This window comes from Mariniluteicoccus endophyticus (genome assembly GCF_054780035.1).
Genome location: NZ_BAAGXC010000014.1, coordinates 1 through 57,227, shown reverse-complemented (window position 1 = coordinate 57,227; position 57,227 = coordinate 1). Strand labels below are relative to the sequence as shown.

Here is a 57,227-nt window from a genome sequence, read left to right as displayed (position 1 = left end):
CCACGGCGAGCCGGGTCCGGCCATGCAACGACAAGGGGCGGCGGGTGCTCGGGGGCAGCTGGGCCGCGCGAGGCATCGTCACTCCCTCCTCCCAACCTCCCTATGATCGGCCCCTGTGGAAGACCTTCGTCACCTGCGTCTCGGTGACCTGGTCCTGGACGCCCCTCGACCCGAGGACGTGTCAGGTCTGCACGCCATCTACTCCGACCCGAGGGTCTGGCTGCACTTCCCGAGCCTGCGGCACACCGAGCTCCGCGACACCGAGGCGATGGTGGCCGCGTGGATGGGGTCGTGGGACGCCGACGGCCTTGGGCCATGGATCGTGCGAGCCGCCGGCGGCGGCGGGGCGATCCTGGGCAACTGCGGTTGCGCGCTGCGCGGCGGGGGCAGTTTCTGGAACCTCGGCTACCGCTTCTCCCCGGACGCTCAGGGCCGCGGTCTCGCTACTCGCGTCGCGGTCCGCGCGGTCGCTGCCGCGCAGGACCTCCGTCCCGATGTGCCGGTGGTGGCGTACCTGTTGGAGGACAACCTGGCGTCCCGGAGGGTGGCGGAGAAGATCGGCCTCGAGCTGCGCCACCGGGGTCCGGACGCGGGCAATCCCGACCCGTCGGCGGTGCGTCTCGTGTACGCCGACCGCCCGTTGGACCCGGAGCAGCTCGCGGCCGCCATGCGCTAGGCGCGTGCGCGCGTCAGTGGCGCCTCACCGCACAACCGCAGGTCCCAGACGTCCCGATCGCGGAAGTCGCAATCAGACTCCGCGCAGGCCGGCTCCAGTTCAGTGCTGCATGTCGACGAACCGCGAGTAGTGCCCCTGGAACGCGGTGACGACGGTCCGCGTGGGCCCGTTGCGGTTCTTCGCCACGATGAAGTCGGCCTCGCCCAGGCGCGCCGACTCCTTGTCGTAGACGTCCTCGCGGTGCAGCAGCAGCACGATGTCGGCGTCCTGCTCCAGCGAGCCCGACTCGCGCAGGTCGGAGACCATCGGCTTCTTGTCCGTGCGCTGCTCCGGGCCGCGGTTGAGCTGGGACATCGCCACCACCGGGACGTTGAGCTCCTTGGCGAGCAGCTTGATCTGGCGGGAGAACTCCGAGACCTCGAGCTGGCGCGACTCGACCTTCTTGCCCGAGGTCATCAGCTGGAGGTAGTCGATCACGATCAGCTTCAGGTCGTGGCGCTGCTTCAGGCGCCGGGCCTTCGCGCGGATCTCCATCATCGTCAGGTTGGGCGAGTCGTCGATGAACAGGGGAGCGGAGCTGATGTCGGCCATCTTGTTGGCCAGACGCTGCCAGTCCTCCTCGCTCATCGTGCCCTTGCGGATGTGGTTCAGCGGGATCTGGGCCTCGGCCGAGAGGAGTCGCATGACGATCTCGACCTTGCTCATCTCGAGGGAGAAGATCGCCGAGCACATGCCGTGCTTGATCGAGCACGTGCGCGCGAAGTCGAGGCCAAGCGTCGAGTTGTGGGTCGGGATCATCGCCCTGGTGGCGAGGTAGAGATGGTCGGGGTTGGCCACCTCGACGCAGCGCACCGGTACGGACGGGATCTGACGGATCTCTCGGATGTAGCGGTGACCAAGACTTGTCTGAGGCCTCATCAGGCGCGCGTGGGCCTCCTGCTTCCGGCCGAGGCCGAAGACCTCTGACGTCGTGGAGAAGTTCAGCAGGTAGCAGGTGGACGTCGCGTCAGACCGGCCCCGCACTGGCTTCGTGGCGATCGAGCATCGGATCCCCAGGCTTGTGATGAGTTCGTAGGCATCCTGCGCCAGTCGGGCGCTGGTCAGCGCCAGCTGCACGCTTCCGGCGTTCGTGACCGTTCCATCGGTGTCGAGCAGGCCTCGGAGAACAGCGCGACGCTGTTCGAGCGATCCACGCAGGTAGGCCGGCGGGATGTGCTTGTTCTTGAGAAGGCCCAGCTCACGGAGAGCTCGCTGGATGGTGGTCCCCTTGAACGCGCCCAGTCCGTAGTTGAGCCCTGTCTGGGCTCGCACGACCACGCCCTCCCGTCGGACATGGTCTGCCACTTCGGGATCAGCGGACGTGAAGCGAGCGCCGGCGCTGTGTCCGTCACCGAGCCAGACACCGAGCGTGTAGGGCGGAACGGGAAGTTCGGCCGGCGAAAGGTCCAGAGCCTCGGCTACCGGTATCGCCCAGTTCGCTCGACCGTCAGCAAGCGTGACCAGCTCCGCCATCTCCCGTGTCGTCACCACTGAACGGTGCTCGGTTCGAGCGCCCCGAGGCCGATTCACGTGAGCCGCGAGAGCCGCACTGAGCTCCCTTCGGCTGTAGACCGGGGCGCTCCACGCATAGGTGCGTTGATCGCCGCTGGCGACGCGCTGCTCGCGACGAACGACACCCAGCGACCGCACCACGGTTCGCAGGACGGAGGCGAACTCCGCTCCCACCTCGTCAGCGAACTCCCGAGACGTCACCCAGACGTCCTTCTCCGCGGCGGCGGCTGCGGCCACGGCCTCGGCTCGCAGGCGGGACCGGGCAGGGAAGTGGAACGAGTCCGTTCGCTCCGAGGCCCCACGTCGGGCGGCGCGGCTGGACGCCAGCCACTGGTGTTCGGCGTCGGCGACCACGGTCGTGCCGTCGGAGAAGGTGATCTCGTAGCAGGGGCGGTCCACCATCACGTCGGTCGCTGCCACGACCCGCGTGGGGCGACCGTTCGCGTCGAGCAGGTCGTCGGCGACCTGGACCTCACCCATCGTCGTCCAGCCCGTGGGCGTAGGCAACGGGGTGTCGAGTGCCAGCGCCTTTCCCATCGCCGGCCTCGCAGCCAGAATCACCATCTGGCCGCCGTGGAGGCCGTTGGTCAACTCGTCGAGCTCGACGAAGCCGGTGGGTACGCCACCCATCTCGCCGGACCGGGAACCCAGGGCCTCGATCTCGTCGAGCGTCTCCTCCATGATGTCGGCCAGCGGCTTGTAGTCTTCGGCCGCCTTGCCGTCGGTCACGTTGTAGACCTCGGCCTGGGCGCGGTCGACGATCTGGGTCACGTCGCCCTCGCCCGCGTACCCCATCTGGGCGATGCGGATCGACGCGTCGACCAGGCGGCGCAGGATCGCCTTCTCCTTGACGATCTGGGCGTAGTAGCCGGCGTTGGCCGCGATCGACACCGACGCGATGAGGTCGTGGAGGTAGGGGTGGCCGCCGACCTTCGGCAGGTGGCCCGTGCGCGACAGCTCGGCGGCGACGGTGATGGCGTCGGCGGGCTCGCCGCGACCGTAGAGGTCGAGGATCGCGTCGAAGATGTATTCGTGGGCCGGCTTGTAGAAGTCGACGCCCTTGACCTGTTCGAGGACGTCAGCGATCGCGTCCTTCGACATCAGCATGGCACCCAGCACCGACTGCTCGGCGTTGATGTCCTGCGGCGGCGTGCGGTCGCCCGCGCCCTGGGGGCGGTCGGACATCTCCTGCGGCTCGTGCGGTTCGCTCAAGACCCCTCCTCGATCACGTGCGAAGCCCACGCTAGGCGGCCCCTCCGACATTTCCCGGTACGCGTGGACGCGACCACCGAGGCTGGGGACGACGGTCACCGTAGTACCACCGCCGAGGGCCCCGTCAACCCAAGTTGTCCACAGCCCCTGTGGATGGATGGGGGATGTCGCCAGTCGTCATGTGGATCATCTGGGGACAGGGCTGGGGACAAGTGGCGAGTCACATCAGTAACAGGGGTGTGACAACGGGTTTTGCAGGAGCGGGACGGTGGATAACAACCAATTTTGAGGTGTCCGTCACCCCGCGGGCCGGGCTTGACACGCTTCGGGAAGGTGTGACATGGGCCCACTTCTGGGGATAACTCGGCCCCCTGTGGAAAACGTCGCATTGTCGACATCGATCATGTGGAACCCCTAGTCGCCATACTCCTGGGGGGTTTGATTCTGCCTACCCCCTGGGGGTATCGTCGACGGCATGGAGCACCAGCACGGCTACAGCGACAACAAGGAAGACCACCTCAAGCGGCTCCGTCGCATCGAGGGCCAGGTCCGTGGCCTCCAGCGCATGGTCGAGGAGGACAAGTACTGCATCGACATCCTCACGCAGATCTCGGCCGTCACCAGCGCGCTCGAGTCCACTGCGTTGAGCCTGCTCGACGAGCACCTGCACCACTGCGTCGCCCATGCCGTCGAGGCCGGCGGCGACGAGGCGGCCCAGAAGCTCGACGAGGCCAGCCGCGCCATCGCGCGCCTGGTCCGCTCCTGATCCACCCGCGGCCTGATCAAGGTCACCACCAGAGAGGAACCACCATGGCCACCCAGAACTACACGATCACCGGCATGACCTGCGGCCACTGCGTCAACGCGGTCACCGAGGAGGTCTCGGAGATCGACGGCGTCACCTCCGTCGACGTCCAGCTCGAGGGCGGTCGCATGACCGTCGAGTCCGACCAGCCCGTCGACCTCACCAAGATCACCGCGGCCGTCGAGGAGGCCGGCGACTACGTCGTGGCCCTCGCCTGAGCGCCATGCGCGGCCGGGCAGGATCCGGCCGCGCACGGCCACCGCACACCAGCACCACCACCAGGAGTCCCCATGACCGTCAGCACACACCAGACGCTCGAACTCGACATCCAGGGGATGACGTGCGCGTCGTGCGCGGCGCGGATCGAGAAGAAGCTAAACAAGGTCGACGGCGTGACCGCCACCGTCAACTACGCCACCGAGAAGGCCCGCATCGACACCGCGGGCCCGGGCGCCGACGAGCTCATCGCGGTCGTCCAGAAGGCCGGTTACGGTGCTCGCGTCCCGCAGCCCGACGACGAGCCGCGGCCCGACCCCGTCGACGACCTGCGCCGGACGCTGATCATCTGCGCGATCCTGTCGGTACCCGTGATCGCGACGGCGATGATCCCCGCGCTCCAGTTCCCCGGCTGGCAGTGGGTGAGCCTCGGCCTCGCCACCCCCGTCGTCCTCCACGGCGGCTTCCGCTTCCACCGCTCCGCCCTGGTCAACCTGCGCCACGGCGCGACGACCATGGACACGCTGATCTCGGTCGGCTCGCTCGCCGCGTACCTCTGGTCGGTGTACGCGCTGTTCCTCGGCACCGCCGGCCACATGGGCATGACCCACGAGTTCGAGTGGCGCCTGCAGCGCTCCGACGGCGCCGGAAACATCTACCTCGAGGCCGCCTGCGGCATCATCACCTTCATCCTCGCCGGCCGCTACTTCGAGGCCCGCTCCCGCCGCAGCGCCGGCGCCGCGCTCCAGGCGCTGCTCACCCTCGGCGCGCGCGACGTCACCGTCCTGCGCGGCGGTGAAGAGGTACGCGTCCCCGTCGCCGAGCTCGAGGTCGGCGACGATTTCGTCGTCCGCCCCGGCGAGAAGATCGCCACCGACGGAGAGGTCGTCGACGGCCACGCCGCGCTCGACGCCTCCATGGTCACCGGCGAGTCCGTCCCGGTCGAGGTCGGCCCCGGCGACCCCGTCGTCGGCGCGACCGTCAACACCGACGGCCGTCTCGTCGTTCGCGCCACCCGCGTCGGCAACGACACCCAGCTCGCCCGCATCGCGCGCATGGTCACCGACGCGCAGACCGGCAAGGCCCAGGCACAGCGCCTCGCCGACAGGATCTCCGGCGTCTTCGTGCCGATCGTGATCGCCCTGTCGCTGGCCACGCTCGCCGCCTGGCTGCTGCTCGGCTCCGGTGCCTCCTTCGCGTTCACCGCCGCCGTGGCGGTGCTGATCATCGCCTGCCCGTGCGCGCTGGGCCTCGCCACGCCGACCGCGCTCATGGTCGGCACCGGCCGCGGTGCCCAGCTCGGCATCGTGATCAAGGGACCCGAGGCCCTCGAGCGCACCCACCACATCGACACCGCCGTGCTCGACAAGACCGGCACCGTCACCACCGGCGAGATGAGCGTCGTCGGCGCCGGCGAGGACGTCCTCGCGTACGCCGCCGCGGCCGAGCGCGGTTCGGAGCACCCCATCGGCCGGGCGATCGCTGCCGCTGACACGTCGCTGGAGGCCACCGGGTTCCGCAACCTCCCGGGCCTCGGCGTGGAGGCCACCGTCGACGGGCGACGCGTCCTCGTCGGGCGTCCGTCGCTGCTGGCCGAGCGCGGCATCACCGTGCCCGACTCCCTCGCCGCGCGGGTCGCCGCGTCGCAGGAGGCCGGGCGGACGGCCGTCGTCGTCGCGCTCGACGGCGGAGCCGCCGGCATGGTCGAGGTCGCCGACACGATCAAGGACACCTCCGCCGACGCGGTCGAGCGCCTGCGCGGACTCGGGCTGCGCCCCGTGCTGCTCACCGGCGACAACTCCCGCACGGCCCACGCCGTCGCCGCTCAGGTCGGCATCGACGAGGTCATCGCCGACGTGCGGCCCGAGGACAAGGTCGACGTCGTACGCCGCCTCCAGTCGCAGGGCCGTCGTGTCGCCATGATCGGCGACGGCGTCAACGACGCCGCGGCCCTTGCGGCCAGCGATCTCGGCATCGCGTTGGGCACCGGCACGGACGCGGCCATGGAGGCGGCCGACCTCACCCTCGTGCGCGGCGACCTGCGGCTGGCCGCCGACGCCGTACGCCTGTCCCGCGCGACCCTGCGTACGATCCGGGTGAACCTGTTCTGGGCGTTCGCGTACAACGTGGCCGCGATCCCGCTGGCGGCTCTGGGCTTCCTCAACCCCATGCTGGCGGGCGGGGCAATGGCGCTGAGCTCGGTGTTCGTGGTGTCGAACAGCCTGCGGCTGCGCGGCTTCCGGGCGGTCTGACTCTCAGGAGATTTTTGGGTGACACGCCGCGCCGGGGTTACCATTCCGTGACGCTTGTCCCCAGAAGGAGTTCGTGTGCACAAGATCGTTCCGCTCGCCGTCGCTGGCGGCGTACTCATCGCCGGCGGGGGAGTCTTCGGCACCACGCAGGCCATGGCCAAGGACATCCACCTCACGGTCGACAACGAGGCCGTGGACGTGCGCACCTGGTCCGGCACCGTCGACGAGGTCCTCAAGGGCAACGACATCCAGGTCGGCGAGCGCGACATGGTGTGGCCCGCCCGCACTGAGTCGGTGAAGAAGGGCACGGTCATCGCCGTACGCTACGCGCGCCCGCTGAACCTCACGATCGATGGCCGCCAGGAGAAGCTCTGGACCCAGGCGCTGACCGTCAGCGAGGTCGTCGAGATGCTCGGTCTGCGCGACGAGAGCGTCCTGTCGGTGCCGCGCGAGAGCGCCATCCCGCGCTCCGGCCTCGACCTCACGATCGACCAGGCCCGCCAGGTCACGCTGGTCCAGGGTGGCCAGTCGCGCACGATCATCACCACCAAGGACACCGTCCGCGAGGTGCTCGCCGACGCCGGCGTGACCCCCGGTCCGAAGGACGTCGTCACCCCGACCGTCGAGACCCCCGTGACCGACGGCCTCGAGGTCTCGGTCTCCAACCAGGACGTGAAGCTGTCGACCAAGACGATCGACGTCCCGTTCAAGGAGGTCCGCAAGGACGACCCGAACCTGCCCAAGGGCCAGGAGAAGGTCGACGTCGAGGGCGTCAACGGCCGCATCGTCGAGACGTGGGAGGAGAAGTTCGTCAACGGGGTCTCGGTCGAGAAGAAGATGACCTCGTCCCGCGAGGAGGTCAAAGCCGTCGACAAGGTCATCCTCGTCGGCACCAACGACAAGACGACCCCGTCGGCGTCGGCCTCCGCGTCGGCCAAGCCGTCGGGCAGCGCCTCGCCGAGCGCCGCGCCGTCCAACGGCTCGAAGGCGCCCCAGCCGAAGCTCGACGCGTCGCCCGCCAAGGGCGAGCAGTGCATCGCGTCCAACTACGACGAGCCCCAGATGACGGCCACCGGTGAGCGGTTCAACCCGCAGGCCATGACCGCCGCCCACAAGACCGCCCCGCTCAACTCGATGATGAAGGTCACCAACCCCAAGAACGGCAAGACGGTGACGGTCCGCATCAACGACCGCGGCCCCTACGTCGCAGGCCGCTGCATCGACCTGTCGTCCGCGTCGTTCGCCGCGATCGGCGACCTCGGTCAGGGCATCATGCCGGTCATCGTCCAGCAGCTCTGATCCCACGCGCACAGCCCTTCGGGTCCGACACCGCCGCGGTGTCGGGCCCGAGTGCCTTCTGGGGGCGTACGCGCCCACAGCCCTATGCTGACGCCATGCCCATCGCCGCCGGATCCGACTCCCGCCTCGCCGTCCTGCTCGAGGGGGCCAGCGACGTCGCCGCGGTCCGCGCGCTCATGGCGACGTGCGCCGTCGACGAGCGGCCCCTCGAGATCGTCTCGCTGGACGGCGTGACCAACATCGGCCGCGTCCTCGCCGACATCCGCCAGGTGCGCCCTGACATCGACGTGGTCGGCATGTGCGACGCGGCCGAGGCGCGCTTCGTGGAACGGGCGCTGGTGGCCGACGGGCTGCCGGTGCGGGACGCGAGCGACCTGCCGGTCTACGGGTTCTTCGTCTGCGACTCCGACCTCGAGGAGGAGCTCGTACGCGCCCTCGGCGCCGAACGGGCCCGTGACGCGCTGGAGGGGGCGGGGCTGGGCGGCAAACTCGACGCCCTGCGCCAGCAGGCCGCCTGGGCCGACCGGCCGCTGTTCGAGCAGGTCCACCGGTTCTGTGGGGTCGGGTCGGGCCGCAAGGAGCTCGCCGCCGGCATCCTCGCCTCGGCGCTCGCCGAGGACGAGATCCCCGAGCCGCTGTCGATGCTGCTCGACCGGATGCGCTGGGCCTGACCGGTCAGAGTCCCCGCACCATGCGGAACATCGGCCACTCGAAACCCCACGGGCCGGTGGTGGCCGCGTACCCCTCCTCGACGAAGCCGTTGCGGCGGTAGAAGCGTTCGGCACGAGGGTTCTCGGCGAGGATCCACAGGTAGACCGGCATGTCCGCCGGCACGGCGGCGTCCAGCAGCGCGTGCCCCACGCCGGAGCCGTGGGCGCGCGGGAGCGTGTAGAGCTTGTCGAGGTGGTAGGTCGTCGGCGGTGCCGCGAGCTCGCCCTCCCACGAGCACGTCCCGTGACCGGCACCGGCCACGCCCATGACGCCGTCGGCGTCCTCGGCGACCCACCAGCGGCGGAACGGCTCCCCGCCGCCCGCCTCGGTCGCGGCGTCGCGCGCCATCTGGGCGCGCTGCTCCTCGATGGCCTGGGGGATCTCGGTGATCCGGTCGATGGCGAAGTGGACGGGCATGACGGGCGTGTACGTGTAGGCCTGCGCCACGTGCAGGACGCGCGTCAGTTCGGCGGCGTCGTCGACGGTGCCGCGCCGGATCCGCGGGGTGTCCGGGGGCTGGGTCACTGCTGCTCGATCGCGCGCTCGAGGCGCTCGAGCTTGCCGGTCAGCTCACCGGTGTGGCCGGGCCGGATGTCGGCCTTCAGCACGAGCGAGACGCGGTTGCCGTACGCCTGGCAGGCCTCGGTGGCGCGCCTGACGACGTCCATGCACTCGTCCCACTCGCCCTCGATGGTGGTGAACATGGAGTCGGTGCGGTGGGGGAGGCCGGATTCGCGTACGACCTTCACGGCCGCGGCGACGGCGTCGTGGACCGACTCTGAACCAGCAGGGGCGACGGAGAATGCGACGAGCATGGACGCAGACTATGCGACAGATCCGCCGCACCGTGGCACCGGGGACCCTGCGGAGGGCTCGGGCACCGCGTTGCCGCGGATCTGTCGTGGCTGTGCGTCAGTGGTCAGGCGCGGTGTTTCGCGCGGGCCAGGGCGGCGCGCTCGGGGCCCGTGAGCTTGTCGATGCGGGCCTGCTTCACCTTCTTCGTCGCGTTCGACAGCGTCGTCACCTCAGCCTCGCTGATGCCGGCGCGGCGGGCGGCCGAACGGGCTTCGGCGCTGTCGTAGTCGGGGATGACCGGCGTACCGCGGCCCGTGTCGGACGAGGTCTGGCCGCCCGTGCGGACCTGCTTGGCTGAGCGGCCGCCGAAGATGCGCGGCGCGGTGTCCAGGCGCCCCCCGATCAGCCCCGCGTACGCACGGTGGCCGTCGGCCTTCGGGTGGAACGACTGTTTGATCTCGATGGAAGCGTTGTGGATCCACTCGGGGTTGTCGCACACGGCGTGGCCGGAAAAGGTCTGGGTGGGATCGACGAACTGGAACCCCGCGCGCTCCGCCTCGGTGCGGATGACTCCGTTCAGCTGGTCGGCCATGCGGTTCAGCTTCCACATCTCGTCGGCCGTGAAGAAGGTGACGATGGAGCAGTCCTGCCCGTTGAACAGGCGCGGATAGCCGGTGACGACGACCTTGGCCTGGGGTGCGCGGGCCTTGACGTCGGCGTAGACCGTGCGCAGCCGGCTGGGGAGCTCGTTGGTCATCTTGGCGTTGGCGCCAGACAGCGCGCCGTCGCAGTCTCCCCACCAGCCCGGCTTCAGGCACTCGGTGACGACCGGGGCGAAGCCCGCGTCGTTGCCGCCGATCGAGATCGACACGCGCCTGGTGGACGCCGACAGGGCCTTGACCTGCATCGACATGTCGCTGGTGACGGCGCCGGAGCAGGCCTGCAGGTTCAGGTTGTAGCCGCGCTGGGCGGCGAGCACGCCGCCGTAGGAGCCGGGGCTGCGCATGCAGTCGGTGCCGTCCTTGATGTAGTTGCCGGCGCCCACACCGGCGGCGTAAGAGTCGCCCAGGGCGACGTAGTCCTCGCCCGCCGCAGATGCGGGCAGGGCGACGGCGGCTGCGGCGACGACGGCGAGAGTGCCGGCGCCGGCCACGATCCGGGCGGTGCGGGATGTGGGGATCGCTCGCATGGTGATGCCTTTCGTGAGACCTTGGCCACACCCTCACTCGGTGCGGCGGTCTCCGACGAGGGTGCGGGAGCGGGAAGTTTCCACAACTCCCGAGCCGCTCACAGGATCCGCAGCACCCGCGCGCGCTCGATGGCGTCCTCGCGCGATGAGACGGCGAGCTTCGCGTAGATCCGGCGCAGGTGGGTCTTCACCGTGTTCGGCGACACGTAGAGCCGCTCGGCGATCTCCTTGATCGACTCGTCCGGGGTGAGGTTGTGCAGGAGGTGTCGCTCGGCATCGGTGAACTGGACCTTCGCGCGCCGCTCGACGGTGCCGAGGTTCTGGCGGGCCCGGGCCGAGTCCATGCCGAGGCGGGCGGCGAGCTCGTCGGCGGCGGTGAACGTGGCCACGGCGAGGTCGGGGCGGCCGCTGCGGTCGGCGGCCAGCGCGCACGCCATCAGCATCTGCAGCCACTCCTTCTCGATGACGACGTCACCCTCCTGGAGGATCGGGTCGAGCAGGGCGTACGCCTCCGCGAAGCGGTCGAGGCGCATCAGGTAGTGGGCGCGGTAGTGGGCCACGACCCCGAACTCCGGCCGGGCGATCTCCTCGAGGTGCTCGATCACCTCGAGGGCGGCTGGGCGGTCGTCGTCGGCGATCAGCAGCGCGCCGACGTGGGTCGCCGACAGTTGGAAGTCCTCCGCGGGCAGCAGGGGCCCGACCTCGCTGCGACACTGCTCGACGATGGCGATCGCCCGACGATGGTTCTGCTGCATCATCGCCCGCATGGCCTCGAGCTGGGCGACCAGCACGGCCGTCTCGCGGCGGGGCGTGACGCTGCACCGGCGCGCGGCGGCGAGGTGGCGGTCGCCGCGTTCGAGGTCGCCGAGGTCGTAGTCGACGAGCGCGTGGGCCAGCCAGGCGAGCTCGGGCAGCGGGCTGGTCGCCCGCGAGGCGGCGACGTCGCCGAGCCCCATCAGGGCCTCGTCGGCGATGCGCCGGGTGGCGGCCACCCCGCCACGTCGCCCGGTGATCCAGGCCAGCGCCGCCAGGGCCTGCACGGCGGTGGCCCGCAGGTCGGCCAGCCGGGCGGTCGTCAGCCCGCGCACGGCCCACCCGTGGGCGCGGTCGAGCTGGCCGATGTGGAGCAGGTGGAGGGCGCGCTCCACCTGCAGGAACGCCAGATGGGGGACGAGCTCGCGCGGGAGGGCGGTGATGTCGGCGGTCTCGTCGGCGGTCGCGACCGCGGCGGAGATGTCGCTGTCGAGGTAGACCTGCTGGCGCGCGACGAACAGCTGGAAACCGGCCAGCCTTACGCGGTCGACCAGTGGGAGGTCGTCGGGGACGAGCGTCGACAGCGTGCCGAGCGCCACGTCGCTGGCGATCTCCTGGTGGGCGGCCAGCAGCGACGACTGCATGGCGGCGGCCTCCCACGGGGCGAGCTGGCCGGCGTCGGCGCAGGCGCCGACGAGACGCCGGAGCTCGTTGTCCTCGGCGTACAGGAAGTCGAGGAAGTGCTGGCGCAGCAGGGCGCCTGCGTCGATCGGTATGCCGGAATCGAGAGCCAGGCGGATCGCTCCCAGGGTGTCCCCGTGCTTCGACAACCAGCTCACGCCCTCGGACACCAGCTCGCGGTGGCGTACGGGGTCGTCGGCGACCAGTGTCCCAACGAGGTGGCGGCGGACGAGCGGGTGCATGCGGATCGAGGCGCCCGAACGCGTCGCCGGCCAGCCGCGCTCGACCAGCGAGGCCAAGGTGGCGTACGCGCGGGAGTCGCCCGTCAGGGCCTGCGCGCTGCCCGAGGTGACCGAGGGGAGGATCGACATGGCCTTCAGCAGCTCGAGCTCCTCGGCGGTGGCGACGGGGTGGACGGCCTCGCTGAAGTAGGAGAACAGCCGGGCGGTCTGGCTGGCCTCCCGGTCCCACGACAGCTCGTTCTCTGCCAGGACGCGAAGCGCGGCTGGCCAGCCGAGGGAGGTCTCCATGACGATGTCGAGCGCTGTGTCGGGCACGGGCCCGGCGGTCTCGAGCAGGGTGCGGGCCTCGTCACGGTCGAGGGCCAGGTCGGCGGCGTTGAGCTCGCTGACCTCACCCCGAATGGTAAGGGCTCCCAGCGACAGCGGCGGCCGGCCGATGGCGGTGAGGAGGAGGTGGACGTCGTGGTCGAGGAGCTCCATGGCAGCATCGAGCACCTCGCCGCCGGCGAGGTGGGCGTCCTCGATGACGACGACCTGGGCCGTCCCCTGCCGCCCGCCACGACAGCTGCGGAGCTCGCGGGCGGTGAGGCCGCTGCCCCCGAGGCGTACGACCCGCTCGCGGCGGCCGGCGATCCACTGGTCGACGAGGGTGCGCTTTCCGTAGCCGACGGGGGCGATCAGGAGGGTGACCTGACGGCGGGTGGCCTCGTCGAGGCGGGCCAGCAATCGCGGACGCAGGAGGGTGGCGGGGATGCTGCCCGGTCGGATCGTCGAGGGGGCGATGGGGCGCTGCATGGGGGAATCCAAGCAGGTCGGGAGGCTGCTGTCACCCCGCATATCACCCGGCCTCACCCGTGGTTCACCCGGCTGTCGTTGGGAGCCGGGTGCACGGTTGTGCAACATTGGTGGGGAAAGATTCTCCGCCACTCGGGGGGTGGATGAGTCTTCACCGGCTGCGGCGCGATCGGGGGATTCGCGCCGCAGCCATCACTCTTTCCGGGCGGGATCCACCGGCATCGACAGGTCGATCACCCGGGTGCATGCATCCATCACCCTTGGGTCGTGGGTGATCACGAGCAAGGGGCTGTCGCCAGCCAGCGACCAGATGTCCTCCAGCAGCGCGGCGGCCGTCTCGGCGTCGAGGTGCTCGGTCGGCTCGTCGAGGATCCACACCTGTCGTCGGCCCACGAGCAGCCGCGCCAGTGCGACGCGGCGGGCCTCGCCGCCGGACAGCTGCGAGCCCTCCTCCCCGACGACCCGGTCGAGCGCGAGATCGAGCCCCGCGCGGCGCAACGCCTCGCGTACGTCGTCGTCAGCCGCGTCCCGCGCACCGATGCGTACGTTCTCGGCGACGGACGTGTTGAACACGTGGGCGTCCTGGGCCAGATAGCCGACCGTGCCGCGCCGGGTGACCGCACCCGACACGGGCGGGATGAGGCCCATGGCCGTCGCGGCGACGGTGGTCTTGCCGATACCGCTGCGCCCCACCAGGGCCACGCGGTCACCGCGGGTGACGGTCAGGTCGAGATCGGTGACGACCGGCGCGAACCCCGGCCAGCCGCACGTCACGCGGTCGAGCACGAGCCGCGGGTCGGCGTCGGTGGCCTCGTCGGTGTGGTCGCCCTCGCCGACGGGCGGCTCGTCGAGCACCGCGGTGACGCGGCCCAGCGCGGCATGGGCGCGGGTCCGGATCTGGGCGGCCTGCACGAGCGGGGCCAGCAGGTCGTGCAGCGCCAGCGGCACCAGCACCAGGGTGGCGAGGTTCACCGGGTCGAGCCGGCCGTCATGGACGGCGTACGCCCCGGCGGCCAAGGACACCACGATCGCGAGCGCCGCGGCCAGCAGCTGCAGGCCGGTGGCCGCGCCCCGGACCAGCGCCGCGCGCTCCTCGGCCGCCTTCAGCCGGTCGTCGACCTCGAGGGCGGCGTCGATGAGGCGGGTGTCGCCATAGGCGGCGAGGTCGTCGGCGGCCCGCCCGATCTGGCGTACGCGGTCGGCGAGATCGCCGCGCGCGGGCACGGTCTCGCGGTCGGCGACGCGCGACGCGTGCGCGGTCCACAGCGGGATGACCACGCCGGCCAGGACGGCGGAGACGAGCAGGGCGACGCCCGCGACCGGGTTGAGCCAGGTCACGGCGACGGTCGCGCCGGCGGCGAGCACGCCTGCGGAGGCGAACGGGAGCACGACGCGGACGACGAGATCCTGGATCGCGTCGACGTCGGAGACGATGCGCACGAGCAGGTCGCCGCGGCGGCGGCCGAGCAGGGTCGTGCGGGACAGGGCGCGGTAGACGTGGACCCGCAGCACGCCCTGCAGGCGCAGCGCGAGGTCGTGGGAGACGAGGCGCTCGGCGTAGCGGAACGCGCCGCGACCGAGCCCGCAGGCGCGCACGATCACGATGCACACCTGCAGGTGGAGCACCGGCGGCTGGGTCGCGGCCTTCGACAGCAGCCAGCCCGACGAGCCCATGAGGGCGACACCGCACAGCCCGGCGAGCACGCTCAGCAGCAGGCTCAGCGCCAGGCGCAGGCGGGAGCGGGGGACCTCGCCGAGGAGGCGGTCGAGCGTCATCGACGCACCTCCACGACCTGATCGGCGGCGGCGACGACGGCGGGGCGGTGGGTGACGACCAGCGCGCTGGCGCCCGACTCGCGCACGGTGGCGATCACGCGGGTCTCGGTGTCGGCGTCCAGGCCGGCAGTCGGCTCGTCGAGCACAAGCAGGCGTGCGCCGGAGTCGAGGCGGAGCAGGGCCCGGGCCAGAGCCACGCGGCGGCGCTCGCCGGCGGACAGCCCTTCGCCCTCGTCTCCGACGTCGAGGGATGCGGGCAGGTCGGACGCGCCTGCGCGGGCCAGCGCATGCGTCACCGCGGCGTCGTCTGCGGTGGGGTCGCCGAGGCGTACGTTGTCGGCGATCGTGCCCGTGACCAGACCCGGGTCCTGGGACACGTACGCCAGCTGGCGCCGCCACTCGGCGAGGTCGCAGCTCGCCAGATCGACGTCGCCGACGCGTACGCGTCCTCCGGTGGGCCGAAGGAAGCCCATGACGAGGCCGAGTACGGTGGACTTGCCGCCGCCGGAGGGGCCGACGAGCGCCACGACCCGGCCCGGCTCGACGACGAGGTCGAGTGGCGCGAGAGCGGCATCGAAGGCGCCCGGATGGGTGAACGAGGCCGACTCGAGGACCAGCGGGGCGGTCGCGAGGTCGGGCGCGGTCGTGGTCCCGGTCGGTCGGTCGGCGGCCTCGATCAGCGCAAACGCCTCGTCGGCAGCGGCGATGCCATCGACGGAGTCGTGGTAATGGGTGCCGACCTGGCGCACCGGCAGGTAGGCCTCCGGCACGAGGATCAGCACGAACAGCCCGGCCTCGAGCGAGAAGTGTCCCTCGACGAGGCGCAGGCCGATCGGGACGGCGACGAGCGCCACCGAGTAGGTCGCCAGCAGTTCGAGCGCGAAGCTCGACAGGAACGTGACGCGCAGCGTGGCCATCGTCTCGCTGCGGTGGCGGTCCTCGGTGGCGACCAGTCCGGTGGACTGGGCCTTCGCCCGGCCGAAGACCTGGAGGGTCGGCAGGCCGGCGACGAGGTCGCCGAAGTGGTTGGCGAGCCGGCTGTGAGTACGCCACGACCGGTCGAGCTGGCGCTGGGTGGCCAGCCCGATCAGGATCATGAACACGGGGATGAGTGGCAGCGTGAGTGCGACGATCACCGCGGAGGTGAGGTCCGCGGTGAGTATTGCGACGCCGACGATGAGCGGCACGGTCACGGCCAGCGCGAGCTGGGGCAGGTAGCGGGCGACGTAGCCGTCGAGCGCGTCGAGGCCTCGGGTGACCAGCGCGATGAGCTGGGAGGTCGTGAGCGACGTCGCGCCGGGCTCGCGCAGCCGCGCGGTGAGGATATCGCGGCGCAGCTGGGACTTCACGGCGGCGGCGCTGCGGTGGGCGAGCCACGTGTTGAGCCAGCCGAACGCGGCGCGCCCGGTGAGCACCAGCGTGAGCAGGCCCAGGGCGGGGACAAGGCCACCGAAGGGGGCGGCGTCGACCGAGCGGGCATGGAAGACGCGCGCGATCGTGCGCGACAGCAGCCAGGCCTGGGCGACGATCAGCAGAGCTGTCAGGCTGCCGACCGCGACGGCGGCGACGAGGTAGGTGCGGGTCGCGCGGGCGCGTCGCAGGAGCCGGGGATCGACCGGGCCCCCGCGCCTTCCCTGGGGGGAGGCGGCGGGGGCCCGCGTCGTGTCGGTGGTCGTGGTCATCGGCTCACAGCGTAGGCGATGCCTGACTGGGGGAACCCGTCATGCTTGGGTGGCCTCGAAGGAGACCTCTTCGGCGGGCAGGTTCTTGGTGGAGATGCGCTTGCGGAAGACCCAGAACGTCCAGGACTGGTACGCGAGCACGATCGGCACGAAGACGCACGCGGCGATCGTCATGATCCTCAGCGTGTAGGGCGACGACGTCGCCTCGGTCAGCGGCATGTTGTTGGCGACATCGGTGGCGGTGATCGCGTTGGGGAACATCGAGATGAAGTCACCTGCGATCAGCGCGAGAATGGCCGCGCAGCTGAGGACGAAGGCGATGCCCTCGCGGCCCTTGCCGTTCATGAACCAGGCGCCGGTGAGGCAGACGACGGCCACCGCGGTGGTCAGCCAGTTGATGCCCTTGCCGTACGCGACGGACTGCCAGACGGTGAAGACGGCCATCAGGCCGACGGCGGCCAGGCCGACCTTGCCCGCGAAGTCGCGGCTGCGCTCACGGATGTCGCCCTTGGTCTTCAGCGAGATGTAGACCGCGCCGTGGAACAGGAACAGCGCGACGAACAGCAGGCCGCCGATGAGGGCGAACGGCATGAACAGGCCGAGGAAGTTGCCGACGGAGGTCTCCATGACCCAGCGGCGACCCTCCATCTTGACGATCGGCATGCCCGACACGAAGTTCGCGAAGCCGACGCCCAGCACCAGGGCCGGGATGAACGAGCCGAGGAAGATGCACCAGTCCCAGCCGCTGCGCCAGCCGGCGCTTTCGCGCTTGTGGCGGTACTCGAAGGCGACACCGCGGACGATGAGCGCCAAGAGCACGAGGAACAGTGGCAGGTACAGGCCGGAGAAGAGGGTGGCGTACCACTCGGGGAAGGCGGCGAAGGTGGCGCCACCGGCGGTGAGCAGCCAGACCTCGTTGCCGTCCCAGACCGGGCCGATGGTGTTGATCATCACGCGACGGTCCTCCTCCTTGCGGCCGAGGATCATGTTGAGCATGCCGACGCCGAAGTCGAAGCCCTCCAGGACGAAGTAGCCGATCCAAAGGACGGCGATGAGCAGGAACCAGATGTTGGTGAGCATTTGTGTTACCTCACTCAGTACGCGAAGGAGAGGGGGGCGTCGTCGTCTTCGAGGACCTTGGGTTCCTCGACCTCGGGCAGGCCCAGCTTGATGTACTTCAGCAGCAGGCCGATCTCGACGACGGCGAGCGCGCCGTAGACCAGCGTGAACAGGATCAGCGAGAACAGCACCATGCCGGCGGAGACGCCGGGCGAGACGCCGGCCGAGGTCGGCATGACGCCGAACACGATCCAGGGCTGGCGGCCCATCTCGGTGAAGATCCAGCCGAACGAGTTCGCGAACAGCGGTGCCAGCGGGAAGACGATCATGGCCCACTTGAACCAGCCGCCCGAGAAGATCTTGCCGTTGCGCAGCCCGAGCAGGGCGAGCGCGGCGATGGCCATGCCAAGGAAGCCGAGACCCATCATCAGTCTGAACGACCAGTAGGTCACCGGGATGTTGGGCGTGTAGGTCGTCATCTTCGTGGCGATCTCCTTGCCGTACAGCTGGGTGAGCTTCGGCTCGAACTCCGCCTTGTAGCGCTGGTTGATCGGGTTGATGCCCTCGACCTCGCCGGTGAAGTTGCCGTGGGCGAGGAACGACAGGAGTGTCGGGACCTCCAGGGCCCAGACCTTCTCCTTGCCGTCGAGCGAGCCGACAGTGAACACCGAGAAAGGTGCTGGCTGCTCGGTCTCGTAGAGGGCCTCGGCGGCAGCCATCTTCATGGGCTGGACCTCGGTCATCACTTTGCCCTGCAGGTCACCGGTGATCATGACGCCGAGCGAGGCGATGAGCATCGCCCAGGCGCCGAGCTTCAGCGCGGAGCGGTGGGCGTGCTCGTCGCGGCCGAAGCCGGCGGCCGTCGAGCCACCCTCGACGTCGGCCTCGGTGGCGACGTCGGCGGTGCGGTTGCGGTTGATGCGGTGCAGGTGCCAGCCGGCGATGGCCGCCATCAGCGCACCGGCGGTCATCCAGGCCGCGGTCATCTGGTGGGGGAACGTCACCAGGAAGACGGGGTTGGTCAGGACGGCGCCGAAATCGGTCAGCTCGGCACGGTTGGTGGCGGCGTTGTATTGCCACCCGACCGGGTTCTGCATCCACGAGTTGGCCGCGAGGATGAAAACGGCCGAGAGGTTGGTGCCGATGGCGGCGAGCCAGATCGTGGCGAGGTGGAGCTTCTTGTTCAGGCGGTCCCAGCCAAAGATCCACAGGCCGAGGAACGTCGACTCCAGAAAGAACGCCAGCAGGGCCTCGAGCGCGAGGGGCGCACCGAAGATGTCTCCGACGAATCGCGAGTAGTCGGACCAGTTCATGCCGAACTGGAACTCCTGCACGATGCCGGTGACGACGCCCATGGCGAAGTTGATCAGGAACAGCTTGCCGTAGAACTTGGTCAGGCGCAGGTAGTGCTCGTTGCCCGTGCGTACCCACATCGTCTGCAGGATGGCCACGAGGAACGACATCGCTAGCGTGATCGGCACGAACAGGAAGTGGTAAACCGTCGTGATGCCGAATTGCCAGCGGGCAATGGTCTCCGAACTCATACCCGCAAGTTACTACATGGTGTCGTAATAAGGTGACTGCGTCATGCAATCGTGATGGGTGTGACCGGGGCCATCTACGGATCGTGTAGTAGCAGGTCTAGGATCGGAGCCATGGCGATCCTGGGCGACCTCGAGCAGAAGGTCATGGAGGTGCTGTGGCACGCCCCGGGGCCTCGGTCGGTACGCGACGTCCACGACGTGCTCACGACGTCGCGGGACTTGGCGTACACCACGGTGATGACCGTCCTCGACCGGCTGGCCAAGAAGGGCATCGTCGCTCGCGAGCGCGACGGACGCCAGTGGCTCTACGTCCCGGCCCACTCCCGCGCGGCCCTGATCGCCGACGAGATCCTCGAGCTGCTGGAGGGCACCCCCGGGGAGCGCCGCGACGTCCTCACCGAGGTGGTGGGGCGGCTCGACCCGGCCGACCGCGAGTTCCTGCGCACCTGACTTCCCGCGCACCTGACCACCTGGCCCGCGGGCCGGTGTACGCCCCGTCCTGACCGCATGGTTGAGTGGGGGTCATGGACGTCGACGTTCTGCTGACCGAGCTCACGCTCGACGAGAAGGCCGCGCTGGTGAGCGGCTCCGACATGTGGCGCACCGTGCCGGTCGAGCGCCTCGGGATCCCGGCGGTGATGGTCTCCGACGGGCCGCACGGCATGCGTACGCAGCTCGGCGAGGTCGAGGGGCTCGGAGGCGCCGAGCCCGCCACGTGCTTCCCGACCGCCGTGACCCTCGCTGCCTCCTGGGACCCTTCGCTCCTCCACGAGGTCGGCGCCGCGATCGGCGCCGAGGCCCGCTCGCTCGGGGTCTCGGTCGTGCTCGGCCCGGGGGTCAACATCAAGCGCTCACCCCTGTGCGGACGCAACTTCGAGTATTTCTCCGAGGACCCCCACCTCTCCGGTGAGATGGGTCTCGGCCTCGTCCGCGGCATCCAGTCGGCCGGCATCGGGACCTCGCTGAAGCACTTCGCCGCCAACAACCAGGAGACCGACCGCGCCCGCGTCTCCGCCGACGTCTCCGAGCGGGCGTTGCGCGAGATCTACCTCCCCGCGTTCGAGCGCGTCGTCACCGCCGCCCAGCCCTGGACGGTCATGTGCTCCTACAACCGCGTCAACGGCGTCCCGGCCTCCCGCAACCACTGGCTGCTGACCGAGGTCCTGCGCGACGAGTGGGGCTTCGACGGCCTGGTCGTCTCCGACTGGGGCGCGGTCGACGGCCGCGTACCAGCGCTCGAGGCCGGCCTCGACCTCGAGATGCCGCCGGACCTGGAGCGTTCGCCCGCCGCCGTCGCCGCCGCCGTGCGCTCCGGGGAGCTCGACGAGGCCGTTCTCGACACCGCCGTGCGTCGCGTCCTCGAGCTCGTGGCCAAGGGCGTCGCGGCCGGGCCCACCGGCGGGGTCGCCCGCGAGGCCGACGCCGAGGCCACGCTCCTCGCCGGCCACCGCGAGATCGCCCGCCGGGCCGCCACCGAGTCGCTCGTGCTCGTCGAGAACGACGGCATCCTCCCGCTCGCGCCCGACGCGCAGGTCGCCGTCATCGGCCGGTTCGCCGAGAAGCCGCGCTTTCAGGGCGACGGAAGCTCACGCGTGAACGCCGCGTATGCCACCTCGCTGCTCGACGCGTTCGCCGAGGTCGGCCGCGACGTCGCGTACGCCCCGGGCTTCGGGCGCGGCGACGAGGCGCTCGGCGACGCGGCCGACGAGGAGCGGCGCCTGCGCGACGAGGCCGTCGCCGTCGCCCGCGCCGCTGACGTCGTCGTGATGATGCTGGGACTGACCGCCGCTGAGGAGTCCGAGGGCTTCGACCGCCCCCACCTCGACCTGCCCGCCGACCAGCTCGCCTGTCTCGAGGCCGTCGCCGCAGCGAATCCCGCGGTGGTCGTCGTGCTCAGCAAGGGTGGCGTCGTCACCATGCCGTGGGACCGCGCCCGCGCGGTCGTCGACTGCGGCCTCGCCGGCCAGGAGTCCGGTGCCGCCGTACGCGACGTGCTCACCGGTGCGGTCAACCCCTCCGGGCGTCTCGCCGAGACGATCCCGCACCGCCTCGAGCACCACCCGAGCCACCTCAGCTTCCCCGGTGAGGCCGGTCACAGCGCCTACTCCGAGGACGTCTTCGTCGGTCACCGCGGCTTCGAGGCGACCGGCCGCGAGGTGGCGTACGCGTTTGGCCACGGCCTGTCCTACACGACCTTCGCGTACGCCGAGCCGCGCGTCGAGATCTCCGGGTCGGTGGCGGCCGGCGACCTGCGCGTCCACGTCGAGGTGGATGTCACCAACACCGGCGACAGGGTCGGCAAGGAGGTCGTCCAGCTGTTCGTGCACCCGCCAGCCGGCTCAGCCGTGAAGCGCCCGCGCCGCGAGCTGCGGGCGTTCGACAAGGTCGAGATCGCCTCGGGCGAGACGGCCACCGTCACGTTCGACCTGACCGAGCGGGCCCTCGCGTACTGGTCGACGCCCCACCACAGGTTCGTCGTGGAGCCGGGCCTGTACGCGGTGTCCGCCGGCGGGCTCGGCACGCCGTTCGACGTCGCATCGGATCTGGCGCCCGTCGACCTCGACGAGGAGTCGTCGATCAACGAGTGGTTGGCACACCCGGCCGGGCGTGCGGCGATCGAGCGGGCTCTCGACGTGGCACCGGGTGGAGATCTGCCCGGCCTGCTCGGCAACGCCGAGATGCTCATGCTGATAGGTGACTTCCCGCTGCGCCGCGCCGTGACCCAGCCGAAGGCACCGCTCACCGCCGGCGACGTGGCGCGCCTGCTCGAGGAGGTGCGGCGGGAAGGCCGCTGAGCCCGGATGCACGTCGAGCTTCCGGACGCTGCCCCGGCGTACGCCCTGGACGCCGTATGCGCTCAGGCCCTTGATCATTGGGGTGGCGGTGGTGGAGCGGTCACCCGGACGCCCATGTCCGTGGGGCCTGGATGCTGGCGGCACGCTGGCTGGCAGGTGATCGTCCCTTCTGGCCGGTCTGCAGCTTGCCGATCTTCGCGCCCTGGCTCCCTCGCCACGCTCCCGCGTACTGACCCCGTTCCCTACGTCTGGTCGAGCCCGTCGGCGGGGCCGGCGAACTGGGCCTGGTAGAGCGCCCAGTACGCCCCCTCGGCGGCCAGCAGCTCAGCGTGGGAGCCCTGCTCGACGATCGAGCCGTTCTCCATCACGAGGATGAGGTCAGCGTCGCGGATGGTCGAGAGGCGGTGGGCGATCACGAAGCTCGTACGCCTCTCGCGCAGCGCGACCATGGCCTTCTGCACGAGCGCCTCGGTGCGGGTGTCGACCGAGCTCGTCGCCTCGTCGAGGATCAGCAGCGACGGGTCGGAGACGAACGCCCGGGCGATGGTGATCAGCTGTTTCTCGCCGGCGGAGACGTTGTTGCCCTCCTCGTCGATCACCGTGTCGTAGCCCTCGGGCAGCTGGTGGACGAAGCGGTCGACGTACGCGGCCCGCGCCGCCGCGAGGATGTCGTCCTCGGTCGCGTCGGGGCGGCCGTACGCGATGTTGTCGCGGATGGTGCCGTGGAACAGCCAGGTGTCCTGCAGCACCATGCCCATCTGGAGACGAAGCGCCGACCGCGGCACCGACGAGATGTCGATGTCGTCGAGGGTGATGCGGCCCGCGTCGAGCTCGTAGAACCGCATGATGAGGTTCACCAGGGTCGTCTTGCCCGCGCCCGTGGGGCCGACGATGGCCACGGTCTCGCCGGGGCGTACGTCGAGCGACAGGTCGGTGATGAGCGGCTTGTCGGGGGAGTAGGCGAAGTCGACGTGCTCGAAGCGCACGTGGCCCCGGGTCGGGTTGAGCGGTGCCGCGGTCTCGGGCCGCTCCTCGGGCTCGTCGAGCACGGCGAACACGCGCTCGGCCGACGCGACGCCCGACTGCAGCAGGTTCGCCATCGAGGCGACCTGGGTGAGCGGCTGGGTGAACTGGCGGGAGTACTGGATGAACGCCTGGACGTCGCCGACGGTCATGGTGCCACTGGCCACGCGCAGGCCGCCGATGACGGCGATGATCACATAGTTGAGGTTCCCGATGAACATCATCGTGGGCATGATGATGCCGGAGACGAACTGGGAGCCGAACGAAGCGGCGTACAGCTGTTCGTTGCGCTCGGCGAAGACCTGCTCGACCTCCTTCTGGCGTCCGAACACCTTGACCAGCGAGTGGCCGGTGTAGGCCTCCTCGATGTGGGCGTTGAGCTCGCCGGTCGACCTCCACGTCTCGGCGAACAGCTTCTGGGAGCGCTTGCCGATGATGCCCATCACGACCATCGAGACGGGGATCGTCACCAGCGCGACGAGCGCCAGCAGCGGTGAGATCAGGAACATCATGACGAGTACGCCGACCAGCTGAAGCAGCGATGTCAGCAGCTGGTTGAGCGTCTGGGTCAGCGTCTGGGAGACGTTGTCGATGTCGTTGGTGACGCGCGACAGCAGCTCGCCGCGCGGGGTGGAGTCGAAGTAGCGCAGCGGCAGCCGGTTGAGCTTGGCCTCGACGTCGCGGCGCAGGCGGTAGACCGTGCGCTGGATGGCGCCGTTGACGAGGTAGCCCTGCAACCACAGCAGCAGCGCGGACGCCGCATAGAACGCGAGCGCCAGCAGGAGCACCTTGCCGAGGTGGTCGAACTGGATGCCGCGGCCCGGGACGATGTCCTGGTTGGCGACGAGGTCGCCCAACGTGGTCTGGCCCTGGCTGCGGAGGAGGGCGACGACCTGATCCTTCGACAGGCCCGGGAACTGGGTGCCGAGGGCGCGGCCCATGATGCCGGTGAAGACGACGTCGGTGGCGCGGCCCAGGATCTTCGGCCCGTACACCGACAGGGCGACGCCGATGAGGGCCAGCACCAGGACGGCGCCGACAACGACGCGCTCAGGTCGCAGGTGGCCGACGAGGCGTCGCAGGGATGGACCGAAGCTGATGGCCTTCTCGACCGGGCGCGCGCTGTGCGGGCCGCCTCTGCCCGTGGGGCCGTGCTTGGGGCGCTCGGGCGCCTTCGTGGTCTGGCTCATGCCGCTTCCTCCACGCCCAGCTGGGAGTCGACGATCTCGACGTAGGTGGGGCACGAGCCGAGAAGCTCGTCGTGGGTGCCGCGGCCGACGACCCGGCCGTGGTCGAGCACGACGATCTGTTCGGCGTCGCGGATGGTCGACACGCGCTGGGCGACGATGATGACGGTCGCCTCCGTGACCTCGCGGGCCAGCGCGGCCCGCAGGCGGGCGTCGGTGGCGACGTCGAGGGCCGAGAACGAGTCGTCGAACAGGTAGACCTCGGGTTTCTTCACCAGCGCACGGGCGATCGCCAGGCGCTGGCGCTGGCCGCCGGAGACGTTCGTGCCGCCCTGGCTGATCTCGGCGTCCAGGCCCCCCTCCATCTCGCGCACGAAGTCCTCGGCCTGGGCGGTGCGCAGCGCGTCCCACAGCTCGTCTTCGGTGGCGTCCGGCTTGCCGTAGCGCAGGTTGGACGCCACCGTGCCCGAGAACAGGAACGGCTTCTGCGGCACCAGACCTATGCGGCGCCACAGCTCGTCGGGGTCGAGGTCGCGTACGTCGACGTCGTCGACCAGGACCGTCCCCGCGGTCGCGTCGAACAGGCGCGGGACGAGGTTGACCAGCGTCGACTTGCCCGAGCCGGTCGAGCCGATGATCGCGGTCGTACGCCCGGCCTCGGCGACCAGGTCGATCGCGTGGAGCACGGGCTCCTCGGCGCCGGGGTAGGAGAACTCGACGTCGCGCAGCTCGACGCGCCCGTACGCGGTCACGTCGCGCACGCCGTCCGCGGGTGATAGCACCGACGACTCCGTGTCGAGCACCTCGCCGATGCGCTCGGCGCAGACGGCGGCTCGGGGGACCATCACCATCATGAAGCTGGCCATCATCACCGACATCAGGATCTGCATGAGGTAGGTGAGGAACGCGGTCAGCTGGCCGACCTGCATGTGGCCGGCATCGATGCGGTGGGCGCCGAACCAGATCACCGCGACCGACGACAGGTTCAGGATGAACATCACGACGGGGAACATCGTGGCCATCAGGCGTCCCACGGACGTCTGGGTCTGCGTCAGGGCGGCGTTCGCGCGGTCGAACCGGGCGGTCTCGAAGGGCTCGCGCACGAAGGCGCGTACCACCCGGATGCCGGTGATCTGCTCGCGCACGATGCGGTTCACGGCGTCGATGCGGTCCTGCATGGCGCGGAACAGGGGACCCATCCGCCGGACGAGCAGACCGATGCAGACGGCGAGCAGCGGGACGGCGACCAGCAGCAGCAACGAGAGACCGGCGTCCTCGCGCACGGCCATGAACACGCCGATGACCATGGTGATCGGCGCGGTGACGAGCATCGTGCAGCTCATCACAACCAGCATCTGGACCTGCTGGACGTCGTTGGTCGTGCGGGTGACGAGCGACGGGGCGCCGAAGTCGCCGAGCTCCCGGTTGGAGAAGGCCAGCACGCGGTGGAACAGCGCCCCGCGCACGTCGCGGCCGAACGACATGGCGGCACGGGCGCCCAGGCGTACGGCCAGGATCGCGCAGGCGCCCTGGACCAGCGAGACGCCCAGCATGATCGCGCCGGTGCGCCAGATGTAGCTGGTGTCGCCCTTCGCCACGCCCCTGTCGATGATCGCGGCGTTGAGGCTGGGCAGCATGAGGGAGGCGATGGTGCCGACGGTCTGGAGGACGACGACGGCCACGAGCAGGCCCCGGAAGGGACGCAGGTGAGTGCGCAGGAGTCGGGTCAGCACGGGGTCTCCTGGGCGGTGATGCCGGCAACGAGCATGGTGACGAGGTCGTCGACGCGGATGCGGTCGCCGGGGTTGACCATCGGGTGGGTGGCGGCGAACGTGGCCGACCGCACGAACAGGGCGGCGGTGTGGACGGGTACGCGCAGCGCGTCGGCGTCGGGGGCGATGACGCGCTCGACGGCCGCGTCGAGCTCCTGGCTCTGGCGGCGGTGGCGCTCCATCGACTCGGCGTCGTGGCTCTTGTGGGCGCCCGCGGCCTCGCGGCCGGCGTGGGAGGTGTGGATGGCGGCCATCATCACGCTGACGTCATCGATGCGCTCGGTCCACTGATCGACGACCAGCCGGATGCGGGTGGGCAGGGGCAGGGTGCGGTCGATCGCGTCGAGCCGGGCGATGTCATCGGCGGGGTCCATCACCTGATGGACGACCGCGGACAGCAGGTCGGCCTTGGTGGGGAAGACGCGGAACAGCGTGCCCTCCGCGATGCCCGCGGCGGCGGCGACGTCGGCGGTGGACACGTCGAACCCGCGCTCGCGCACCAGCGGCATCGCCGCGGCGATTATCGCGCGACGGCGTTCCTCGGGAGGCATCGGGGTGGCTCTGGGAGACATGCTCCCATGCTAGTGAGTGAGTGCTCACTCAATCAACCCGTGGGAAACCCCGACCGCGCCCGGACGAGCTCAGGGGAGCCCGGAACCGGACGCGCTCACGGCCGGGGAGGGACGCGACGGGCCCGGTGCGACAATGGCGGGTGTGACCGCCGCGAGAGGAAAGCCCATGGACCAGCTCGGCAGCCTCGCCGACCGCACCTTCGACGCCGTCATCTTCGACATGGACGGCACCCTGCTCGACTCCACGCCGGCGGTGGTCCGCTCGTGGACGACTTGGGCCCAGGAGCACGGCATCACCGCCGAGCAGATGGCCGGCTACCACGGCGTACCCGCCGCGAGCATCGTTGCCGACCTCATCCCCGAGGAGGGCCGCGCGGCATCGCTCGCCCGCGTCAACGAGCTCGAGCTCGCCGACACCGACGGGGTCGTGCCCCTGCCCGGGGCGGCCCAAGCCGTCTCCGGGCCGCCCGGCGACCGCGTCGCCATCGCCACGTCGTGCACGCGGCCCCTGGCCTACGCCCGCCTCGAGGCGAGCGGGTTCGCCCATCCCGAGGTCGTCGTCACCGTTGACGACGTCGAGCGCGGCAAGCCCGCTCCCGACCCGTTCCTGCTGGCCGCCGAACGGCTCGGCTTCGACCCCACCCGCTGCTTGGTCGTCGAGGACGCGCCCGCCGGCCTTGCGGGTGCCCGCGCGGCCGGCTGCGCCACGCTCGCCGTCACCACGACCAATCCCCGGGATCGGCTGGAGGCCGACGCGGTCATCGGCACGCTCGCCGACGTGCGGCTCGTCGGCGATGAGGACGGCGTACGCGTCCTCCCCGCCTGACCAGTACGCAGGACGGCAGACAGCAACGGCCCGCGACCTGAGAGGTCGCGGGCCGAACCGTTCGTCGGATCAGCTGTTGGAGAAGGGCCAGCCCTGCGACTGTCCGCCCTCGTTGCCCTGCTGACCGCCCTGGGACTGACCGTAGGGGCTCTGGCCGTATTGGCTGGGCTGACCGCCGTACGGGTTCTGGCCGTACGGGTTGGCCGGCTGGCCCTGCCGGCCGCCCTGCAACTGCTGTCCCTGCGACTGCTGGCCGTACGGGCTCGGCTGCTCGGACGACGCGGGCTGCGCGTAAGGGTTGGTCTGGCCGAAGGTCTGGCGCGGGGCGAGGCGCGTGCCCTCCTCGTCCTCGTCGTCGTCCTGGCCCACCTGGTCGGTCGACTCGGCCTCGGCGTCGTAGGAGGTCGACGTCGAGTCGTCCAGCGGCGACTCGTCGCCCTGGATCTGACCCAAGGTGGAGTCGCTCGGCGAGGCGGAGTCGTCGTCGCCCGAGGTGTGGATGACCTCCTCGTCGGTGACCTCGGCGTCGACGACGTCGTCGTCGACACCGCTGGCCAGGTCCTCGAGGACGACGGCGGTGCCGTACGCCACGACTTCTTCGGAGTTGGAGTCGAAGCGCAGGCCGATCACGGCGTCGGCACCGGCCGACTCGGCCATCTCGGCCATGCGGCCAACGGCCTCCTGACGGGCCCTGACCTGAGCGTTGACGTCGTTGGTGCGCGGACGCATCGCGACGCCGATGACCTCACCCAGGGACTGGGCGACGAACTCCTCGGGGTCGTCGCCGAGGGTGTGGACGCGGACCGCGTGCTCGGCGATCTTTGGCGCCTCGCCCGACGGCTGCGACTGGGGCTGGCCAGGCTGCTGGCCGTATTGACCGGGCTGGCCCTGACCGGGCTGCTGACCCGACTGACCCTGTCCGGGCTGGCCGAAGCCGCCGGGCTGCTGGGGCTGGCCGTACTGACCAGGCTGCTGACCGGGCTGGCCGAAGCCACCGGGCTGCTGCCCGTACTGGCCGGGCTGCGGCTGACCGAACGGCCGCTGGCCGTATACGCCGGGCTGCTGGCCGGGCTGGCCGCCGTAGGGGTTCTGACCGTAAGGGTTCTGACCGTAGCTCATGCCGGTCAGCCTAACCGGAGCCCCGGTCACCGGGCAGTGCCCGTCCCACCACCCGGCGGATTCCTGGCCGAATTCGCAGATGCGACGCGGCGCAGGCGTGCGGATAGTCTGTGCGGGTGACTGAACAGCGCGATCCCAGCCTCCCCGAAGTCGACCTCCCGGAGCAGATGCAGATCCGCCGCGAGAAGCGCGACCGCCTGCTCTCCAAAGGCCGCCAGGCCTACCCGGTGAAGGTGGGGCGTACGCACGCCCTTCGCGAGGTGCGAGCCGGCTGGGGCCACCTCGAGACCGGTGAGGAGACCCAGGACGTCGTCGGCGTCTCCGGCCGTGTCGTGTTCATCCGCAACACCGGCAAGCTCTGCTTCGCCACGCTGCAGGACGGCTTCACCGCCGACAGCCCGGGCGAACGCCTGCAGGTCATGCTGTCGCTCGCCGAGGTCGGCGAGGAGGCGCTCGCGGAGTGGAAAGCTGATGTCGACCTCGGTGACCACGTGTTCGTCGAGGGTCGCGTGATCGTGTCGCGGCGCGGCGAGCTGTCGGTCATGGCGTCGCGCTGGGAGATGGCGTCCAAGGCGCTGCGCCCCATGCCGAACCTCCACTCCGAGATGAGCGAGGAGGCCCGCGTACGACAGCGCTACGCCGACATGACCGTGCGCCAGGAGGCGCGCGACATGGTGCGTACGCGTGCCGCGATCACCCGTTCCATCCGCGAGACCCTCCACGAAGAGGGCTATCTCGAGGTCGAGACCCCGACGCTGCAGCTGATCCACGGTGGTGCGGCGGCGCGCCCGTTCAACACCCATCTCAACGCGTTCGACCTGCCGATGACGATGCGCATCGCGCTCGAGCTCTACCTCAAGCGCGCCATGGTCGGCGGCGCCGACCGCGTCTACGAGATGGGCCGCATCTTCCGCAACGAGGGCATCGACTCGTCGCACGCGCCCGAGTTCACGATGCTGGAGGCCTATCAGTCCTGGGGTGACCAGAAGACGATCGCGGCGCTGATCCAGAAGATCATCGTCGACGCCGCCGACGTGCTCGGCTCGCGCCAGGTGACCGCCGGTGACCAGACCATCGACCTCGACGGCGAGTGGCGCTGGCTGTCGGTCTATCCGGGCCTGTCCGAGAAGCTCGGCGAGGAGATCACCCTCGACACCCCCGTCGAGCGGTTGCGCGAGATCGCCGACGCCCACGAGGTCGAGCACGACCCCAAGTGGGGTGACCAGAAGATGGTCATGGAGCTGTTCGGCGAGCTCGTCGAGCCCGACCTCGTCCAGCCGACGTTCGTGTGCGACTACCCGGCCGTGGCCCAGCCGCTGGCCCGCCGCCAGACCGACGAGCCGCGCCTGATCGAGGCGTGGGACCTGATCATCGGCGGCATGGAGCGAGGCACGGGCTTCTCGGAGCTCATCGACCCCGTCATCCAGCGCGAGGTGCTCGTCGAGCAGTCGCTCGCGGCGGCCGCCGGTGATCCTGAGGCCATGCAGCTCGACGAGGACTTCCTCGCCGCGCTGGAGTTCGGCGCCCCGCCGATGGGCGGCCTCGGGCTGGGCATCGACCGGCTGGTGATGCTGTTCACCGGCGTCGGCATTCGCGAGACGATCCTCTTCCCGCTGCTCAAGCCCCTGTCCTGACGCGGGCGTGCCCTGCGTACCCCGAACCCTCGCGCGGGGCTCCGCCCCGAACCCCACCTTGTGCACAAGGAAACACCCTTTGGGCGCCGGGCGGGGCTGCTCAGCGCCCGCCCATCGACCAGATCCCGGTACGCCATGCCGCGCATCACCGCGCCTACGGACACGGGACGAGCCTCGTCGCGATCCCCGGATCTGTCTCTGGCGAACCTCCCCGCCCGCGGGTTCCGGTCAGGCCGTCGTGAGCTCCTCGCGGAGCTGGGCCCGGGCCCGGTTGAGGCGTGACTTCACCGTCTGGACCGGGATGTCGAGCTGGGCGGCGATGTCCTCGTAGGTGCAGTCGGCGATCTCGCGCAGCACCAGCGCCGCGCGCAGCTTCAGCGGCAGGTTGTTGATGGCCTTCTGGAGGCGGTCGTTCTCGATCACCTGGTCGGCCATGTCCATCGCGTCGGACACGCCCTCGTGGCGCTCGGCGTACTCGTCCATGTCCATCGACTGCTCCTTGCGGCGACGGATGATCATGAGCGCCGCGTTCGAGGCGATGCGATAGAGCCACGACCCGAAGGCGGACTCGCCGCGGAACTTGTCGAGGTTGCGCCAGGCGGCCAGCAGCGCCTCGGAGAAGGCGTCCTCGGCATCGGCGTGGTTGCCCGTCGTGCGCAGGCAGATCGACCACACCCGCGTGCGGTAGCTCTCGACGAGCTCACGGAAAGCCTCTCCGTCACCCCCGCGGGCGCGGTCGAGGAGCTCTGCCTCCACTGTTCGGTCCATGCGGGTCCCCCGTCGGATCAGGCGCTGAGCAATTGGGCCGAGCGTACAACGACGAGGGCTGCCGATGCCTCGGGCGGTGAGAACGACAGCGTGGCGAGCGACTTCGCGTGTTGGGCGAGGCGTCGAGCGGTCTCGCGTACGCGGCCGGCCGAGGCCTCCGCCGGAAGCCCGAGGCGCTGCGCCGGCGAGTCGTGGCGGACGAGGGCCTCCAGGACGGGGACGAGCTCGGACGAGGGGTCATCGACGCGCAGACCCTGCAGGGCCTGCAGCTCGCGCAACGGCTGGGTCACCGGGTCGAGGCGGAGGCGTTCCACGTCGCCCGCCAGCGGCATGCCGGCGACCAGCGCGGCGAGGTCGTCGAGGGCGCGGCCCGCGCGGATCAGCCGCAGCGGTGGGAGCACCTCGGCGCGCAGCACGCGCTCGAGCTCGCGTACGCCCGATGTCTCCTCGAGCCACGACATCAGCTCGACGGCGTCGGAGGCGCGGTGGCGGCCGGCGAGGGTGGCGTATGCGCCCAGCGTGGCCTGGACGCGGGTGAACGCGTCGGCGTCGACCCCCTCGGGGGCGCCGAGCCGGTCGGCCAGGCGCAGGCGGACGGCGTCGGCGGAGGCGAGGGACGCCACGTCACGGGTGAAGGCGTCGTCGACACGACCGGCGCGGACGGCGCTGGCGAGTAGCGCGGCCACCGGCACGACCGCGGCCACCTCGCGACGGCGGGCGGCGGAGAGAGCGCGGGCACGTGCGGCCGAGGCGGCCAGCGGGTCGTCCCCACCGGCCTCGTCGGCGCGGGCGAGGACGCCGATCGAATTGAGGCCGCGAACGTCGAAGGAGCCGCCCGCCTCGCGGAATTCCGACAGGAAGGCGAGGTCGTCGCCCTGCTCGGTGTCGCGGAACAGGAACAACAGCGCGTCGGCGGCACCGCCCGCCTCGACCGATCCGAGGACGGAGGCTCGGGTGGCCGTCCCGTCGTTGTCGAGGGACGCGAGGCCCGGGGTGTCGATGAGGACGAGGTCGCGCAGCGCGCCGGCCTGCAGGTGGACCTCCAGGCGGCGTACGCGGGCTGGGTCGACACCGAGGTCGTCGGGCACACGACGGTCGACGAAGGGGACGAAGCGGACGGTCCCGTCGTCGAGGACGAGCTCGGCGCGGTCGGGCGCGCCGTAGCGGTAGTGGGTGACCACGCGGGTGGACTCACCCGCCGCGGTGGGGGCGATCTCACGGCCGATGAGAGCGTTGACCAGCGTCGACTTGCCGGAGCTGACCCGGCCCACGACCGCGACCCGAGGGGGCTCGGCGAGCGCGGTCGCCACCGCACGCGCCCGGGGGGCGCGCGCGGGATCGAGGTGGGCGGCCAGGTGCTGGGCGAGGCTGGCCAGCGCGTGGTCGAGGTCGTTCACACCTGCCAGTCCGCGTCGTCGTCGAGGAGGGGGCTGTCGTCGAGGCCGGGGTCGGAGGTGTGTTCGGCGACGTGGTCGAATGAGTCGGCGAACGGATCGTCCTGGTCGGCGTCCGCGACCTCGGGCTGGTCGTTGGCGTGGTCGGTGACGCCGTCGGCCGTGGGTGCGCCCTCGGTGGCGTACGCCTGGTCGGTCTGGGCCGCGTGGTCGGCGTCGCCCGCCCGCAGCGCATCGAGGTCGAACATGCCGTCATCCCCGGTGTCGACCCCGTCCCGGGTGTCGGGGACGAGGTCGTCGTGGGGCGTCGAGCCCGGGTCCAGGGCGAATTCGACCGCCCTGGCCCAGGCCGCCTCCGGCATGTCGGCCAACCAGTCCTGCTGGTCGTCGAACCGGTCAGTCACGGGAGATCACCTCGGCATGTCCTTGTCCATCCACTCGGTCACGGTCGGGTCGACCGCGTCCATCTCGCTGCGCGTCATGGTGCGGTGCTGGTCGAACGAACCGTCGTCGTCGCTGTCGCGCGAGACATCGTAGGTGCCGTCGGGGTTATCGACGATCATGAGGTCGGTGTTGCCGTCGCCGTCCTCGTCGCGGCTGACTCGGTCGATGCCGCCGTCGGTGTCGGAGTCGGCCAGCTCGACCTTGGTGCCGCTCGGGGCCTCGATCTCGATGTTGTCGTAGCGGCCGTCGCTGTCGAGGTCGTAGGCGGTGACGGTGTTGCCGTACTCGTCGGTCTGCTCGCTGACCGGCAGGCCGCCGGTGTAGTCCGTGGTCGGGTCAGTCGTGTCCTCGGTCGTCGTGTCGTCGAGCGGGGCGTCGTAGTCGGTGCTGTCGTCCATCGGCAGATCGGTCATGGCTGGCTGGTCCTTCCTCGGGGGCGCCCTCTGCGCCGTTCGTACATGTAGGAGTACGCGGTCGGCCGCGGATGTTCCGTCGCGTCCCGACATTTTTTGGCACCATCATCCCCCGGCCGGCCCATCATCCCTTCAGCCCGTCGGCGGCCGCGCGCACGGCCTCCAGCTGGGTGCGTACGGCCTCGAGCTTCTCGTCCCGCCTACGCCGGCGCCTCGCCGCCGCCTCGTCCTCGCGCCGGCTGTCGGCCTCGAGCGCGCGCAGCTCGGCGTTGACGGCGGCGAGCGCACGGCGGTTGTGGGCGGTGAGCAGGATCCGGACCTCGGCGCCGACCTCGGTGAGGACGCCGTCGGCGTACGCGAGGACGTCGCTGCGCACGCGTCGGCTCGACTCCATCAGCACGTCGACGAGCTGTTGCTTGTTCTGCCGGGCGCCGCGGAAGCCGATGTTGACCGCGAGCAGCGTCCCGCCGACGACCAGGCCGATGGGGGAGAACACGCCCGCGGCGGCGACGCCTGCGGCGGTGGCGGCCTGCCCGGCCAGACCCGCGCCGAGCACGAGCGACCCGATGAGCGATGGGTCGAGCACCGACGACTGCGAGCGCGGCGCGGCGAGCACCGAGTCGGCCTCGGCCCGGTATTCGGCGAGCCCACCCATGAGCCGGTCGATGTCGGCCTCCGCCTCGGCGACGGCGGCGGTGACGGTGGCGGTGAGGTCGTCGGTGAACCCGCGGGCGAGGTCGGTGGCGATCGTCGCCAGGGCGCTGGACAGCTCTCCGCTCCAGCGCTGCTGCTGCTTGCCCGACCACATGCGGTCGGCGGAGCCGATGGCGCGCTTCTGCTCGTCGACGTAGGCGTCGAGCCGGTCGCCGGCACACCGGGCCAGGCCCTGGCGTACGCGGGCCAGGTCGCGCTGGAGCTCGTGGGCCCAGCGGCCGGCCGCGTCCTGGCGCTGCTCGAGCTCGACGCGGCGGGCCTCCAGCTCGTCGCGGGCCAGGTCACCGACCTCGGCCTCGCCCTCCAGCTCGTCGAGGACCATCGTGAGCGCACCCTCGGCGCCGCGCAGGTAGTTGCGGAAGGGGGCCATCTCGCCGTCGGCGACGGCGGCGTCGAGCGCAGCGGTGAGGTCGGAGACGCCGGAGGCCTCGAGCAGCAGGTCGGCGGTGGCGTCGTCGGTGCGGCGGGCCTCCAGCAGGAGCGAGGCGGCGACGGCGACGACGGGGGCGTCGGCGAAGCGTGGGGCGTGCGCGGCGAGCAGGCGGCGGTCCTCCTCGAGGACGGTACGCCAGGTCTGCGGGTAGCGGTCGGTGCGCGCGACGACCACGACGACGCGGGCGACTCGCTGGCTGGTGCGCTCGAGGAAGTCGAGCTCGGGCCGGCTGAGGGGCGCGCCGGCATCGGTGACGAACACGAGCGCCGAGGCCGTCATGGCCGCCTGCACGGCGCGGTCGGTCGTGGCGGAGTCCAGCCCGGCCCCCGGGGTGTCGACGAGGTGGACGCCGGCGAGCGGGCGGCCCTCGACGACGGTGACCTCGGCGTACTCCTCGGTGCCGGGGGCGGCCGGCTCGGTGCCCGCGAGGGCGGCGACGAGCGTGCTGCGGCCGCGACCGGGCTCGCCGACGACGACGACGCGCCCCGGCGGGGTGTCGAGGGCCCGGTCGAGCCAGGTCGCGAGCTGGCCGCGGTCGTGGTCGCGCAGGAGCTTCTGCGTGCCTTGGTAGGCCAGTGCCTGGTCCTTGGTGAGTCTCAGACCCATCGGTTTGCCGCCTCCAACACCTAGAGTGTGGGCAGCCCCATCCCGGGGCGCTGGAAGGGGATCTTACGTGGCCGAGTGGGTCCTGGGCGTGGACTACGGGACGTCGAACACCGCTGCCGCCGTCTGGGTGGACGGTGAGGCGGCCCCGCGCGTCGTGCGGTTGTCGGACGAGGCCGAGCAGATGCCGTCGGCCGTGCTCGTCGACGGGCCGACGACGTATGTGGGCCAGGCGGCGGTGCGGCAGTCCCTCGACAGCCCCGAGCTGTTCCTCGCGAATCCGAAGAACCACCTGGGCGAGGGCTCGTGGTGGTTCGGCGAGCGTCAGGTCGACGTCGTCGACCTCGTCGTGGCCGTGCTGCGCCGCGTGGTCGCCCGCGCCTCGGAGGTCGCCGGCGGGGGTACGCCGCGCCTGCTGGTGATGACCTGCCCGGAGGACTGGCAGGACTACCGCCGCGCCCAGCTCGAAGCGGCGGCGCGCGCGGTCGTGCCGTGCCCGGTGCGGATCGTCTCCGAGCCCGTGGCCGCCGCCACGCTGTACGGCGTCGACCGCCCCGACCGGGGCCGCGTGGCGGTCGTGGACCTGGGCGGCGGCACCAGCGACGTCGCGGTCCTGCGCACGGGGGCCGAGAACGTCGTCCTGGCCGCCGGGGGCGCCCCGGTCGGCGGCAACCACGTCGACGCCGCGATCGTCCGCCACGTCCTCGACGAGCTCCGCGGGCGCGGCGAGACCGCGTTGGTCGACTCACTCATGGCCGCCCGGACCGGCGCCTCGATGCTCGCGCTGCGCGAGCAGGTACGCGGCGCCAAGCACCACCTCGCCGACTACGAGCACGCCACCATCCGCGTGCAGGACCCGGCGGGCAGCGCGTCGGTGACGCTCACCGCCGAGGGGCTCCGCGAGCTGACCGCGCCGCTGGTCGACCAGGTCGTGGCGCTCGTCCGCGACGTCGCGGCGAAGTCCGGCGTGCCCGTCGGGGAGCTGCAGGAGGTCTACCTGACCGGTGGCTCGTCGCGCCTGCGCATGGTCCACGAGGCGCTGACGTCGCTGTTCGGCCGCCCGCCGCTGATGCGGCACGACCCCAAGACCGTGACGGTCCTCGGAGCGCTGCACCACGTCGCCGCCGAGGATGCCGCTGTCGACCAGCCGACCACGAGGAACACGTCCCGCCATCCGCTGGCGCCCGCCAAGGGAGCAACGGCCGGGGGAGCAGTGGCCGGGGGAGCAGCCGCGTACGCCCCGCGGCCCGTGCCACCGCAGACCCCGCCGACCGGTGGATCGGCACGCTCCGCCGCGTCCGTCCCGTCCGCCGCCGACGCGCCCTGGCCAGCGGCAACCCCCTCGCACGACCCGTGGCAGGCCGCATCCGCCGACGCACGGGCCCCGCAGGCGACGCAGACACCTCAGACCGATCCGCCCCGGGGTTGGGGCCGACCCGCAGACCAGGCCGCGACGTCGTCCGCCGCGGCCAGCGTGCGCGAGGAGGCACCCGCGCCGAAGGGGCGCGCCAAGCTGTGGATCCCCGCCGTCGTGGTCGCCCTCGTCGTCGCCGGGCTGGTCACTGCGCTCGCCCTCCGGCCGGGCGCCGAGCCCAAGACGGAACAGACCTCGCCGGGTGTCGTGCTCAACCCGGTGCCCACGCCGACTGACGAGACGACCAGCGAGTCGTCGGGATCCACGGCCCCGCTCACGCCCGATCAGCAGGCGAACCGCACCAAGCTCCGCCAGCTCGTGACCGCCGACCTGTCGCAGTGCTCGTTCACCGACGCGTTCGCGGGCGCAGACCTCTCCATCAGCCCCGTGCTCTCGGCCTCCTGCCACGAGATGCAGTTCGACTCGCCGGTGGTCAGGAGTGTCGACTACGAGCTGTACCGCGACGAGGCCGCGGCCGCGCGTGAGCTCGAGGGCATGCGCAGGGACGCCGGGAGGTGCCCCGCGGAGGGGATGAGCGAATATGCCACCGAGGGACGCACCGGCCTGGTGGGATGCCTGGCCAACCGTGTCGCGTGGTATCAGCGCGGCAAGCCCGTCGTCGCCAATTACTGGGACGACCTGAGCGTCGAGAAGGTCAACCCGGAGCTCTACAAGTACTGGGAGACCCACAACCGCATCGGGAGGTGACCCGCCGCGGCCCGGTCGCTCACTTCCAGAGCGTGGCGATCCCGAAGCTCGAGGCCATCAGGCCCATGCCGATGAGGATGTTCCAGTTGCCGAGCTTGTTCATGAACGGCACGTCGACGCCGGCGATGTAGTAGACGACCAGCCACGCGACACCAAGGAGGCCGACGGTGATGAACGTCGGCGGGACCCAACGGCGGGATCCGGGTGCGACCGTCTTCGACTTCTCGCGTCGGGTCGCGACCTCGTCCTTGTGGCGCTCGACCTTCTTCTTGGCCTCGGCCTGCTTGCGCGTCTTCGATTCGGGCAACGCTCCTCCTCCGGTTCGGCGTTAGCGTAGTCGGTGGGAGACCATAAGGCACACGCAGCGACGGAGGGAGGTACGCGTGGGTAGGCCAGAAGGCTCGCGGGGCGTACGCGGTCGCATCCTCACCACGCTGGCGTGCGTCGCCATCGGGCTGATGATCAGCGTGTCGGCGGTCAACGCGCGCGGCACCGACCTGCGGCCCGGCCGTAACACCGACCTCGTCGACCTCGTCCGCTCGCGATCGGCGGCCAACGCGGCGCTGTCGCGGCGCAGCGCCGAGCTGCGTGCCGAGATCGACCGGCTCGCCGGCGACTCGGTGGTCGACCCCGCGCTGAAGCAGGAGCTGGACCGCCGCACCATGGACGCGTCGATGGCCGCGGTGAAGGGGCCCGCGGTCACCGTCACGCTGTCGGACGCGCCCAGCTCGGTCACCGTCCCCGGCATCGACCAGGACCTCCTGGTCGTCCACCAGCAGGACATCCAGGCCATCGTCAACGTGCTGTGGGCCAGCGGCGCCGAGGCCATGACCATCCAGGGCCAGCGTGTCGTCTCAACCACGGGCATCAAGTGTGTCGGCAACACCGTCGTCCTCCACGGCACGCCGTACGCCCCGCCCTACGTCATCAGCGCCATCGGCGACCCCGCCCGCCTCGAGCAGGGACTCAACAGGTCAGAGTTCGTGCGGATCTACCGGCAGTACGTCGACACCTACCACCTGGGCTACAACCAGCGCACCGAGGCGGAGGTGACCCTGCCCGAGTACGTCGGCCCCGCCGGCCTCCAGCACGCCAGGCCGCTCGGCTGAGCCGCCGATGCCGGCGACCGGTTCAACGGCCGGCGACGGCGGCGAACGGGTCCGGCGGCAGCTCGGCCAGCCGGACAAGGGCCTCGGCCGACCCGCAGGCCACCAGCCAGTTGGCGAGCATCCGGTGACCACCCTGCGTCAGCACCGACTCCGGGTGGAACTGGACAGCCTCGACGGGTAGCTCGCGGTGGCGTACGGCCATGATCACGTCGGCCCCCGCCGTGGCCGAGACCTCCAGCGCCGCCGGCAGCTCCGTGATGGCCAGCGAGTGGTAGCGCGTCGCGGTGAACGGGTCCGGCAGCCCGGCGAGCACGCCGCGGCCGTCGTGGGCCACCGGTGAGGTCTTGCCATGCAGCAGCTCTGGCGCGCGGCCCACCACGCCCCCGTACGCGACGGCGATCGACTGCAGGCCGAGGCACACGCCGAAGATTGGTACGCGCCCGCCGAGCGTACGCACCAGCTCGACGCACACGCCGGCGTCCTCGGGCGTGCCGGGACCGGGGGACAGCAGCACCCCGTCGAACACCTCGGGCAGGGCGTCGAGCGGGCCGACGTCGTCGTTGCGGCGTACCTCGACCTCGGCGCCGAGCTGGGCGAGGTAGTGGACGAGGTTGAACACGAACGAGTCGTAGTTGTCCACGACAAGGATGCGCGTCATGGCCGGCTCATCGCGGGGTCTGCGTCGACGTCGACGTCGGCTGCTGGGACTGCGTGGGCTGCTGGGTCTGCGTGGGCGACGGGCTCGCCGACGGCGTGGGCGACGGGGTCGGCGACGGGGTCGGTGTCGACTTGAGCTTGCCGATGTAGACCACGATCCCGGAGTTGCGGGCCACAGACGTGCCGGCCGCGGGCTTGGTGTTGACCACCACGCCGACCTGCTGCGGGTCGGTCACCTCGGCGTCCTCGAAGGTGAGGTTGGTGAAGCCGAGCGACTTCGCCTCGCGCTCGACACCGGCGCGGTTCAGCCCGGCCCAGTTCGGGATGGTCGAACGCCCGGTGGCGTACGAGAGTGTCACCTTGCTGGAGGCCGCCACCGACTGGCCTTCGCCCGGGTCGACGGCAGTGACCTGGTCGGCCTTCGCGTTGTTCGGCTCGTTCTGGGCGGGCACGGCCTCGACGTTGGTGAAGCCGGCCTGCTGCAGCGCCGCGATGGCGGCGTCCTTGTCCTGGCCGACGATGCCGCCGGGGATCTGGAGCTTCTTGGGGCCGACGTTGACGGTGATCCTCACCTCGGAGCCGACCGGGACCTGCGTGCCACCTGCGGGATCCTGCTTGGTGACGGCGCCGACGGTCCCGTCGTCGGGGCCCTCCTCCTCGGACACGACCGACCTGAGCTGCGCATCACGCAGCGCGTTCTCGGCCGACACCCGGCTGTTGCCCTGCACGTGGGGCACGGCGACGGTGGCGGGCGCGACTGGCGCCTTCGGGTCGTTGTTCATGAACCAGTAGGTGAGGCCTCCGACGGCGAGCAGCGTGGCGAGGAGCAGCCCGACGACCCACGGCCACGCCTTGCGCCTGGGCTCCTCCTCGTCCTCCTCGTCGTCGTACTCGTCGACCGCGGCCGGCGTCGCCGGGACGACGGGACGGGTCTCGGTGGGCTCGCCAAACGATGCACCCGCGGCGGCGACGGGGACCGACGCGGTGATCTCCTGACCGGCCAGCAGGCGGGCGATGTCGTCGCGCATCTCGCGGGCGGTCTGGTAGCGGTCGGTCGGGTCCTTGGCCAGCGCCTTGAGGACGATGGCGTCGATCTCGGGCGTGATCATCGGGTCGAGCTGGCTCGGCGGCACCGGCATCTCGCGTACGTGCTGGTAGGCCACCGAGACCGGCGAGTCGCCGACGAACGGCGGACGACCGACGAGCAGCTCATAGAGCAGGCAGCCCGCCGAGTAGATGTCGGAACGGTTATCGACGGTCTCGCCGCGCGCCTGCTCGGGGGAGAGGTACTGGGCGGTGCCGATGACCGCGGCCGTCTGCGTCATCGACCCCGTGGTGTCGGCGATGGCGCGCGCGATGCCGAAGTCCATCACCTTGACGTGGCCCTGCGGGGTCAGCATGACGTTCGCCGGCTTGATGTCGCGGTGGATGATGCCGGCGCGGTGGGAATAGCTCAGCGCGTCCAAGACACCCTGCGACAACTCGAGCGCACGCTCGGGCAGGATCTTGCGGCCGTCACGCAGGACGTCACGAAGCGTGTGGCCCTCGACGAGCTCCATCACGATGTAGGGCACGCCGAGGCCGGTGCGCTCGTCGGTCTCCTCACCGGTGTCGTACACCGCGACGATGTTCGGGTGATTCAGGCCGGCGGCCGACTGGGCCTCACGGCGGAACCGCGCCTGGAACGTCGGGTCGCTCGCCAGATCGACCTTGAGCTCCTTGACCGCGACCTGACGGCCGAGCCGGGTGTCGTACGCGCGGTGGACGACCGCCATGCCGCCGCGGCCGATGACGGCGCCGACCTCGTAGCGGTGGCCGAGCAGGCGGCCGGTCTCGCCCGCCTCGTCGATCGGTGCGGTGGGCTCGTCGCCCCTGGTCTGCTCGTACGCCTCGGTGCGTGCGTCGTCGTCGGGCGCGGGCATGGCGCGCCGCGGACCCTGGCCCAGGTCTTCAGGCTCGTGGGTGCTCATGTCACTTCACCTTCCGGCGATTGTTCGAGTGGTCGTGGTGGTTCACAGCACTGCCTCCATGACCTTCTTGGCGATCGGGGCGGCCAGCCGCCCGCCCGCGATGTCGGAGCGTTCGATGTCGGCCTCCTCGATGAACACCGCCACGGCGACCGCCGGGCGGCCGGACGCGTCGTCGGCGAACGAGGTGAACCAGGCATACGGCGGCTTGGACAGGTCGCGCTGGGCCGTGCCCGTCTTGCCGCCGACGGTGCGCCCGCTGATCTGCGCGTTGGCGCCCGTGCCGTCGGTGACCACGTGGACCATCATCTCCTGCAGGGTCTTCGCGTTCGTCGACGACATCGGCCGGCTCTGCGTACGCGGCCGGTGGCTGTCGATGACCGACAGGTTGGCCGCGCGGACGGTCTGGACTATGTAGGGCTCCATCAGCTCCCCGTCGTTGGCGATCGCCGCGGCGACCATCGCCATCTGCAGGGGCGTGGCCGACACGTCGAACTGGCCGATGGCTGTCAGCGCGGTCTGGGGCTGGTTCGGGTCGTCGGGATAGACGCTGGCGACGGCGTTCAGGTCGCCGAGCGGACGCGAGCCGAAGCCGAACGCCTCGGCCTTCTTGCGCAGCGCGTCGTCGCCCAGCTCGATACCGAGGTTCGCGAACGCCGTGTTGCACGAGACCTTCAGCGCCTGGTCGAGGGTCACGTTGTCGCCGCCGCACGGCGAGTCGTTGCCGAGCGTCGTCGTGGTCTGGGGCAGCGTCAGCCGCTCCGGCGACGGGATCTGGGTGTCGGGCCCCCTGCCGGCCTCCAGCGCGGCCGCGGCGGTGACGAGCTTGAAGGTGGAGCCCGGTGGGTAGCGCTCGCGCGTCGCCCGGTTGATGAGCGGGCGGCCCGGGTCCTTCAGCAGCTTCTGGTAGGCCTCGTTCGACTTCGCCACGTCGTGGACGGCGACGTCGTTGGGGTCGTAGCTCGGCGTCGACACCATGGCGAGCACGGCGCCGGTGCGCGGGTCGAGCGCGACGACGGCACCCTTGCGGTTGCCGAGGGCGTCGTACGCGGCCTTTTGGGCCTTCGGGTTGATCGTCGTCTCGACCGAGGCGCCGCGCGGCTTCTCGCCGGTGGCCATGTCGATGATGCGGCGGATGAGCTGGGAGTCGTCCGACCCCGCCAGCACGCGGGTCTTCGACTGTTCCAGGCCGCTGGGTGCCGGGTGCTCGTAGGCGTAGAAGCCGGTCACCGGTGCGTACACCTGGGGCTGGGGGTAGGTGCGCTGGAACCGGAAGCGGTCCTTCGACTCGACCGTCTGGGCGATCTGGGTCTGACCGGCGAGAATGGGGCCGCGGTCCTGGGCGAAGTCGGCGTCGCGCTCGCGCTTGTTGCGCTGGTGCTCCTGCAGCGAGCTCTGGCGAACGATCATCGTGTAGGTCGCGTTGGCCAGCAGCATCGTGAACATGAGCATCGCGATGATCGCGACGCGGCGGATCGGGCGGTTCATGCGTGCCCCCCGACGATCTGGGTCGTCTCGGCGTCGGCCGACGAGATCGCCTGGCCACGCTCGGCGGCGACGGGTGCGACGGGCTTGCGGCCCTGGTGGGAGATCACCAGCATGAGCCCGGCGATCGCCCAGTTCGACACCAGCGACGAGCCGCCCTGCGACATGAACGGGGTCGTGAGACCCGTCAGCGGCAGCAGGCGGGTGACGCCGCCGATGATCGCGAAGACCTGCAGCGCGAACACGAACGACAGGCCGCACGCGAGCAGCTTGCCGAAGGGCTCCTTCGCGGCGAGTGCCGCGCGCAGGCCGCGCGCGACGATCAGGCCGTAGATCATGATGACGGCCATGAGGCCGGCGGTGCCGACCTCCTCGCCGATCGCGGCGGCGATGAAGTCACTCTTGGCAAACGTCGTCAGGCCGGGCCGGCCCAGGCCCCAGCCGGTGCCGAGCAGGCCGCCGTACGCGAACCCGAACTGGGCATTGATCACCTGCTGGTTCTGGTCGTAGTTGGAGAACGGGTCGAGCCAGGCGTTGACGCGTACCTGTACGTGGCGGAACAGGCGCCATCCGGCGAACGCGCCACCGGCGAACATCAGTGTGCCGAGGATCGCCCACGAGGGGCGCTCGGTCGCGACGTAGAGCATCATCACGAACAGGCCGAAGAACAGCAGCGACGTGCCGAGGTCCTTCTGGAACACCAGGACCGCCAGCGACGCAACCCACATCATGAGGATGGGCCCGAGGTCGCGCGGTCGCGGCAGGTCGATGCCGAGGAAGCGGGCGCCGGCCAGCGCCAGCACCTCACGTTTCTCGACCAGATAGCTCGCGAACGCGATGGCCAGCACGATCTTGGCCACCTCGGCGGGCTGGAACGAGTAGGGGCCGACCTTGATCCAGATGCGCGAGCCGTAGACCTCGTGGCCGATCACCGGCAGCAGCGGCATCAGCAGCAGGACCATGCCGAGCACGAACAGCGTGTAGGTAAAGCCCTGCAGCGGCCGGTGGTCGCGCACGACGACCACGACGACGGCGCACAGCGCGACACCGATGGCGGTCCACAGCAGCTGGGTCGTCGCGTCGTGCCGCGGGGTGTCCGGGATCTGGTCGATGCGGTGGATCATCGCCAGGCCGAGACCGTTGAGCAGCAGGACGCACGGCAGGATGAGCGGGTCGGCGTATGGGGTGCGCCAGCGGACCACCCCGTGGGCGGCCAGGCCGATGAACGCCCACAGGCCTGCGACCCACGGCCAGCTGGGGCGCAGGGCGCCGTACAGGTTGATCTCGACCAGGGCGTACGCGGCGAAGCCGAGGCCGAGGGCGAACAGGACCATCGCGAGCTCGACGTTGCGCCGCTTGCGATAGACGACGACGTGCTCGGCCATCAGCACCCCTCGGCCGGGTCCGGGGTCGGGCCGGGCGTCGGGGACGCCGACGGGTCGGGGTTCGGTGGCGTGGTCGGTGGGTTCTGGGCGGCCTGGCGGACGCGGATGCACTTGTCGGCGGCGTCCTTGAGGTCACGCGTCACCCGCTGGGCGTCCGCCATGTCGCGGGCCGGGATGGTGCGGCCGAGGCTCTCGCGCAGGTAGGGCGGCAGGTCCTCGAGGCGCGTCTGTTCGACGGCGACGACCTCACCGAGCGACCTGCCGAGCACCTTCTGGTCGATGCCCCGGTAGACGGCGACCTGGCCCTGCGAGGCGCCCACGTAGTACTGGGTGCGCGTCCACGCGAACGCGGCGTACAGGAGGCCGATGACGAGCGCCATGGCGAGGAAGAACACCAGCAGGCGGCGCCACAGCGTGCGGCGCGGGGCGAGCTGGGGGGCGTACCGCTCGCCCTCGTCGTCGCGGGAGGCCTCGGTGGCCTTCGGCTCGGGGGCGCCGGGCACCGGCGCGTCGTCGGTGGAGGCCGGTGACGTGCGCAGCGTCGACTCACGGCGCCCGACCTGCGGGATCTCGCGCTCGGCGGCGGCGCCGATGACGTGGACGTCGCTGTCGCCGGGCCCGTCGACGACGTCGGCGACCACGATGGTGATGTTGTCGATGCCGCCCTCGTGGTGGGCCTCCTCGACCAGGTCGCGCAGCACCTCGGTGCGGCCGTCGTGGCGGGCCATGATGTCGCGGATCAGGCCGTCCTCGACGAGCCCGCACAGGCCATCGGAGCAGAACAGCAGGCGGTCGCCGGCACGGACGTCGACCAGACCGGTGTCGGGATCGTTGGCGGCGTGGCCGTTGAGCACCTTCAGCAGCAGGCTGCGGTGGGGGTGGTAGGCCGCCTCCTCCTCGGTGATCTTGCCCTCGTCGACGAGCGACTGGACCCACGAGTGGTCGTGGGTCAGGCGCGTCAGCTCGCCGTCGCGCAGCAGGTAGGCGCGCGAGTCGCCGATGTGGATCAGGCCGAGCTGGTGGCCGTCGAACAGGGCGCCGGTGAAGGTGGTGCCCATGCCCTCGAGCATCGGGTCGTCGGCGACGAGGTCGGCGATCTTCTCGTTGGCCTGGTCGAGCGCGCCCGCGAGCAGCTCGAGCATGTCGTCGCCGTGGACGCGTTCCTCGCGGTCGGCGCGCCGCACCATCTGGATGGCCACGGCCGAGGCGAGGTCGCCCGCGGCGGCACCACCCATGCCGTCGGCGACGGCGAGCAGACCGGCGGATGCGTACCCGGAGTCCTGGTTGTTCTTGCGGACCAGGCCGATCTCGGAGTGGCTGTCGTAGGCCAGCCGGAGCTCGGGACCGCGCGGCTCGTCCGCGGCCACGGCGTCGTCGGTGTCGTGGGACGCGTCGTCGGGGTCGCGCGAGGTGGTGTCGTTGGCGGCGGTCTCGACGGTCTCGTCGACCGGGACGTCGGCGGGCCGCTCCTCGTCGAGGGCGTCGGTGTCTCGGTGATCGCTCACGTCACACCTCCAGCTTCATCTGTGTGCGTCCGATGCGGACGGTGTCGGCCAGCGTGACGGTCGTCGGGACCGTGATGCGCTGGTTGTTCACGTACGTGCCGTTGGTCGAGCCCAGGTCCTCGATGTACCAGCCGCCGGCGTTGTCGGACTGGAGCCGGGCGTGGCGGGTGGAGACGTAGTCGTCGTCGAGGATGATCTGGCAGTCGGCGCTGCGGCCGATCTGGACCACGCCGTCGGCGAGGTCGGCGCCGATGCCCGTCTGGTCACCCGAGACGATCATGAAGGTACGCGGGGCACCCTTCTTGATGCGGCGCTTCTTCCGCTTGCGCGAGTCGATGTCGCGCGGCAGCTCCGTCGACGGCACGCTGCGGCCGAACAGGTCGGTCTTGATGATGCCCGCGGCGGACATGATGAACAGCCAGAGCAGGGCGAGGAAGAGGACCTTGATGAGGGTGACGGCGATCGCTGACATCAGCGCCCCGAGGGCGCGTGGACAAGCATGCGCGTGTTGCCGATCTCGATCGTCGTGCCGGAGTGGAGCAGCGACTGGCGGACCTTGCGCCCGTCGACGGTGATGCCGTTGGTCGAGCCGAGGTCGACGATCTCGTAGGTGAGGTTCGCACCGCCCCCGGAGACGCGGATCTGGGCGTGCTTGCGGGAGATGCCGGGGTCGTTGACGCGCAGGTCGGCCTCGGAGCCGCGGCCGATCACGATTCCCGGCGGGGCGAGCGGGTGGCGCATGCCGTTGACCTCGAGCACCATCGCCGAGCGGTGGACCGCGGTGGCGGGCTCGTTGGACGAGACTCCGGCGACGGCCTCGGAGTCGACGGTGAACTTGCCGGTGGGCAACTCGTCGTTCAGCTCGAAGTGGAGCATGATCGGGCCATTGAACACGTAGCCCATGGACGACGCGTGCTGCCGCAGCTCGGGGATGATCTCGCCCGACAGCGTCTTGCCGTAAGGGGTGAGCCGGTCGTAGTCGTGCTGACTCAGCCCGATGACGAACTCGTTCGGGACGAGCTTGCGGTCGCGGCTCATCAGCTTCGCCTCGGAGTCGAGCTCCTTCTGGAGGCGGGCCGCGATCTCCACGGGCTGGACATCGCCTTTGAAGGCGCGCGCGAAGACGCCGTTGACAGCGCCCTCGAGGCCGCGTTCGAAGCGGTCGAGAAAGCCCATCGGTCGCCTCCCTCTGCGTCGTCGTCCACCGGCCCTGTGTCGTGCACGGTGCGCGGGCCGCCCGGCGGGGCAGGGCGGACCGCGCCCTACCTTATGCACACCGGTCCCGTGGTCGCGAGTCCTAGCCTCGACCTCGGGTCAAGACCGGCGTACAGATCCTAGTAGTCCGCGACAACCCCGGCGAGGCGCAGAAACCTGCTGGGACGTCCGTGCGGCGGGCGTACGCGGGAAGGCGTTTGGGCACTTCCCGCCTACCGTGCTAGTGTTTCCCGGCTGGTGAACGCGAGTTCATCGAGCGCGAGTGGCGGAACGGCAGACGCGCTGGCTTCAGGTGCCAGTGTCCTTAGGGACGTGGAGGTTCAAATCCTCTCTCGCGCACCATAACCCCCGTACTCGAACCCGCACGATCAAATAGGTCTGCCAGTTCGAATTCGGAGGATGGTGATCCGAGATCCCGACCAACTGGTCGGGATTTTGTGTTGTCCGGGTCCAGGTAGGCCCGCGCGGCTGCTTGGAACTCCTCATGCACCGCCACCGGCATCGTTGAGCCAACCCTGTCTTCATCGACATAGATCCGCTCGAACAACGCCAGGTTGAGGTTGCGCCGGGCATCATCGGGTGCCACGGCGTAGAGCCTGCCCGGAGCTTCGAGCAGCTGGCAGTACAGCCGCAGCACCTCCGCCCCGGTTTCCAGCTTGTTGCCGTTCTCGGCCAGCCCGCTCTCGGCCTTGGCGCGCTCGATGGCAATCTGTCGCAGACGGCTGCGTACCTTCTCGCGGGGCAGTGCGTCGTCTTCGGCCATGTCGAGGAGGCGTTCTTCGCGGATGGCCAGCTGTGCCAGTTGCTTGTGGTAGCCGGCGTGGAGTTCCCCGATGGATTGCTGCTGTTCGGCGATGGCTTGTTCGACCTTGTGCGTGATGGCGTCGAGGAAGCCTTCGGGAAAGCGCAGGGCTTCGTTATGCCGCACGATGGCGTCTTCCACCTGCGCCACCGGCAGATACGGCAGGTCGCAGAGCTTGTCCTGGCGGCCCCGGCACAGGAAGTATTCGTGGTGGTCGCCACGGCGTCCCCGAGCACTGACGTACAGCATCCGTGAGGTGCGCCCGGCGTTGCGGCAGCGGTCGCAGAACAGCAAGCCCTTCAGGTAGTGGTAGAGCACCCGGTCCCGCTGCCCCCGTTTGGAGCGCCGGTCGAGCACGTCCTGGACGCGCAGGAACAGATCCTCGTCGATGATCGGCTCATGCCGGCCCTGGTACTGCTCTCCCTTGTAGGTGACGATGCCGTAGTAGTAACTGTCGCGCATGAGCTGGTGCAGTTTCGACCGCGACACCGGTTGTTTAGGGCGGCTTCGGGTTGGTCGGGTGCTGAGGCCGAGGTCGGCCATGGTCTCGGCCAGCCGGTCGAGGGTGTAGTCACCGGTTGCAAACAGCTCGTACGCCTTCCGGATGAGCGGCGCCCGTTCGGGGTCGATGGTGATGGTGTTGACCTGCCGGCCGTCGTGGTCGATGCGCTGGTTGAGGTAGCCGAGTTTGGCTCGGCCGTTGGTGCCGCCCATCTCGACTTTGTGCAGCATCTTGACCTTGATGTCTTCACCAGACATCCGCACCTGGACTTCGTTGATGATGTCGGTGACGGCTTCCATGGCGTCGGCCATGATGCCGTCGCCGAAGTCTTCCTTGGCCGAGACTAGTTTGACGCCCATTGCTTCCAGCTTGCGTTTGGTGATAACCGCGTCGCCGAGGTTGCGGAAGGCGCGGGAGCGCAGGTAGATGAGGACATAGTCGACCTCGGGGTGCTCGGCGAGGTAGGCCAGCAGCCGTTTGAACACCGGCCGCTTCTCGATGGTCTGCGCCGAAGCACCGGGCTCGACGAACTCCTTCTGAATAGCAACGCCAAGGCGGGCGGCCTTGGCGTTGTTGGCTTCGCGTTGGGTAGCGATGGAGTTGCCCTCGTCATCGACGTCGGCGCCGGCGTTCATCTGCCGGGTTGTCGAGACGCGCAGGTATGAGACAGCCAGCTTCTCTGGTGCTGCCGAGCCGCTCATGCGACGCTCCGTCCGTAGTGCGGCCGGCGCGTGACGAATCGCTGCGGCTGCCAGCGTGGCGTCCAGATCGGCCGCTGGCACCGTGCCCGAGGTTTCAGCTCGTCGGGTTCGGGGTCGCGTTCGCGAGATAGCCCGGTCTGGTCGAGTCGCACCTGGATGGCAGCTTCGCTGACGCCGAAGTGCTCGGCCAGGATGGCTGGGTGTTGCAGGCGGTTGCCCCAGGCTTGTTTGAGGGCAGTTCGAGGGACGAGCGCGCACCCGGCGAAGTAGTCGGCGGCGCGTTCGGCCTGCTCCTCGCCAGACAGTCGCGAGGTGCCGGTGTAGAGCTGAGGGGTGCGGCCGTGGTCGATGATGTGCTTGTACTCGTGGAGCAGCGTGAAACGCTGCCGTGGCAGCGAGTCGTCCTCATTGAGGCAGATGATCCACTCACGACCGTTCCAATGACTCACTCCGCTGACCGGAAGTGGTTCGTAGACGATGCGCAGGCGCGGCATCCCGGCGAGATGCTCTGTCGTAATGCCGGTCACGGTGAAGCCTGCTGACCGCGCAGCTAGGAGCCGCACCAACGCCGCGGCTTGGTGTTCGGCGAGCTGCAGGGCTTCTGTGAAAGTGCAATCCCGGCTCGGGCTGAGTGAGCGCAGTTTCTGCAGGATGGATGAATTAGTGTGGCTCATGGCACGATCTCCTTTCGTATTACGTGTGCGGCGTGGAAGTTACTGTCACTTTCGGCGCTTACCGGCCCTTCGCTGAAGTAGCGGCTTGTTGTATTTTTCGGCCAGTCGGTGCAGTAGCTCGGTTAGTTCAGTTGTGGTGGCGTTGGTGTGGCTATTGCTGGTGCGTAGGTAGGCCCGGTAGCGGCTCCGTGTGGCGCGCTGAGCGGCTTCGTAGAGGGGAGTCGGGTCGATACCGTAGGTCGCGGCGAGCCGTTCCAGACGCTCGGGTGCGACGTTGGTACTACGGCCGTTCTCCATGCCTGAGAGCGCGCCGGTGCTGATCCCAGCTTCGGTCGCGGCCTGGCGGATGCTCAGCCCGCTGGCTGCCCGGGCTCGGTGCAGCTGGTCGCCGAGCGAGGGGCGCGCGCGGACGCGCGAGGGAATGCCGCCCAGTCCAGTCGCTTGGCGGAGGTGAGGATTACCTATTATTCCAACTTTGTATTCCATGTTCTTATTTTACGCTCCTTTCCGGGTAAATGATTCGTGTTTGGCTAATTTCACAACGCGTATGACCGGCATGTATCTGGAAGCTTGCTGCTGTGCTTTTCACAGCCACCATCCGTCACGGCGTTTCGGGTTGGTGGGTGTGTTGCCGGGTGGAGTCAGGGAGCGCTAAGCGCTCGACCTGGCTCCACCCGGGGTGTCACGTGTCGTTGCCGCCGCGGCGGGGCCGTTTCGGGGAGCCACCGGCGGGTGGGGTGCCGTCGCCGAAGAGGTCAGCGATGGCACCTTGCTGCGCCTGGGCTTCCCGCTGGATTTCCTGGCGCAGGGCGTCGGCCTTGGCCTGGATCTCGGGGCTGACCGCGAGGGTGTGCACGTGCGTTTCGACAGCTTGCCGGATGGGCGTCGGTGACCGACACCTCGGCGAGCTTGGCCACGATGACGAGCCGGGCGTGCAGGTCGTCATCGAGCCGGATAGCGAGCGTCTTCATGACAGCTCCTTCCTGTGGTGTGCCGGGGACGGTGGTTCCCCGGGATGGCGCAGCCGTCGATCCCGGATGGATCGATAGGGCGGCTGCGGGTACCCGGGGAACACCCGTGCCCTCTCGTGCTTGGGTTAGGTGCCGAGGAAGACCCAGACAGCGCCATCGTCGGCGGGCAGCAAGTGGATGTAGCCGTCGGCTTCGGCGTCGTGGGCGAAGGCGGTGTAGTCGATCCGCAGGTAGGGCTGCAGGCTCTGGCTGAGCTCGTCGAGACCGGCGGTGACCCCAAGTTCGTCGAGGGTCTGCTCCGCCCACTCGCTGATCGAGCCGTAGTGCCCGACGTAGTGGGTATCGAAGGCGGCCAGCAGCTCATGGTCAAGGGAGCCGTTACCGCTGGCGTCAACGACGATGCCGACCCAGGCGGCGAAAACCGGCCCGTGGGCGGCGATCCCCTTCCCGACGGCCGCCACATCTTCCAGTGGTGGGTATTCGCCGAGGTCGAGGGCGCCGAAGTGTTCGTAGTCGTAGATGGCCCACTCCTCAGCACCCGGTTCGGCACTGGTGGCGAGAAGGGCGTGGGCGGCCTGTTCGAGGTCGGCGGGATCCTGGTCGGCGCGGACCCAGGCTCCGTGCAGGTTCCCGGCGGTGTAGTCGGCCAGCGAGGCGATCCACACCCGCGGCTGGCGGGTGACGTCGGGGTCGTGCTCGAACCCGACCGGCTCGCCCTGCTCGGGCGTCTGCGGCTTCATATTGTGTTCGTGCGTCATGGTGCTATTCCTCCTTTCGTTTGTCTGGTGCGGTGTCGGGTTGGCGGGCGGCGGCCAGTCGCTGGCTGGCCAAGGTGATGAACTCGGGGTTGAGTTCGATGCCGACCCAGTCCCGGTTGTGGCGTTCGGCGACCAGCGCCGTCGTGCCGGCGCCGAGGAACGGGTCGAGCACCAGCCCGGGCTCGCTGCGGGGTTGGCCATCGGCTGAGGGTGGGCAGGAGCAGGTCGGGCGCAGTGGGCCGCGGCTGGCCTGGCTGCCGTGGCGGCGCAGCGTCCGCTGGTACGGGCGTCGGCACACGGCGCAGCGACGTTCGGGACAGCCAGCCAGCAGCATGCGCTCGACCAACGCCTCGGGATACGTGGCGAAGTGTGCCCCGCGGTAGCGGGCGGTCGCGATCGGCCAGACGTCGCCGGGGTTCTTCCCGAGAGGATGCGCGGCCTGTCCGCGGCGTTTCATGGCCAGCAGGCCGGTGTCGCTGTCGGTGTTCGGGCCGCGCCAGCGCCGTGGCACCCCGCCCGGCCTGCCCGGACGTCGGGGTGTGCGCGGCGGTCGGCTCGGACTGCTGGCTGGGGTGCGGATGGCGTCGAGGGCGAAGTAGTAGCGCGGCGAACGGGTCAGCAGGTAGACCACCTCATAGGTGGTGCTGAGCCGGTCGGTGACGCTCGAGGGGATCGGGTTGGTCTTGGCCCAAATGATCTTGTTGCGCAGAATCCAGCCCTGGTCGGCCAGCCGCAGCACCAGCCGCTCGGGGCCGAGCAGCAGGCTTTTAGACGGGGCGCCTTGGCGGGGGTGGGTGCTGTAACTATCGCCGAGGTTGAGCCACAGGCTGCCGGTCGGCACCAGCGCCCGCGCCAGCTCGGCCAGGACCGGCTGCAACCGGTCTACCCAGGCCTCGACGTGGTCTTCCAGACCGACCTGCCCGGCGACTTGGTAGTCCCGCAACCGGAAGTACGGCGGGCTGGTGATCACACAATCCACGCTGGCCATCTCCAGCCCGGTCAGCCGCAGCGCGGCGTCCCCAAGCAGGATCTGCCGCCGCGGCGTCCCCGATGGCCCCGATGTCGCCGACCGGTTCGCGGCGCTCATGAACCCGCTCCCGGTGTGCCATTCCAGAGCAGGCTGGGCAGCTGGTCGGGCTGGCAGATCGCGAACAGTCGGGCCTCGAGCCGGCCAGCGTGGGCGAGCCGCTGCTTCAAGGCGGTGGCACGCTCGGCGGCGCGGGGCCCGTGCAGGAGCCACAGCACCTGAGGGAAGCTGCCGTGGGCGGTCTGTTCGGTACCGGATTGGTAGTAGGCCTGGTAGGCGCGGCACTTGGTGAGCAAGGTGGGCATCGACTCGGTACCGAGGTCGACCTCGATGAACCAGCGATCCTCAAACCGGCCCTGCTGGTCGGTGCCGCAGATGGTGGCGGCCAGGTCGGGACGCACCAGCCGGGTCTCCCCGCCCGGACCGAGATAGCGGCGCCAGCTCAGCGGCTCGGTCTGCACGGCGACTTCAAGGCCGTGGCGGTGTCCCTCGCGCAGCATCAGGTGGGCGTCGGCGACGGCCAGGGTGTGGTGCAGGAACCGGGGCGAGGGCTCGTAGGTGCGCCAGCTCTTCCCGGTCTCGGGCTGGATCAGCCGGGCACCGGCTGGTGCCAGCTGCCAGATCGTGGCCGCCGACCCCGCCCGCACACCGCCGATCCGCCGCGCCAGCGGCCGGATGAGCTGGTCACGGGCCAGCCGGGCCAGCACCCGCCGGGCCGCCCGAGCGGCCGCCGTCTCGGTGGCGTGGCCGGTGAAAACGAAGCGTTCCAGCTGCCGGGTCGTCAGGAAGCGGTGCTCCCACAACCGTGCCAGCACCAGCCGATCCCGTCCCGACATTTCCTCGTCCAGATCGGCACGTCGACGAGAGCCGACACGAGAGGCAGGACGAGATGAGGAGGGAGCTGGCGAGGCAGCGGCAGCGGGCGCCGGGGACGACGGAACCGGAGTATTCGTCCCCCGTGTCGGCGCCGATCCGCCCCCGGTTACCGGAGATACCGCTCCCGACGTGGAGCCGAGTGGACGGGCGGCCGGACACACAGCCTCCGGGGTGACCACCCCGTTAGAACTCTCCTGGCTGCCTGGATTACTGGTCATGCGCTGCCCTCCCGGGGTGTGTGGTCGGTGGGGCGGCTGCGCCCGATGGGCACCTCACCCGCATCGTTCGAGCCGGGGTGGCCGGCCAGGTTGAGCAGGTCGGCTTCGACCGCGTCGAGGGCTTGTCCCCAGCGGGCGCGGGAGCTGGCCAGGACGTCAGCCACGGGCCAGCGGGGTGGGTCGAGTGGCCGGGTCAGCATGCTGAGCGGTGGTTGCAGGCCAGCGTCGGCCAGCACCGTGGCGTAGGCGTGGAAGGCGGGCAGGCTGCGGTAGTCCTCGGCCTCGAGGCGGCCACCGGAGAACTCGGCAATGACCCGAGCGTCGTCACGGGACAGACTGAACGCCACCCGTGAGCGGGCGTTGGCCAGCACCCCGTCGCGCAACCCGCGGGGGAGCTGGCCCAAGTGCTGATGGGCCAGGGTGAACCCGACCCCGAGCCCGCGAGCCTGGGCGAGCGCGTCACCGAGGTCGCCGGGCAGGCGCAGGTAGTCCTGGATCTCATCGATATGCACCCACACCGGTGCCCGCTGCCCGGCCGGGGTGCCGATCCGCGCCAGGGCGGCCTGCCATACCAGCCCCACCACCACCGAGCCGAGCAGCCGGGCGGCTTCCTCACCGAGCCGGCCTTTGGCCAGGTTGACCAGTACCGCCCGCGGCGCCGCGTCCTCATCGCTGTCAGTGGTCGGGTTGAACAGGGTGTGCAGATCGAACTTGGGCGTGCGCTGGCCGAACACCGCCCGCAGCTGCGGGCGCAGCAGTACCGGGCGCAGCTTGTTCAGCAGCGGCGCGATCGCCTGTGAGCGTTCGCCGTCGGACAGCGCTTCGTACCAGGCCCAGAAGCCACCCAGGCCGAGCGGGTCGGCTTTCGCAACCCTGCTGGTCACCGAGCGGCGGAAGCCGGGGTTGGTCAGCAGCAGCGGCACCATCACGAGGGAGGCGTCGCCGCGGCGGGCCAGGGTGAGCAGGCAGGCGTGCAGAATGTCTTGGGTTCGAGGGCCCCACGAGTCGGCGTAGAGGGAACGGAACATCCCCAGCAGCACCTCGGCTGCCAGCTCTGGTTCCCGGCTGCCGGCCAGCGGGTTGATCCCCACCGGGACCGGGTCGGCGGCGTCGATGATGACCACCCGGTCGCGCTGCGCCTCAGGCACCCGGCGGGCGATGTCGGTCACCAGATCACCTTTCGGGTCGATCACCACCACCCGGTCACCGGCGGCGATGTCGGCCAGGACCAGGTTGGCCATCACCGTGGACTTACCGGTGCCGGTCGGCCCGAGCAGATGCAGGTGCCGCAGCCCGTCCTCGCGGCTCAGAGCGACCGGTCGGGTGGGGTCGGTTTCGGCCACCCCGAGCGGGCGGCCGCGGCTGGGGATTGCCAGGCTGGGCGGCAACGTCACCGGATGTGGGGCGGCCACCCCCGGCAGCCCGTCTTCCAGTGGCCAGGCCATGAGCGCGGGCAGTTCAGAGGTGCGGAGCCGGGTCGGGAACAACCAGGCCGTTGTGGCTTCGGCGACCGCCCGGGGTGACGACACCCAGGTCTCCAGCCGCAACCGTGGCCGGTTCAGCCCGGTCAGGGCGCGGCTCAGCTGGCGCACCAGCAGGTCGGCCCGGGTCGGAGTGCCGGCCGAGGCGGCCAGTCGGATGGTGGTCTGAAACCCCGGTTCGCGCAGCGTCTGCACCACCTCCCGCGTCGGTGCCGGGGCATGGCCACGGTCACCGTCGGCCGATGGTGGGGTGCGCGGTCCCAGGCGGGCGCCGCAGACCAGCTGCAGCCGGACGTATTCTCCGGTGCTGGTGCTGGCCAAGACGGCCAGCAGGCTGCGCGTCACCGCGAGCGTGGCCTCGACCGCCAGCGGCTGCCACCCGCCCCGGCCATGGACCTGCACCCGCGCTGCCGCTGCTGGCAACTGAGTGGCGACCACATCCTCGGCCAGAAACCCGGCCGGATGCGCCACCAGTGGCTCGGTCAGGTTGCTGATGGCCTGCTCGCTGGGGTCGGTCAGTCGGACGCCGGGCAGATGCGCCAGCGCCAACGCCTGGACGGCCTTGACAGCCGCGGCGCGGGTGCCGATCCGCCAGTGCACCCGTCCGGCGTGCCCGATGGCCTCGAAGACCACCAGCGGATGCCCGGCCATCGTGGCCAGCGCGGTCAGAAAGCTGCGCACCCGGGCCTCGTCCACTGGTACCGGCAGCACCAGCTGCCGCCACACCAAGCCACTGGCTGAAGCGGCCGGGCTGGAGGTTGTCGCGGTGCGGCTCACGACCGATCCTCCGTCGGTGTCCGCGTTGCTGGCTCGGCCGAACTGGCAGCTTCGGCCTCGGCTTCGGCCTGCGCCAGGGCCAAGGCGATGACAGTGCGGGCAATCCGGCGGGTATCCGGCTCGGCGCGCAGCTCACTGCGCACACTCAGCCGCAGCCCGGGACGGGCGCGACCGCGGCGCACCGCCCGGGACTGCCCCGGCCGACCACCCGGCCGCCGCGCAGGTGCCGGCTTCTTGGGGTTGTTCTGGTTACTTTTGGGCATGGCGAATACGCCTCCTTCCTCCACCAAAAGGAGTGGACTTAACGTTGATGAGGGAACTGGGTGCTCAACCCGCCCGGAGCCCCCATGCTGCTGCGCTGCCGCGGGGATCCAGGCGAGGAACTGGCGCTGAGTATGTGCCGCGTCCGCTGAACGGTCAACGGCTTCGCACGATTCCACAACACCGACCGGACAACCCCGGCCACAGACCGAACCGTGGCACGATCTGCCGCGGGAGGAGCTGAGCCGGGCAACGAGCCACGGACTGCCGGATGCGCTCTGCGCTCGGGGACTTACCGTCACTCGCCGCCCGGCTCAACTGGCTGGGCCGTCACCGGCCGAGGAGTTAGAAGCGGCGGGCGTGCAGCACCAGCCAGCCGACCAGCACCACCGCCCCGACCACCGCCAACCCGATACACAGTGGCAGCCAGATCGAGCGGATCACCGCCACCGCGCCGTAGAGCGCCATCGCCCCCAGCAAGGCGGCGAAACACCAGCCCACCAGCCGATCCAGCCAGCTACCCGACGAGTCAGCCACGACCCTCACCCCCCGCTCGTCGGCGGGAACGGCGGCGCCCCGGCACCGTTGGAGAGGTGCTGCCGGGCGACCTCGGTCATCTGCTGCACCGTGGCCTGCGACACCTGCTGGATCCGTGCCTCGGTCAGCACCTGCCGCACCCGCGCCCCACACCGCCTTCCCGACCCGGGGCAGCCTCTCAGTCAAGTTACACCGCTGTAAGATTAGCTCCCCCACCTGTAGTATGGCGGACCGCCGTTCGCCAAGCAAGCACTCCCAGTAGTAGGTGTCGGCGTGTCGTACCGCTACATCTAGTATCCGCCACGCGCGTCGCCCGGGCCGTGAAGACACGCCGGAGTGCGCCTCCGTCTCCAGGCAGTAGGGCGGGCGGCGACACGGCCCCTGGGCGACTCCCGACCGACTGCGGCCGGTGATCGATGCCGTGGTCAATGCGTGCCGAACCGTGTTGGGGCTGCTGCCCGACTTGCGTGCCGACTACTGCCAGCGGCCGGCCCTTCTGGTATGGCGCGATAGTCGCTCCTCGGTTGGCGCAGCAGTACATGGTCGTCGGCGATGCGCGTCCACAGGCACTGCATGGCGGTGCCCACCACTGGTATTCACGCTGAATTCAAGGACGCATTGTGCCAGCGGGAGTCCTCCTTGAGAGTTGCGCCGTTAGTCTTGCGCATGACACAGCGGGGGCAGCGAGGATTGCGGTGTCGGACTGAGCTTCAAGTAATGGAAGCCCCGCTCACGCTCCGTGGATATAAGAGTCGACTTTCCGGATCATCTAATCGCTCGTTCTACCTGGGGGAAGGTGGCACTTCTGGCCGAGTCGGAAGAGTGGAAGCTGACTGGATCACAATCAAGACGAGCTACCTCACCCTGGCTATCCCCATGTGGATCATCGGCTGCAATGAGCGCGACGCAATCTTCGCCTGGGTGGCGCTCGCATCCCTGGAAGGAGGTGGTTGTGGCCATGAGCAGGCTAGCCATAATCCCATCGCAAGCTTGAGGTTGTTCCGACCCCAGGTCGAGACCCCTCGGGCGACCCGGGGTGTTACATCACTGACGTCCATGACCTGAGTATCGAGTCATCGGAGGGTGCACCGGTGGCTGGCATGCCGCCTTTCACTGGCGCGACGAGATCGTTACTCCGGTTCAGGTGACGCTCAACTAGGCGTATGCGAGGGCGGTGTCGGGGCTGAGGATATGTGGCTCTTCACAGATGACGGTGTAGTTCGGTTCTGAATCCTCCGGTGTCCAGTAGGGCGCGGATGACG

48 protein-coding genes and 1 tRNA gene are annotated in these 57,227 nt (G+C 70.2%); 13 read left to right on the top strand and 36 right to left on the bottom strand.

Going from position 1 to position 57,227, the window contains the following annotated elements; all coding sequences use genetic code 11:
• Window positions 1–115 precede the first annotated feature (115 nt).
• Complete coding sequence (locus ACYVGD_RS04565) at window positions 116–676, top strand: GNAT family N-acetyltransferase (protein WP_460741804.1); 561 nt, start codon at window positions 116–118, stop codon at window positions 674–676.
• A gap of 99 nt (window positions 677–775) precedes the next feature.
• On the opposite strand, the gene dnaB is transcribed toward ACYVGD_RS04565, so the two are convergent.
• Window positions 776–3,328 (bottom strand): replicative DNA helicase, encoded by a 2,553-nt coding sequence (dnaB, locus tag ACYVGD_RS04560; protein ID WP_460741826.1) that lies wholly within the window; start codon window positions 3,326–3,328, stop codon window positions 776–778.
• Window positions 3,329–3,914: 586 nt separating this feature from the next.
• Here dnaB and ACYVGD_RS04555 point away from each other — a divergent pair.
• From ACYVGD_RS04555 to ACYVGD_RS04535, 5 genes are all read left to right on the top strand, one after another.
• Window positions 3,915–4,205, top strand: coding sequence for a metal-sensitive transcriptional regulator (locus ACYVGD_RS04555; RefSeq protein ID WP_460741803.1), 291 nt, complete (start codon window positions 3,915–3,917; stop codon window positions 4,203–4,205).
• 44 nt (window positions 4,206–4,249) lie between these two features.
• A complete protein-coding gene (locus ACYVGD_RS04550; RefSeq protein WP_460741802.1) occupies window positions 4,250–4,462 on the top strand; it encodes a heavy-metal-associated domain-containing protein in 213 nt (70 codons plus the stop codon).
• Window positions 4,463–4,534: 72 nt separating this feature from the next.
• The gene (locus ACYVGD_RS04545) at window positions 4,535–6,712 is read left to right on the top strand and encodes a heavy metal translocating P-type ATPase (RefSeq protein WP_460741801.1); all 2,178 of its coding nucleotides are present in this window, start codon (window positions 4,535–4,537) and stop codon (window positions 6,710–6,712) included.
• 75 nt (window positions 6,713–6,787) lie between these two features.
• The gene (locus tag ACYVGD_RS04540; protein WP_460741800.1) at window positions 6,788–8,011 is read left to right on the top strand and encodes a septal ring lytic transglycosylase RlpA family protein; all 1,224 of its coding nucleotides are present in this window, start codon (window positions 6,788–6,790) and stop codon (window positions 8,009–8,011) included.
• Window positions 8,012–8,106: 95 nt separating this feature from the next.
• Window positions 8,107–8,682 carry a hypothetical protein gene (locus ACYVGD_RS04535; protein ID WP_460741799.1) on the top strand — a complete coding sequence of 192 codons (576 nt, stop codon included), beginning with the start codon at window positions 8,107–8,109 and terminating at the stop codon, window positions 8,680–8,682.
• A gap of 4 nt (window positions 8,683–8,686) precedes the next feature.
• On the opposite strand, the gene ACYVGD_RS04530 is transcribed toward ACYVGD_RS04535, so the two are convergent.
• From ACYVGD_RS04530 to ACYVGD_RS04495, 8 genes are all read right to left on the bottom strand, one after another.
• Window positions 8,687–9,247: a GNAT family N-acetyltransferase gene (locus ACYVGD_RS04530; RefSeq protein ID WP_460741798.1), complete on the bottom strand. Its 561-nt coding sequence runs from the start codon at window positions 9,245–9,247 to the stop codon at window positions 8,687–8,689.
• Window positions 9,244–9,537, bottom strand: coding sequence for a thiamine-binding protein (locus ACYVGD_RS04525; RefSeq protein ID WP_460741797.1), 294 nt, complete (start codon window positions 9,535–9,537; stop codon window positions 9,244–9,246). Before ACYVGD_RS04525 ends, ACYVGD_RS04530 begins: the two co-directional genes overlap by 4 nt.
• A gap of 104 nt (window positions 9,538–9,641) precedes the next feature.
• Window positions 9,642–10,706: an SGNH/GDSL hydrolase family protein gene (locus tag ACYVGD_RS04520; protein WP_460741796.1), complete on the bottom strand. Its 1,065-nt coding sequence runs from the start codon at window positions 10,704–10,706 to the stop codon at window positions 9,642–9,644.
• A gap of 98 nt (window positions 10,707–10,804) precedes the next feature.
• A complete protein-coding gene (locus ACYVGD_RS04515) occupies window positions 10,805–13,177 on the bottom strand; it encodes a LuxR C-terminal-related transcriptional regulator (protein WP_460741795.1) in 2,373 nt (790 codons plus the stop codon).
• A gap of 192 nt (window positions 13,178–13,369) precedes the next feature.
• A complete protein-coding gene (gene cydC / locus ACYVGD_RS04510) occupies window positions 13,370–14,953 on the bottom strand; it encodes a thiol reductant ABC exporter subunit CydC (RefSeq protein WP_460741794.1) in 1,584 nt (527 codons plus the stop codon).
• Window positions 14,950–16,635 carry a thiol reductant ABC exporter subunit CydD gene (gene cydD, locus ACYVGD_RS04505; protein ID WP_460741793.1) on the bottom strand — a complete coding sequence of 562 codons (1,686 nt, stop codon included), beginning with the start codon at window positions 16,633–16,635 and terminating at the stop codon, window positions 14,950–14,952. Before cydD ends, cydC begins: the two co-directional genes overlap by 4 nt.
• 39 nt (window positions 16,636–16,674) lie before the next feature.
• Complete coding sequence (cydB, locus tag ACYVGD_RS04500) at window positions 16,675–17,715, bottom strand: cytochrome d ubiquinol oxidase subunit II (RefSeq protein ID WP_460741792.1); 1,041 nt, start codon at window positions 17,713–17,715, stop codon at window positions 16,675–16,677.
• A gap of 14 nt (window positions 17,716–17,729) precedes the next feature.
• Window positions 17,730–19,238 carry a cytochrome ubiquinol oxidase subunit I gene (locus tag ACYVGD_RS04495; protein WP_460741791.1) on the bottom strand — a complete coding sequence of 503 codons (1,509 nt, stop codon included), beginning with the start codon at window positions 19,236–19,238 and terminating at the stop codon, window positions 17,730–17,732.
• 111 nt (window positions 19,239–19,349) lie between these two features.
• Between ACYVGD_RS04495 and ACYVGD_RS04490 the strand changes: the two genes are divergently transcribed.
• Window positions 19,350–19,688 carry a BlaI/MecI/CopY family transcriptional regulator gene (locus ACYVGD_RS04490; RefSeq protein ID WP_460741790.1) on the top strand — a complete coding sequence of 113 codons (339 nt, stop codon included), beginning with the start codon at window positions 19,350–19,352 and terminating at the stop codon, window positions 19,686–19,688.
• A gap of 74 nt (window positions 19,689–19,762) precedes the next feature.
• The gene (locus ACYVGD_RS04485; RefSeq protein WP_460741789.1) at window positions 19,763–22,033 is read left to right on the top strand and encodes a glycoside hydrolase family 3 C-terminal domain-containing protein; all 2,271 of its coding nucleotides are present in this window, start codon (window positions 19,763–19,765) and stop codon (window positions 22,031–22,033) included.
• 242 nt (window positions 22,034–22,275) lie between these two features.
• On the opposite strand, the gene ACYVGD_RS04480 is transcribed toward ACYVGD_RS04485, so the two are convergent.
• Genes ACYVGD_RS04480 through ACYVGD_RS04470 form a run of 3 tightly spaced genes read right to left on the bottom strand, consistent with a single transcriptional unit; the run spans window position 22,276 to window position 26,587 of the window.
• Window positions 22,276–24,246: an ABC transporter ATP-binding protein gene (locus tag ACYVGD_RS04480; RefSeq protein WP_460741788.1), complete on the bottom strand. Its 1,971-nt coding sequence runs from the start codon at window positions 24,244–24,246 to the stop codon at window positions 22,276–22,278.
• Window positions 24,243–25,976, bottom strand: a complete 1,734-nt coding sequence (locus tag ACYVGD_RS04475) for an ABC transporter ATP-binding protein (RefSeq protein WP_460741787.1) — start codon at window positions 25,974–25,976, stop codon at window positions 24,243–24,245. The genes ACYVGD_RS04480 and ACYVGD_RS04475 overlap by 4 nt, the downstream gene beginning before the upstream one ends.
• On the bottom strand, window positions 25,970–26,587 hold the full coding sequence (locus ACYVGD_RS04470) for a TetR/AcrR family transcriptional regulator (RefSeq protein ID WP_460741786.1): 618 nt from the start codon (window positions 26,585–26,587) through the stop codon (window positions 25,970–25,972). Before ACYVGD_RS04470 ends, ACYVGD_RS04475 begins: the two co-directional genes overlap by 7 nt.
• Before the next feature lie 166 nt (window positions 26,588–26,753).
• Between ACYVGD_RS04470 and ACYVGD_RS04465 the strand changes: the two genes are divergently transcribed.
• The gene (locus tag ACYVGD_RS04465; protein WP_460741785.1) at window positions 26,754–27,413 is read left to right on the top strand and encodes an HAD-IA family hydrolase; all 660 of its coding nucleotides are present in this window, start codon (window positions 26,754–26,756) and stop codon (window positions 27,411–27,413) included.
• A 69-nt stretch (window positions 27,414–27,482) separates the two neighbouring features.
• Here ACYVGD_RS04465 and ACYVGD_RS04460 read toward each other — a convergent pair whose 3' ends face one another.
• On the bottom strand, window positions 27,483–28,532 hold the full coding sequence (locus tag ACYVGD_RS04460; RefSeq protein ID WP_460741784.1) for a YbjQ family protein: 1,050 nt from the start codon (window positions 28,530–28,532) through the stop codon (window positions 27,483–27,485).
• 167 nt (window positions 28,533–28,699) lie between these two features.
• On the opposite strand from ACYVGD_RS04460, the gene lysS reads away from it, so the two are divergent.
• Window positions 28,700–30,166: a lysine--tRNA ligase gene (lysS, locus tag ACYVGD_RS04455; protein ID WP_460741825.1), complete on the top strand. Its 1,467-nt coding sequence runs from the start codon at window positions 28,700–28,702 to the stop codon at window positions 30,164–30,166.
• Window positions 30,167–30,394: 228 nt separating this feature from the next.
• Here lysS and ACYVGD_RS04450 read toward each other — a convergent pair whose 3' ends face one another.
• The 5 genes from ACYVGD_RS04450 to ACYVGD_RS04430 form a co-directional block, all read right to left on the bottom strand.
• The gene (locus ACYVGD_RS04450; protein ID WP_460741783.1) at window positions 30,395–30,934 is read right to left on the bottom strand and encodes an RNA polymerase sigma factor; all 540 of its coding nucleotides are present in this window, start codon (window positions 30,932–30,934) and stop codon (window positions 30,395–30,397) included.
• 17 nt (window positions 30,935–30,951) lie between these two features.
• A complete protein-coding gene (locus ACYVGD_RS04445) occupies window positions 30,952–32,331 on the bottom strand; it encodes a dynamin family protein (RefSeq protein ID WP_460741782.1) in 1,380 nt (459 codons plus the stop codon).
• On the bottom strand, window positions 32,328–32,732 hold the full coding sequence (locus ACYVGD_RS04440; protein WP_460741781.1) for a hypothetical protein: 405 nt from the start codon (window positions 32,730–32,732) through the stop codon (window positions 32,328–32,330). Before ACYVGD_RS04440 ends, ACYVGD_RS04445 begins: the two co-directional genes overlap by 4 nt.
• Window positions 32,733–32,738: 6 nt before the next feature.
• Window positions 32,739–33,185: a hypothetical protein gene (locus tag ACYVGD_RS04435; protein WP_460741780.1), complete on the bottom strand. Its 447-nt coding sequence runs from the start codon at window positions 33,183–33,185 to the stop codon at window positions 32,739–32,741.
• Window positions 33,186–33,309: 124 nt separating this feature from the next.
• The gene (locus tag ACYVGD_RS04430; protein WP_460741779.1) at window positions 33,310–34,938 is read right to left on the bottom strand and encodes a GTPase; all 1,629 of its coding nucleotides are present in this window, start codon (window positions 34,936–34,938) and stop codon (window positions 33,310–33,312) included.
• 67 nt (window positions 34,939–35,005) lie between these two features.
• Between ACYVGD_RS04430 and ACYVGD_RS04425 the strand changes: the two genes are divergently transcribed.
• Window positions 35,006–37,057, top strand: a complete 2,052-nt coding sequence (locus tag ACYVGD_RS04425) for an Hsp70 family protein (protein WP_460741778.1) — start codon at window positions 35,006–35,008, stop codon at window positions 37,055–37,057.
• Window positions 37,058–37,076: 19 nt separating this feature from the next.
• Here ACYVGD_RS04425 and ACYVGD_RS04420 read toward each other — a convergent pair whose 3' ends face one another.
• Complete coding sequence (locus ACYVGD_RS04420) at window positions 37,077–37,364, bottom strand: cell division protein CrgA (protein ID WP_460741777.1); 288 nt, start codon at window positions 37,362–37,364, stop codon at window positions 37,077–37,079.
• A gap of 76 nt (window positions 37,365–37,440) precedes the next feature.
• Between ACYVGD_RS04420 and ACYVGD_RS04415 the strand changes: the two genes are divergently transcribed.
• Window positions 37,441–38,166 (top strand): DUF881 domain-containing protein, encoded by a 726-nt coding sequence (locus ACYVGD_RS04415; protein ID WP_460741776.1) that lies wholly within the window; start codon window positions 37,441–37,443, stop codon window positions 38,164–38,166.
• A gap of 22 nt (window positions 38,167–38,188) precedes the next feature.
• On the opposite strand, the gene ACYVGD_RS04410 is transcribed toward ACYVGD_RS04415, so the two are convergent.
• The 7 genes from ACYVGD_RS04410 to ACYVGD_RS04380 all read right to left on the bottom strand — a co-directional run bounded on the left by ACYVGD_RS04410 (window position 38,189) and on the right by ACYVGD_RS04380 (window position 46,341).
• Complete coding sequence (locus tag ACYVGD_RS04410) at window positions 38,189–38,824, bottom strand: aminodeoxychorismate/anthranilate synthase component II (protein ID WP_460741775.1); 636 nt, start codon at window positions 38,822–38,824, stop codon at window positions 38,189–38,191.
• A 7-nt stretch (window positions 38,825–38,831) separates the two neighbouring features.
• Entirely contained in the window at window positions 38,832–40,598 is a 1,767-nt protein-coding gene (gene pknB, locus ACYVGD_RS04405; protein WP_460741824.1) for a Stk1 family PASTA domain-containing Ser/Thr kinase, read from the bottom strand.
• Window positions 40,599–40,835: 237 nt separating this feature from the next.
• Window positions 40,836–42,278 carry a peptidoglycan D,D-transpeptidase FtsI family protein gene (locus tag ACYVGD_RS04400; RefSeq protein ID WP_460741774.1) on the bottom strand — a complete coding sequence of 481 codons (1,443 nt, stop codon included), beginning with the start codon at window positions 42,276–42,278 and terminating at the stop codon, window positions 40,836–40,838.
• Window positions 42,275–43,660 (bottom strand): FtsW/RodA/SpoVE family cell cycle protein, encoded by a 1,386-nt coding sequence (locus tag ACYVGD_RS04395; protein WP_460741773.1) that lies wholly within the window; start codon window positions 43,658–43,660, stop codon window positions 42,275–42,277. Before ACYVGD_RS04395 ends, ACYVGD_RS04400 begins: the two co-directional genes overlap by 4 nt.
• A complete protein-coding gene (locus ACYVGD_RS04390; RefSeq protein ID WP_460741772.1) occupies window positions 43,660–45,165 on the bottom strand; it encodes a PP2C family protein-serine/threonine phosphatase in 1,506 nt (501 codons plus the stop codon). The genes ACYVGD_RS04395 and ACYVGD_RS04390 overlap by 1 nt, the downstream gene beginning before the upstream one ends.
• A 1-nt stretch (window position 45,166) precedes the next feature.
• Window positions 45,167–45,637, bottom strand: a complete 471-nt coding sequence (locus ACYVGD_RS04385) for an FHA domain-containing protein FhaB/FipA (RefSeq protein WP_460741771.1) — start codon at window positions 45,635–45,637, stop codon at window positions 45,167–45,169.
• A complete protein-coding gene (locus ACYVGD_RS04380) occupies window positions 45,637–46,341 on the bottom strand; it encodes an FhaA domain-containing protein (protein ID WP_460741770.1) in 705 nt (234 codons plus the stop codon). The genes ACYVGD_RS04385 and ACYVGD_RS04380 overlap by 1 nt, the downstream gene beginning before the upstream one ends.
• Before the next feature lie 295 nt (window positions 46,342–46,636).
• On the opposite strand from ACYVGD_RS04380, the gene ACYVGD_RS04375 reads away from it, so the two are divergent.
• Window positions 46,637–46,722, top strand: a tRNA-Leu gene (locus tag ACYVGD_RS04375).
• On the opposite strand, the gene ACYVGD_RS04370 is transcribed toward ACYVGD_RS04375, so the two are convergent.
• From ACYVGD_RS04370 to ACYVGD_RS04325, 10 genes are all read right to left on the bottom strand, one after another.
• Window positions 46,685–48,385, bottom strand: a complete 1,701-nt coding sequence (locus ACYVGD_RS04370; RefSeq protein WP_460741769.1) for a recombinase family protein — start codon at window positions 48,383–48,385, stop codon at window positions 46,685–46,687. The two genes, ACYVGD_RS04375 and ACYVGD_RS04370, sit on opposite strands and share 38 nt — an antisense overlap.
• Window positions 48,382–49,059 carry an ImmA/IrrE family metallo-endopeptidase gene (locus tag ACYVGD_RS04365; protein ID WP_460741768.1) on the bottom strand — a complete coding sequence of 226 codons (678 nt, stop codon included), beginning with the start codon at window positions 49,057–49,059 and terminating at the stop codon, window positions 48,382–48,384. The genes ACYVGD_RS04370 and ACYVGD_RS04365 overlap by 4 nt, the downstream gene beginning before the upstream one ends.
• A 45-nt stretch (window positions 49,060–49,104) precedes the next feature.
• Complete coding sequence (locus ACYVGD_RS04360; protein ID WP_460741767.1) at window positions 49,105–49,545, bottom strand: helix-turn-helix domain-containing protein; 441 nt, start codon at window positions 49,543–49,545, stop codon at window positions 49,105–49,107.
• A 196-nt stretch (window positions 49,546–49,741) separates the two neighbouring features.
• A complete protein-coding gene (locus tag ACYVGD_RS04355) occupies window positions 49,742–49,915 on the bottom strand; it encodes a hypothetical protein (protein ID WP_460741766.1) in 174 nt (57 codons plus the stop codon).
• A gap of 240 nt (window positions 49,916–50,155) precedes the next feature.
• On the bottom strand, window positions 50,156–50,788 hold the full coding sequence (locus ACYVGD_RS04350) for an antirestriction protein ArdA (RefSeq protein WP_460741765.1): 633 nt from the start codon (window positions 50,786–50,788) through the stop codon (window positions 50,156–50,158).
• Between the two features lie 4 nt (window positions 50,789–50,792).
• Window positions 50,793–51,875 (bottom strand): DNA-methyltransferase, encoded by a 1,083-nt coding sequence (locus ACYVGD_RS04345; RefSeq protein WP_460741764.1) that lies wholly within the window; start codon window positions 51,873–51,875, stop codon window positions 50,793–50,795.
• Window positions 51,872–52,651: a replication-relaxation family protein gene (locus tag ACYVGD_RS04340; RefSeq protein ID WP_460741763.1), complete on the bottom strand. Its 780-nt coding sequence runs from the start codon at window positions 52,649–52,651 to the stop codon at window positions 51,872–51,874. The genes ACYVGD_RS04345 and ACYVGD_RS04340 overlap by 4 nt, the downstream gene beginning before the upstream one ends.
• Window positions 52,652–52,905: 254 nt before the next feature.
• Window positions 52,906–55,167: a type IV secretory system conjugative DNA transfer family protein gene (locus ACYVGD_RS04335; RefSeq protein WP_460741762.1), complete on the bottom strand. Its 2,262-nt coding sequence runs from the start codon at window positions 55,165–55,167 to the stop codon at window positions 52,906–52,908.
• 606 nt (window positions 55,168–55,773) lie between these two features.
• Window positions 55,774–55,965: a hypothetical protein gene (locus ACYVGD_RS04330; protein WP_460741761.1), complete on the bottom strand. Its 192-nt coding sequence runs from the start codon at window positions 55,963–55,965 to the stop codon at window positions 55,774–55,776.
• Between the two features lie 5 nt (window positions 55,966–55,970).
• On the bottom strand, window positions 55,971–56,105 hold the full coding sequence (locus tag ACYVGD_RS04325) for a hypothetical protein (protein ID WP_460741760.1): 135 nt from the start codon (window positions 56,103–56,105) through the stop codon (window positions 55,971–55,973).
• Between the last annotated feature and the right edge of the window lie 1,122 nt (window positions 56,106–57,227).

Bases quoted from the DNA above. Each gene is read 5' to 3' on its own strand.
- dnaB (WP_460741826.1), bottom strand. From the start codon at position 3,328: ATGTCGAAGGACGCGATCGCTGACGTCCTCGAACAGGTCAAGGGCGTC.
- ACYVGD_RS04555 (WP_460741803.1), top strand. From the start codon at position 3,915: ATGGAGCACCAGCACGGCTACAGCGACAACAAGGAAGACCACCTCAAG.
- ACYVGD_RS04550 (WP_460741802.1), top strand. From the start codon at position 4,250: ATGGCCACCCAGAACTACACGATCACCGGCATGACCTGCGGCCACTGC.
- ACYVGD_RS04545 (WP_460741801.1), top strand. From the start codon at position 4,535: ATGACCGTCAGCACACACCAGACGCTCGAACTCGACATCCAGGGGATG.
- ACYVGD_RS04535 (WP_460741799.1), top strand. From the start codon at position 8,107: ATGCCCATCGCCGCCGGATCCGACTCCCGCCTCGCCGTCCTGCTCGAG.
- ACYVGD_RS04525 (WP_460741797.1), bottom strand. From the start codon at position 9,537: ATGCTCGTCGCATTCTCCGTCGCCCCTGCTGGTTCAGAGTCGGTCCAC.
- ACYVGD_RS04520 (WP_460741796.1), bottom strand. From the start codon at position 10,706: ATGCGAGCGATCCCCACATCCCGCACCGCCCGGATCGTGGCCGGCGCC.
- ACYVGD_RS04515 (WP_460741795.1), bottom strand. From the start codon at position 13,177: ATGCAGCGCCCCATCGCCCCCTCGACGATCCGACCGGGCAGCATCCCC.
- cydC (WP_460741794.1), bottom strand. From the start codon at position 14,953: ATGACGCTCGACCGCCTCCTCGGCGAGGTCCCCCGCTCCCGCCTGCGC.
- cydD (WP_460741793.1), bottom strand. From the start codon at position 16,635: ATGACCACGACCACCGACACGACGCGGGCCCCCGCCGCCTCCCCCCAG.
- cydB (WP_460741792.1), bottom strand. From the start codon at position 17,715: ATGCTCACCAACATCTGGTTCCTGCTCATCGCCGTCCTTTGGATCGGC.
- ACYVGD_RS04495 (WP_460741791.1), bottom strand. From the start codon at position 19,238: ATGAGTTCGGAGACCATTGCCCGCTGGCAATTCGGCATCACGACGGTT.
- ACYVGD_RS04490 (WP_460741790.1), top strand. From the start codon at position 19,350: ATGGCGATCCTGGGCGACCTCGAGCAGAAGGTCATGGAGGTGCTGTGG.
- ACYVGD_RS04485 (WP_460741789.1), top strand. From the start codon at position 19,763: ATGGACGTCGACGTTCTGCTGACCGAGCTCACGCTCGACGAGAAGGCC.
- ACYVGD_RS04480 (WP_460741788.1), bottom strand. From the start codon at position 24,246: ATGAGCCAGACCACGAAGGCGCCCGAGCGCCCCAAGCACGGCCCCACG.
- ACYVGD_RS04470 (WP_460741786.1), bottom strand. From the start codon at position 26,587: ATGTCTCCCAGAGCCACCCCGATGCCTCCCGAGGAACGCCGTCGCGCG.
- ACYVGD_RS04465 (WP_460741785.1), top strand. From the start codon at position 26,754: ATGGACCAGCTCGGCAGCCTCGCCGACCGCACCTTCGACGCCGTCATC.
- ACYVGD_RS04460 (WP_460741784.1), bottom strand. From the start codon at position 28,532: ATGAGCTACGGTCAGAACCCTTACGGTCAGAACCCCTACGGCGGCCAG.
- lysS (WP_460741825.1), top strand. From the start codon at position 28,700: ATGCAGATCCGCCGCGAGAAGCGCGACCGCCTGCTCTCCAAAGGCCGC.
- ACYVGD_RS04450 (WP_460741783.1), bottom strand. From the start codon at position 30,934: ATGGACCGAACAGTGGAGGCAGAGCTCCTCGACCGCGCCCGCGGGGGT.
- ACYVGD_RS04435 (WP_460741780.1), bottom strand. From the start codon at position 33,185: ATGACCGATCTGCCGATGGACGACAGCACCGACTACGACGCCCCGCTC.
- ACYVGD_RS04430 (WP_460741779.1), bottom strand. From the start codon at position 34,938: ATGGGTCTGAGACTCACCAAGGACCAGGCACTGGCCTACCAAGGCACG.
- ACYVGD_RS04410 (WP_460741775.1), bottom strand. From the start codon at position 38,824: ATGACGCGCATCCTTGTCGTGGACAACTACGACTCGTTCGTGTTCAAC.
- pknB (WP_460741824.1), bottom strand. From the start codon at position 40,598: ATGGCGGTCGTCCACCGCGCGTACGACACCCGGCTCGGCCGTCAGGTC.
- ACYVGD_RS04400 (WP_460741774.1), bottom strand. From the start codon at position 42,278: ATGAACCGCCCGATCCGCCGCGTCGCGATCATCGCGATGCTCATGTTC.
- ACYVGD_RS04395 (WP_460741773.1), bottom strand. From the start codon at position 43,660: ATGGCCGAGCACGTCGTCGTCTATCGCAAGCGGCGCAACGTCGAGCTC.
- ACYVGD_RS04385 (WP_460741771.1), bottom strand. From the start codon at position 45,637: ATGTCAGCGATCGCCGTCACCCTCATCAAGGTCCTCTTCCTCGCCCTG.
- ACYVGD_RS04380 (WP_460741770.1), bottom strand. From the start codon at position 46,341: ATGGGCTTTCTCGACCGCTTCGAACGCGGCCTCGAGGGCGCTGTCAAC.
- ACYVGD_RS04370 (WP_460741769.1), bottom strand. From the start codon at position 48,385: ATGAGCGGCTCGGCAGCACCAGAGAAGCTGGCTGTCTCATACCTGCGC.
- ACYVGD_RS04365 (WP_460741768.1), bottom strand. From the start codon at position 49,059: ATGAGCCACACTAATTCATCCATCCTGCAGAAACTGCGCTCACTCAGC.
- ACYVGD_RS04360 (WP_460741767.1), bottom strand. From the start codon at position 49,545: ATGGAATACAAAGTTGGAATAATAGGTAATCCTCACCTCCGCCAAGCG.
- ACYVGD_RS04350 (WP_460741765.1), bottom strand. From the start codon at position 50,788: ATGACGCACGAACACAATATGAAGCCGCAGACGCCCGAGCAGGGCGAG.
- ACYVGD_RS04345 (WP_460741764.1), bottom strand. From the start codon at position 51,875: ATGAGCGCCGCGAACCGGTCGGCGACATCGGGGCCATCGGGGACGCCG.
- ACYVGD_RS04340 (WP_460741763.1), bottom strand. From the start codon at position 52,651: ATGTCGGGACGGGATCGGCTGGTGCTGGCACGGTTGTGGGAGCACCGC.